This window comes from Aestuariivita sp., from assembly GCF_049276915.1.
Taxonomy (GTDB): Bacteria; Pseudomonadota; Alphaproteobacteria; order Rhodobacterales; family Rhodobacteraceae; genus Aestuariivita.
In genome coordinates, this window is sequence record NZ_JBASXK010000145.1 from 1 (window position 1) to 44213 (window position 44213).

At 60.6% G+C, this 44213-nt stretch carries 41 protein-coding genes; 20 read left to right on the forward strand and 21 right to left on the reverse strand.

From position 1 onward, the window contains the following. Window positions 1-932: DUF808 domain-containing protein (locus tag WAO69_RS15420; protein ID WP_422180722.1), on the reverse strand; the 932-nt coding region annotated here is incomplete at its 3' end. 192 nt (window positions 933-1124) lie between these two features. Here WAO69_RS15420 and gap point away from each other — a divergent pair. Together gap and WAO69_RS15430 are read left to right on the forward strand one after the other, a co-directional pair. After that, complete coding sequence (gene gap / locus WAO69_RS15425; RefSeq protein WP_422180724.1) at window positions 1125-2123, forward strand: type I glyceraldehyde-3-phosphate dehydrogenase; 999 nt, start codon at window positions 1125-1127, stop codon at window positions 2121-2123. A 73-nt stretch (window positions 2124-2196) separates the two neighbouring features. Continuing rightward, entirely contained in the window at window positions 2197-2340 is a 144-nt protein-coding gene (locus tag WAO69_RS15430; protein ID WP_422180726.1) for a hypothetical protein, read from the forward strand. Here the strand turns inward: WAO69_RS15430 and coaD are convergent. The 3 genes from coaD to WAO69_RS15445 all read right to left on the reverse strand — a co-directional run bounded on the left by coaD (window position 2337) and on the right by WAO69_RS15445 (window position 4360). After that, window positions 2337-2831 (reverse strand): pantetheine-phosphate adenylyltransferase, encoded by a 495-nt coding sequence (gene coaD / locus WAO69_RS15435; RefSeq protein ID WP_422180728.1) that lies wholly within the window; start codon window positions 2829-2831, stop codon window positions 2337-2339. The genes WAO69_RS15430 and coaD overlap by 4 nt on opposite strands. 132 nt (window positions 2832-2963) lie before the next feature. Beyond that, on the reverse strand, window positions 2964-3398 hold the full coding sequence (locus tag WAO69_RS15440) for a CBS domain-containing protein (protein ID WP_422180730.1): 435 nt from the start codon (window positions 3396-3398) through the stop codon (window positions 2964-2966). A gap of 65 nt (window positions 3399-3463) precedes the next feature. Beyond that, window positions 3464-4360 carry a LysR family transcriptional regulator gene (locus WAO69_RS15445; protein WP_422180732.1) on the reverse strand — a complete coding sequence of 299 codons (897 nt, stop codon included), beginning with the start codon at window positions 4358-4360 and terminating at the stop codon, window positions 3464-3466. 137 nt (window positions 4361-4497) lie between these two features. Between WAO69_RS15445 and WAO69_RS15450 the strand changes: the two genes are divergently transcribed. The 3 genes from WAO69_RS15450 (at window position 4498) to WAO69_RS15460 (ending at window position 7972) form a co-directional block, all read left to right on the forward strand. Next, window positions 4498-5997: a CoA-acylating methylmalonate-semialdehyde dehydrogenase gene (locus WAO69_RS15450; RefSeq protein WP_422180734.1), complete on the forward strand. Its 1500-nt coding sequence runs from the start codon at window positions 4498-4500 to the stop codon at window positions 5995-5997. Window positions 5998-6183: 186 nt separating this feature from the next. Continuing rightward, window positions 6184-6795: a L,D-transpeptidase gene (locus tag WAO69_RS15455; RefSeq protein ID WP_422180736.1), complete on the forward strand. Its 612-nt coding sequence runs from the start codon at window positions 6184-6186 to the stop codon at window positions 6793-6795. A gap of 61 nt (window positions 6796-6856) precedes the next feature. After that, complete coding sequence (locus tag WAO69_RS15460) at window positions 6857-7972, forward strand: carboxylate-amine ligase (RefSeq protein ID WP_422180738.1); 1116 nt, start codon at window positions 6857-6859, stop codon at window positions 7970-7972. A gap of 2 nt (window positions 7973-7974) precedes the next feature. Here the strand turns inward: WAO69_RS15460 and WAO69_RS15465 are convergent, their stop codons facing one another. Beyond that, window positions 7975-8871 carry a DMT family transporter gene (locus WAO69_RS15465; RefSeq protein ID WP_422180740.1) on the reverse strand — a complete coding sequence of 299 codons (897 nt, stop codon included), beginning with the start codon at window positions 8869-8871 and terminating at the stop codon, window positions 7975-7977. 226 nt (window positions 8872-9097) lie between these two features. Between WAO69_RS15465 and WAO69_RS15470 the strand changes: the two genes are divergently transcribed. Genes WAO69_RS15470 through mmsB form a run of 3 tightly spaced genes read left to right on the forward strand, consistent with a single transcriptional unit; the run spans window position 9098 to window position 12160 of the window. Then, on the forward strand, window positions 9098-10243 hold the full coding sequence (locus WAO69_RS15470; protein ID WP_422180742.1) for an acyl-CoA dehydrogenase family protein: 1146 nt from the start codon (window positions 9098-9100) through the stop codon (window positions 10241-10243). Next, a complete protein-coding gene (locus WAO69_RS15475; protein ID WP_422180744.1) occupies window positions 10240-11271 on the forward strand; it encodes an enoyl-CoA hydratase/isomerase family protein in 1032 nt (343 codons plus the stop codon). Before WAO69_RS15470 ends, WAO69_RS15475 begins: the two co-directional genes overlap by 4 nt. Window positions 11272-11287: 16 nt before the next feature. Beyond that, on the forward strand, window positions 11288-12160 hold the full coding sequence (mmsB, locus tag WAO69_RS15480; RefSeq protein ID WP_422180746.1) for a 3-hydroxyisobutyrate dehydrogenase: 873 nt from the start codon (window positions 11288-11290) through the stop codon (window positions 12158-12160). A gap of 101 nt (window positions 12161-12261) precedes the next feature. On the opposite strand, the gene uvrA is transcribed toward mmsB, so the two are convergent. The 3 genes from uvrA to WAO69_RS15495 form a co-directional block, all read right to left on the reverse strand. Next, a complete protein-coding gene (uvrA, locus tag WAO69_RS15485) occupies window positions 12262-15114 on the reverse strand; it encodes an excinuclease ABC subunit UvrA (RefSeq protein ID WP_422180749.1) in 2853 nt (950 codons plus the stop codon). An 84-nt stretch (window positions 15115-15198) separates the two neighbouring features. Beyond that, entirely contained in the window at window positions 15199-16356 is a 1158-nt protein-coding gene (locus WAO69_RS15490; RefSeq protein WP_422180751.1) for an MFS transporter, read from the reverse strand. Beyond that, window positions 16357-16914, reverse strand: a complete 558-nt coding sequence (locus tag WAO69_RS15495; protein WP_422180753.1) for a class I SAM-dependent methyltransferase — start codon at window positions 16912-16914, stop codon at window positions 16357-16359. 177 nt (window positions 16915-17091) lie between these two features. Between WAO69_RS15495 and WAO69_RS15500 the strand changes: the two genes are divergently transcribed. Together WAO69_RS15500 and WAO69_RS15505 are read left to right on the forward strand one after the other, a co-directional pair. Continuing rightward, on the forward strand, window positions 17092-17451 hold the full coding sequence (locus WAO69_RS15500; protein WP_422180755.1) for a DUF6152 family protein: 360 nt from the start codon (window positions 17092-17094) through the stop codon (window positions 17449-17451). After that, window positions 17448-17897 (forward strand): hypothetical protein, encoded by a 450-nt coding sequence (locus WAO69_RS15505; protein WP_422180757.1) that lies wholly within the window; start codon window positions 17448-17450, stop codon window positions 17895-17897. The genes WAO69_RS15500 and WAO69_RS15505 overlap by 4 nt, the downstream gene beginning before the upstream one ends. On the opposite strand, the gene lpdA is transcribed toward WAO69_RS15505, so the two are convergent. Further along, window positions 17894-19288 carry a dihydrolipoyl dehydrogenase gene (lpdA, locus tag WAO69_RS15510; RefSeq protein ID WP_422180759.1) on the reverse strand — a complete coding sequence of 465 codons (1395 nt, stop codon included), beginning with the start codon at window positions 19286-19288 and terminating at the stop codon, window positions 17894-17896. The genes WAO69_RS15505 and lpdA overlap by 4 nt on opposite strands. A gap of 198 nt (window positions 19289-19486) precedes the next feature. On the opposite strand from lpdA, the gene WAO69_RS15515 reads away from it, so the two are divergent. Continuing rightward, complete coding sequence (locus WAO69_RS15515) at window positions 19487-19909, forward strand: hypothetical protein (protein ID WP_422180761.1); 423 nt, start codon at window positions 19487-19489, stop codon at window positions 19907-19909. 10 nt (window positions 19910-19919) lie between these two features. On the opposite strand, the gene WAO69_RS15520 is transcribed toward WAO69_RS15515, so the two are convergent. The 4 genes from WAO69_RS15520 to WAO69_RS15535 all read right to left on the reverse strand — a co-directional run bounded on the left by WAO69_RS15520 (window position 19920) and on the right by WAO69_RS15535 (window position 26442). Beyond that, on the reverse strand, window positions 19920-20498 hold the full coding sequence (locus tag WAO69_RS15520) for a DUF924 family protein (protein ID WP_422180763.1): 579 nt from the start codon (window positions 20496-20498) through the stop codon (window positions 19920-19922). Between the two features lie 110 nt (window positions 20499-20608). Beyond that, the gene (locus WAO69_RS15525; RefSeq protein WP_422180765.1) at window positions 20609-21862 is read right to left on the reverse strand and encodes an MFS transporter; all 1254 of its coding nucleotides are present in this window, start codon (window positions 21860-21862) and stop codon (window positions 20609-20611) included. 99 nt (window positions 21863-21961) lie between these two features. Further along, entirely contained in the window at window positions 21962-23017 is a 1056-nt protein-coding gene (gene queA / locus WAO69_RS15530; protein ID WP_422180767.1) for a tRNA preQ1(34) S-adenosylmethionine ribosyltransferase-isomerase QueA, read from the reverse strand. A 41-nt stretch (window positions 23018-23058) separates the two neighbouring features. Beyond that, the gene (locus tag WAO69_RS15535; protein WP_422180769.1) at window positions 23059-26442 is read right to left on the reverse strand and encodes an AsmA-like C-terminal region-containing protein; all 3384 of its coding nucleotides are present in this window, start codon (window positions 26440-26442) and stop codon (window positions 23059-23061) included. A 111-nt stretch (window positions 26443-26553) separates the two neighbouring features. On the opposite strand from WAO69_RS15535, the gene bcp reads away from it, so the two are divergent. The 4 genes from bcp to WAO69_RS15555 all read left to right on the forward strand — a co-directional run bounded on the left by bcp (window position 26554) and on the right by WAO69_RS15555 (window position 29904). Then, window positions 26554-27018 (forward strand): thioredoxin-dependent thiol peroxidase, encoded by a 465-nt coding sequence (gene bcp, locus WAO69_RS15540; RefSeq protein ID WP_422180771.1) that lies wholly within the window; start codon window positions 26554-26556, stop codon window positions 27016-27018. After that, window positions 27018-27848, forward strand: a complete 831-nt coding sequence (locus WAO69_RS15545; RefSeq protein WP_422180773.1) for a ferritin-like domain-containing protein — start codon at window positions 27018-27020, stop codon at window positions 27846-27848. The genes bcp and WAO69_RS15545 overlap by 1 nt, the downstream gene beginning before the upstream one ends. Before the next feature lie 213 nt (window positions 27849-28061). Beyond that, window positions 28062-29390 carry a DUF5930 domain-containing protein gene (locus WAO69_RS15550; protein WP_422180775.1) on the forward strand — a complete coding sequence of 443 codons (1329 nt, stop codon included), beginning with the start codon at window positions 28062-28064 and terminating at the stop codon, window positions 29388-29390. Next, window positions 29380-29904 carry a bactofilin family protein gene (locus WAO69_RS15555; RefSeq protein WP_422180777.1) on the forward strand — a complete coding sequence of 175 codons (525 nt, stop codon included), beginning with the start codon at window positions 29380-29382 and terminating at the stop codon, window positions 29902-29904. The genes WAO69_RS15550 and WAO69_RS15555 overlap by 11 nt, the downstream gene beginning before the upstream one ends. Before the next feature lie 269 nt (window positions 29905-30173). Here the strand turns inward: WAO69_RS15555 and WAO69_RS15560 are convergent, their stop codons facing one another. Next, window positions 30174-30722, reverse strand: coding sequence for a peptidylprolyl isomerase (locus WAO69_RS15560; RefSeq protein ID WP_422180779.1), 549 nt, complete (start codon window positions 30720-30722; stop codon window positions 30174-30176). Continuing rightward, window positions 30715-31221 carry a peptidylprolyl isomerase gene (locus WAO69_RS15565; protein ID WP_422180781.1) on the reverse strand — a complete coding sequence of 169 codons (507 nt, stop codon included), beginning with the start codon at window positions 31219-31221 and terminating at the stop codon, window positions 30715-30717. The genes WAO69_RS15560 and WAO69_RS15565 overlap by 8 nt, the downstream gene beginning before the upstream one ends. Before the next feature lie 133 nt (window positions 31222-31354). Here WAO69_RS15565 and WAO69_RS15570 point away from each other — a divergent pair, with 133 nt between their 5' ends. From WAO69_RS15570 to WAO69_RS15590, 5 genes are all read left to right on the forward strand, one after another. Continuing rightward, the gene (locus WAO69_RS15570; RefSeq protein ID WP_422180783.1) at window positions 31355-32545 is read left to right on the forward strand and encodes a phosphoglycerate kinase; all 1191 of its coding nucleotides are present in this window, start codon (window positions 31355-31357) and stop codon (window positions 32543-32545) included. 177 nt (window positions 32546-32722) lie between these two features. Next, window positions 32723-33022 carry an FtsB family cell division protein gene (locus tag WAO69_RS15575; protein ID WP_422180785.1) on the forward strand — a complete coding sequence of 100 codons (300 nt, stop codon included), beginning with the start codon at window positions 32723-32725 and terminating at the stop codon, window positions 33020-33022. Window positions 33023-33222: 200 nt separating this feature from the next. Further along, window positions 33223-34224, forward strand: a complete 1002-nt coding sequence (pdhA, locus tag WAO69_RS15580; RefSeq protein WP_422180787.1) for a pyruvate dehydrogenase (acetyl-transferring) E1 component subunit alpha — start codon at window positions 33223-33225, stop codon at window positions 34222-34224. Between the two features lie 14 nt (window positions 34225-34238). Beyond that, window positions 34239-35597, forward strand: a complete 1359-nt coding sequence (locus WAO69_RS15585; RefSeq protein ID WP_422180789.1) for a pyruvate dehydrogenase complex E1 component subunit beta — start codon at window positions 34239-34241, stop codon at window positions 35595-35597. 10 nt (window positions 35598-35607) lie between these two features. Then, the gene (locus tag WAO69_RS15590; RefSeq protein WP_422180791.1) at window positions 35608-36912 is read left to right on the forward strand and encodes a pyruvate dehydrogenase complex dihydrolipoamide acetyltransferase; all 1305 of its coding nucleotides are present in this window, start codon (window positions 35608-35610) and stop codon (window positions 36910-36912) included. Between the two features lie 120 nt (window positions 36913-37032). On the opposite strand, the gene cysE is transcribed toward WAO69_RS15590, so the two are convergent. The 6 genes from cysE to WAO69_RS15620 all read right to left on the reverse strand — a co-directional run bounded on the left by cysE (window position 37033) and on the right by WAO69_RS15620 (window position 44140). Beyond that, window positions 37033-37842, reverse strand: coding sequence for a serine O-acetyltransferase (cysE, locus tag WAO69_RS15595; protein ID WP_422180793.1), 810 nt, complete (start codon window positions 37840-37842; stop codon window positions 37033-37035). A gap of 125 nt (window positions 37843-37967) precedes the next feature. Further along, window positions 37968-38264 (reverse strand): hypothetical protein, encoded by a 297-nt coding sequence (locus WAO69_RS15600; protein ID WP_422180795.1) that lies wholly within the window; start codon window positions 38262-38264, stop codon window positions 37968-37970. Next, window positions 38264-42187 carry a baseplate multidomain protein megatron gene (locus WAO69_RS15605; RefSeq protein ID WP_422180797.1) on the reverse strand — a complete coding sequence of 1308 codons (3924 nt, stop codon included), beginning with the start codon at window positions 42185-42187 and terminating at the stop codon, window positions 38264-38266. The genes WAO69_RS15600 and WAO69_RS15605 overlap by 1 nt, the downstream gene beginning before the upstream one ends. Continuing rightward, a complete protein-coding gene (locus WAO69_RS15610; protein WP_422180799.1) occupies window positions 42187-42627 on the reverse strand; it encodes a peptidase in 441 nt (146 codons plus the stop codon). The genes WAO69_RS15605 and WAO69_RS15610 overlap by 1 nt, the downstream gene beginning before the upstream one ends. After that, the gene (locus WAO69_RS15615) at window positions 42624-43508 is read right to left on the reverse strand and encodes a DUF2163 domain-containing protein (RefSeq protein ID WP_422180801.1); all 885 of its coding nucleotides are present in this window, start codon (window positions 43506-43508) and stop codon (window positions 42624-42626) included. The genes WAO69_RS15610 and WAO69_RS15615 overlap by 4 nt, the downstream gene beginning before the upstream one ends. Further along, window positions 43508-44140 (reverse strand): phage distal tail protein, Rcc01695 family, encoded by a 633-nt coding sequence (locus WAO69_RS15620; RefSeq protein ID WP_422180803.1) that lies wholly within the window; start codon window positions 44138-44140, stop codon window positions 43508-43510. The genes WAO69_RS15615 and WAO69_RS15620 overlap by 1 nt, the downstream gene beginning before the upstream one ends. Between the last annotated feature and the right edge of the window lie 73 nt (window positions 44141-44213).

Here is a 44213-nt window from a genome sequence, read left to right on the forward strand (position 1 = left end):
TCCTTGCCGAGTACGGTCGTGACCAAAGGGATCAGAGCCAGGCCAAGGGCAAGACCCAGCACACCGTCACACAGAGCCGTGATCAGCCATTGCATCAATCCGGACGCTTGACCCATCCCCTGGGCAACTCCGGCAGCAATATGGTGGATCACGTCATAAAGCCAAGGCCAACCCAGTACTTCCATGCCATGGATGATGATCGAGCCTCCGACCCATAGCATCGCCGCGGTTCCCACTGTCGACAACAGCGCCAGCAGCCCGGGCATGCCTTTGACAAGTCCCCGCCCGATCCCCCGGCCAAATCCGGTCTTTGCGGTCATAGCCATCCACAGGCCGATGTCATCCATCTTCACGATCAGGGCAACCGTTCCATAGACGGCAATGGTGATGCCGATCCCCGCCATGCCAAGAGCTGCGGCCTGGAACCAGATGTTGGGGGCTTCGATGGCGGCGAGGATGATCGTCATGATCTCGGCTGACAGGATGAAATCGGTCTTGATGGCACCTTTGACCCGGGCTTCTTCCAGTTGAGCCGGATTGCCCACATCCATGTCCTCCTCGACATGCTCAACAGCATGGGGAAAGAGGCGGTGAAACACCTTCTCGGCGCCCTCGAAACACAGATAGGCCCCACCCAGCATCAACAGGGGGATGACCAGCCAGGGCGCAAATGTGTTGAGCAGCAAAGCCGCAGGCAACAGGATCACGAGCTTGTTGAAAAATGACCCCTTGGTGATCTTCCAGATGATCGGCAGTTCGCGTTTGGCTTCGAAACCGGTGACGTATTTCGGGGTAACAGCGGCATCGTCGATCACCACGCCCGCCGCTTTGGAGCCAGCCTTGGCCGCCATTCCGGCTACATCATCGGCCGAAGCCGCTGCGACCTTGGCGATCGCTGCGACATCATCCAGCAAGGCAAGTAAGCCACTCATGTGCCAGCCCTTCTTTGTGTCCGACCCGATCTGGGCCCCCTTCTCTGCCTATGCGATCTGGACCGTTAGCGCAACCGCGCCAGGTTTGCGCTAACACGTTCATCTTGCGACCCTTTTGCCCTTTTGAGCGGCCCGGGGCTTGGTTATACGGCGCATCAAGGACCTCAGGGACGTACACAAAGGAGCGCCTCCATGACCATCACCGTCGGGATCAACGGGTTTGGCCGCATCGGCCGTTGCACGCTGTCGCATATCGCAGCCTCGGGGCGCGACGACATAAAGGTGGTCAAGCTGAATGCCACGGGGCCGCTGGAAACCGCCGCGCATCTGATCAAATACGACAGTGTTCATGGCCGCTTTCCCGGCGAGGTCACGATTGGCGAGGGCACGCTCGATCTGGGCCGGGGTCCGATCTCGGTGATGTCGACCTATGATCCCAGCGAACTGGACTGGTCCGGCTGCGACGTGGTCCTGGAATGCACTGGCAATTTCAACGATGGTGAGAAGGCGAAGGTGCATCTGGAACAGGGTGCGGGCAAGGTTCTGATCTCGGCGCCTGCCAAGAATGTGGAAAAGACAATCGTGTTTGGCGTCAATGACGACCAGCTCGTAGCGGGCGATCGGATGGTCTCGAACGGCTCCTGCACCACGAACTGCCTTGCGCCTCTGGCAAAGGTGCTGCACGAGGCCTTCGGCATCGAAGCCGGCATCATGACCACCATTCACGCCTATACCGGAGACCAGCCTACACTGGATCGCCGCCACAAGGATCTCTATCGCGCTCGCGCGGCTGCCATGGCGATGATCCCCACCTCGACCGGGGCGGCCAAGGCTCTGGGCGAGGTTCTGCCTGAGCTCAAGGGCAAGCTTGACGGCTCGGCGATCCGCGTGCCGACGCCGAATGTGTCGGCTGTGGATCTGACCTTTACCGCCGGGCGCGCGGTGACTGCGGATGAGGTGAATGCCGCCGTTCTGGCCGCATCCAAAGGTCCGATGAAAGGCGTTCTGGGCTATGAACCCGCTCCTTTGGTGTCGATCGATTTCAACCACACCAGTGAAAGCTCGATCTTTGCGCCGGATCAGACCCGCGTTGTTGGCGAGCGCCTTGTAAGGGTGCTGGCGTGGTATGACAATGAATGGGGCTTCTCGGTACGCATGGCGGATGTTGCCGTTGCAATGGGTCGGCTCTAATCCTGCGCGGCTTGCCTGACGGTTCGGCTTGAGCCATCCTGCGGATGAGGAAAAACAAGACGACAGGCACAGAATGACAAATCCGATTGCCCTGGTGATGGCGGTACTCATCCTCGGTGCCATAGCCGTGGACGTCACCATCTATGGCACCGCACATCTGCTTTTTCTGGGAAAGAAACTTGCCGATTTGATCGAATGGCTGGCGTTCTGGCGTTAACTCCCCAGACGTTCTTTCAGCGCTGTATTGACCAGCGGCGTGACGAATTGCGAAACATCACCGCCCAGCCTGGCGATTTCCTTGACCAGTTTTGATGCAATCGCCTGATGGCGCGCTTCGGCCATCAAGAACACTGTTTCGATGCTGTTATCCAGCACCCGGTTCATGCCAACCATCTGGAATTCATATTCGAAATCCGCCACAGCGCGCAGACCACGTACGATGACCTGAGCGCCGACGTCGCGCGCGCAATCGATCAGCAGGTTCTCGAACGGATGAGCGACGATCTCGGTGCCGGTCTGGGCTGACAGGGACGCGCATTCGCTTTCGATCATCGCGACCCGCTCTTCCAGAGAGAACAAAGGTCCCTTGTCGCGGTTGATGGCCACGCCGATCACCAGCCTGTCCACCAGTGCCGAGGCGCGGCGAATGATGTCCATATGACCCAGCGTGATCGGATCGAACGTACCCGGATAAAGACCGATGCGCATAGGGTGTCTTCCTTCATGTCCCGTGTCTTGGGGCGCACGCAAACATGAACGAGACTGCAGTTCAAGGGCATAGCTGACAGATGCCGCCAAAACCCATGGCGAGCGCGCGCGCCGTGCGGCCTGTGAAGCTGGTCAGTGTCCCATGATCATGCCCTCGAGGGCATCCTTTTCCATCGAAAGTTGCGACAGACGCGCTTTCACGACATCGCCCAGCGTGATCAGCCCGACCATGACTCCGTTTTCGACAACCGGCATGTGCCGGAAGCGGCCATCGGTCATCTGCTGCAAGACGTCATCTGCGGTCATGTCGGTGCTGGCCGTGACCAGACCTTTGGTCATGTAGTCGGCCACCGGACGCGTCAGGCACTCTGCGCCTGATCCGGCCAGTTCACGCACGATATCTCGCTCGGACAGGATTCCGAGTGCGGTCTTGCCATCGGCGGACACAACGACCGAACCGATCCGATGTTGCGCCAGCACCGCTGCTGCCTGCGAAATGGATATCTCGGGCAGCACGGTGAAGACATCGACGCTGTTTTTCGATTTGAGTATCTGATGAACGCGCATCCGGCCTCCCTCCAAGATAATCGCTCGTTTGAGGGTTGCCGCAATGGGATAGCCTGTCAAGCCTGTCAGCTTTGCTCTTCAAGGCGCAACACCTCGTCGCGCACCCCCGTCATGATGGCAGCCGCCAGGCGATTCATCCGGTCGCTGCGCATATCGGATTTATGACGCACAAGATAAAAACTGCGCGTCAGGCTGACCTGATCGGGCAGAACTTTGCGCAACAAATTGTGCTGAGCCAGCGCGAAATCATGCGCAACGCACAGCCCATCCCCCTGACTGGCCATCCGCAATTGCAACGGGACCGAGTTCGAGGCCAGCGCCACCCGATCCACCCCCAGATCACGCAGGTAATCCAGTTCGGCGTCATAAATCATGTCCGGGATATACCCGATGAACGGGTGATTCTTGAGATCGGCAATCGTTTTTATCGGCGGCCGACGGCGTAAATATTGCCGCGCTCCCGCGATATGCAGCTTGTAATCGGTGATCTTTTCCACGTGGAACTGGCCTGCTGTGGGCGGGCTGACCGTGATCGCCATATCCGCTTCGCGCCGGTTCAGGTTCACCACGCGCGGCAATGCCACGATCTGAATATCGAGGTCGGGATTGTTGCGCGACAGGGGCGAACAGATCGGAGACAGCACATAATAGGCACAGCCATCCGGTGCCCCGATGCGAATCTGTCCCGACAGCACGTCATCGGGACCGCTCAGCGCCTCGACACCTGCGCGCATGGCCTGTTCGGCCTCTTCCCCATGCGCCAGCAGCCGCTCACCTGCGCCGGTCAGCGTGTAACCCTGAGGGGATTTGATGAAAAGCGTGGCTCCCATCGCTGCTTCAAGCCGGGCAATACGTCGTCCGACTGTCGCCGGATCCATCTTCAATCTCTTGCCCGCGCCGGACAGGCTTTCTTCGCGCGCAACAAACAGGAATACGCGCAGATCGTCCCAATGTGGCTCCATGTCGGCCCTAACATCCTTTGGTTTTTGCAAATCGTTTTTGAAATCTTGCCTCTGTTCAACTCATTTTTGCAAGCCTATGTTCCGCGATGATGAGGATGGCGTGGCAATTCTGCCCGCCAGACGCGGAGGAACGAGATATGCAAGAACTGACCCATTACCTGAACGGTGCCCACGTCAAAGGCACATCCGGCCGATTTGCCGATGTGATGAACCCCGCCACAGGCGAGGTGCAGGCCAAGGTCCCACTGGCCTCTGCCGTCGAAGTGGATCAGGCGGTTCAACTGGCCGCTGCGGCTCAGCCACAATGGGCCGCGACCAACCCGCAGCGCCGCGCCCGCGTCATGATGAAGTTCGTGGCCCTGCTGAACCGTGACATGGACAAACTGGCCGAAGCGCTCAGCCGCGAACATGGCAAGACCTTGCCTGATGCGGCAGGCGATGTGCAGCGTGGCCTTGAAGTGGTCGAATATTGCATCGGTGCGCCGCAGTTGCTGAAAGGTGAATTCACCGACAGCGCGGGCCCGGGTATCGACATGTATTCCATGCGCCAGCCTCTGGGTGTAACCGCCGGAATCACGCCCTTCAACTTTCCCGCGATGATCCCGATGTGGATGTTTGCCCCTGCCATCGCATGTGGCAACGCCTTCATCCTCAAACCATCCGAGCGTGACCCCTCAGTGCCGCTGATGCTGGCGGAACTGATGGAGGAAGCGGGTCTGCCCAAAGGCATCCTGCAGGTGGTGAATGGTGACAAGGAAGCGGTGGATGCGATCCTGCATCACCCGGTGATCCAGTCGATCGGCTTTGTCGGATCCACACCCATTGCGGAATATATCTATGCCACGGGCTGTGCGAATGGCAAACGCGTGCAATGTTTCGGCGGTGCCAAGAACCACATGATCATCATGCCGGACGCGGATATGGATCAGGCCGCAGACGCGCTGATAGGTGCAGGTTATGGCGCGGCAGGCGAACGCTGCATGGCGATCTCGGTTGCGGTTCCCGTCGGTGATGAGACCGCAGACCGGCTGATCGAAAAGCTGGTTCCGCGTATCGAAAAGCTGAAAGTCGGACCCTACACCGCTGGTAACGACGTGGATTACGGCCCGGTCGTGACAGCGGCAGCCAAAGCAAACATCGAGCGCCTGGTGCAGACCGGGATCGACCAGGGTGCCGAACTGGTTGTTGATGGCCGCGATTTCAAACTGCAGGGCTATGAAGATGGCTATTTTGTCGGCCCGCATCTGTTTGACCGCGCCACCAAGGACATGGATATCTACAAACACGAGATCTTTGGTCCCGTGCTGACCTGTGTGCGTGCCCAAAGCTATGAAGAAGCCATCGGCCTTGCGATGGATCACGAATATGGCAATGGCACCGCGATCTTTACCCGCGATGGCGACGCCGCGCGTGATTTCGCCAATCGTATCAATGTCGGCATGGTCGGCATCAATGTGCCGATCCCGGTGCCATTGGCCTATCATACCTTTGGCGGGTGGAAGAAATCGGTCTTTGGTGACCTCAACCAGCATGGGCCGGATGCGTTCAAATTCTATACCCGCACCAAGACCGTGACCGCGCGCTGGCCCAGCGGCATCAAGGAAGGTGGCGAGTTCTCCATTCCCGTGATGGAGTGATCCGGGGCTGTTGGTGTCCTGGGGGTATTTGAGACCAGAAAGATGCAGGGGGCGCAGGATACATCCTGTGCCCTTCTTGCGTGACGCCATCGCAAAATGCCCACGAAAATTTGACAAGAGCCATGTTTCGCATGCCTTTGGTTTGAGGTAGAATTCCGCAAAGCAGGCAATTTGGAGTATAGTCCCATGTCACGTACGCGCTTTTCGCGGCGATCGGTTTTGTTGGGAACAGGCGCAGCTTTGATGGCGCCTGGTATTCTGCGCGCGCAGACCCCCGAGTTGTGGAACGAAGCATTCCCGAGCAATGAACCGGTGATCCGCGACACCACACCGGCCAGACGCAACATGTCGTCGTTCAAGACGCGCGATTGGCAAGATCACTTTGATACTCTGGGAGCGGGCGCAATCCTGTGCGACATTACCAGCCGCGCGGTACATTACTGGGGTCCGGATGGGCAGACCTATCGCCTTTATCCGTCTTCGGTGCCGATGACGGATGAGCTGACCCGTCGCGGCCGCACGCAAGTGGTGCGCAAGAAAGTCGGACCGACATGGACCCCCACGGCCAATATGCGCGATCGCGATCCCACCTTGCCCGCCTTCCTGCCTGCCGGTCCGGGCAATCCACTGGGCACACATGCGATGTACCTGACATGGCCCGCCTATCTGATCCATGGCACCCATGACACCCGCAAGATCGGCCGTCAGAGCTCTTCGGGATGTATCGGTCTGTACAACCCGCATATCGAAGAATTGTATGGCCTGACGCAAATCGGCACGCAGGTGCTGCTGCTCTGACATCATTTACCTGGGGCCGCATCCCGCGTTAGGCTGATCTCTCAAACTGCGGAGGTTGGCCATGCAGGACGTATTCACAATGGGGATCGAGGAGGAATACCTCCTCGTTGATCGCGACAGCCTGGATCTTGTTGAGGCTCCGGATGGTCTCATGGAGGCCTGCGCATCCGAATTGGAAGAGCAGGTCAGCCCGGAATTCCTGCAATGTCAGATCGAGATCGGCACCAAGGTTTGCACCGACATCCATGCCGCCCGCGAGGATCTGAGACGGCTGCGCGCAAGCGTGGCGCAGCATGCCGCGCGCTATAACCTTGCGCCCATCGCTGTGTCCTGCCACCCGTTTGCGGATTGGAAGGATCAGCAGCACACCAACAAGGAGCGCTATTCAGATCTGCAAAAAGCCCTGGGCGGCGTGGCGCGGCGCATGTTGATTTGCGGAATGCATGTGCATGTGGGCATCGAAGATGAAACGCTGCGCACCGATCTGATGCCGCAGCTGTCTTACTTCCTGCCTCATCTTTTGGCCCTCTCGGCCTCATCACCCTATTGGCAGGGCGAGGATTCCGGGCTGGCGTCCTATCGGCTTACGGTTTTCGACAACCTGCCCCGCACCGGCCTGCCGCCTCATTTTTCCAGTTGGGCCGAGTATGAACGCACCACTGGCACGCTCATCGAACTTGGCATCATCGAGGACACCACCAAGATCTGGTGGGATCTGCGCCCGTCTCACCGCTTTCCGACGCTGGAGACGCGGATCATGGATGTCTCGCCGCGAATGGAGCACACGCTGTCGCTGGCCGCATTGCTGCAGGCGATCACACGCATGCTGTGTCGCCTGAGGGCCGGCAATCTGAAATGGCGCGAGTATGACAGGTTTCTGATCGGCGAGAACCGCTGGCGCGCACAACGCTATGGCATCACCGAAGGACTGATTGATTTCGGCGAGCGCCGCATTCGCCCGTTTGCAGATCTGACCAATGAGCTGATCGGCATGGTGGCCGAAGATGCCGAAGCGCTTGGCTCGATGCACGAGATCACGCAGTTGCAGGACATCATCTCGGGCGGCACCAGCGCCATGCGTCAACGCCGGGTCTGGGCCGATGCACAAAGCAGGGGCGACGATCCCGGCCGCGCCGTGGTGCGCCATCTGATCGAAGAGTTCAACGCCGATCTCTGACGTCAGCGCGACGCGTTCTTCTGTCTGGACCGCCACAGGATGAACAGGCCGGAGAGCACGATCAGACCGCTGCCGACAAGCATCGTCGGGCTGATCGTTTCACCGAACAGCACAACGCCGAAACCGATACCAAAAAGCAGCCGCGTATAGCGAAACGGGGTCACAGCGGACACTTCACCCATCCGCATCGCTGTCATCAGGCTGCCATAGGCCAGCACGCCAGCCAGCACCGCGCCACACAGAAAAAGCCCAGCCTGGCCATCAGGCAGCACAAAAGCGCGCCCCTCCCAGATCCCATATGCGGCACCGGCAAGGGCCACCGGGACAAAGCCATAAAAGCCAAGCACCGGTGCGCTCAGGGATCGCGGAGCGGCGCGGCTTGCCAGATCGCGCCCGGCAAATCCCAGCATACCCAGGACGGCAAGGATCGAGAGCGCCGAAAACCCCTCTGCCCCGGGTTGCAGGATCACAAGAACGCCGGTCAACCCGATCAGGATTGCCGCCCAACGCCGCCAGCCGACCTTTTCGCCAAAGATCAGCGCCGCCCCCGCGACCACCACCAGCGGGGTGGCCTGCAAGATCACCGTCGTGGCCGAAAGCGGCGTCAGCGCCAGTGCCAGGCCATAAAAAAGCCTCCCAAAGCATTCGAAAATCGCGCGGATCCACATCGGGCGGGACAGGACATCGCGGGTAAACAGCGACTCTCCCCGCATCTTGGCCAGTACCGCGAACAAAAGCGTGCCGCCCAGACCAAAGACAATCAGAACCTGACCCAGCGGTATCGACACACTGGCGGCCTTGATGAACACATCCTCGATGGCGAACACCGCCATTGCCGCGACCATCCACGCCGCACCCTGCAGGTTGGCCCGGCGATCAGTTGCGATATGCGGCATCATTGGGTGTCAAAACCGATCTGCAAACGGGGTTGGAACATGGATTCATCGCATGACCGATGGCGCGTACCCCGTCAACGGCTGAGATCACGTCAGGCCCCTGCCCGTCACTGTGAACATGGGGTATGTTTGCGCAAAGGGGATTTGCAGCTTTGCGTGTTGATGTGGCTGGCGGCGCAAGGTAAATAAACACTTGTTCAATTAATGAGCCGCTGGGGGAGGAGACCCGATGGATTTCGCACTCACCGAGGAACAGAGCGCCATATTCGACATGGCCTTCGCATTTGGCCAGGACAACATCGCGCCGCATGCGCGCCAATGGGAAGCAGATGGCACCATCCCCAAAGACCTCTGGCCCCAGATCGGGGCGTTGGGCTTTGGGGGGCTTTATGTTTCGGAAGACAGTGGCGGCGCGGGCCTGACGCGTCTGGATGCGACGCTGGTGTTCGAAGCACTGTCGATGGCCTGCCCCTCGGTCGCGGCCTTTCTGTCGATCCACAACATGTGCGCCCGGATGCTGGACAGTTTCGCCGATGAAGCGCTCAAGGCACGGGTGATGGCGGATGTCATCAGCATGAACACGGTGCTCAGCTATTGCCTGACAGAACCTGGTTCGGGCTCGGATGCGGCCGCCCTCAAGACCCGTGCGGATCGCACGAATGAAGGCTACACGCTCAACGGAACCAAGGCGTTCATCTCGGGGGGCGGATACTCGGATGCCTATATCGCCATGGTGCGCACCGGCGAAGACGGTCCCAAGGGGATATCGACCGTCTATATCGAAGATGGCACGCCGGGTCTGAGCTTTGGTGGACTCGAAGACAAGATGGGCTGGCGGTCCCAGCCCACCGCGCAGGTTCAGTTTGACGACTGCAAGATTCCGGCGGGCAACCTGGTTGGCCAGGAAGGCCACGGTTTCAAATACGCGATGATGGGTCTGGATGGGGGGCGCTTGAACATCGCGGCCTGCTCTCTTGGTGCCGCGCAGATCGCGATCAACCAGACCCTGGATTACATGGGCGAACGCAAGGCCTTCGGCAAACCGATCGACCAGTTTCAGGGCCTGCAATTCCGCCTTGCGGATATGGAGATCGACCTGCAGGCCGCACGTGTCTTTCTGCGCCAAGCCGCCTGGAAACTGGATCAGGGCGCACCGGATGCGACAAAACATTGCGCGATGGCCAAGAAGTTCGTGACCGAAGCCGGATCAAGAATTGTCGACCAATGCCTGCAACTGCACGGCGGCTATGGCTATCTTGCCGATTACGGGATCGAAAAACTGGTGCGCGACCTGCGCGTGCATCAGATCCTGGAAGGCACCAATGAAATCATGCGCGTGATCACCGCCCGCCACATGCTTGAGACGCGCGGATGAGCGATATCGACATCCGCATCGAAGGGCGCGCAGGGCGGATCACACTGAACCGGCCCAAGGCACTCAATGCCATGACCTATGACATGTGCAGGGCCATCGAAGCGGCAATCGATACCTGGCGTGACGACGACGCGGTCTCGCTGGTGCTGTTTGACGCCACCGGCGACAAGGCGTTTTGCGCAGGTGGCGACATTGCCGAACTCTATGCAACCGGCACCAAAGGCGATTTCGCCTATGGCCAGACATTCTGGCGCGATGAATACAGGCTGAACGCCAAGATTTTTGAATATCCAAAGCCTGTCGTCAGCCTGATGCAGGGCTTTACCATGGGCGGCGGTGTGGGCCTTGGCTGTCATGGGTCGCATCGCGTGGTGGGCGAGACCAGTCAGATCGCCATGCCCGAATGTGGCATCGGCCTTGTGCCGGATGTGGGCGGCTCGCTCATGCTTGCACTCGCTCCGGGAAGACTGGGCGAATACCTTGGCACGACAGGCACGCGCATGGGACCGGCGGATGCGATTTATGCCGGTTTTGCAGACACTTACGTGACGCAAGACAGATGGGGCGAACTGACGCGCGCTTTGGTTGAAACAGGCGACACAGACTGCATCGCAAAGGCTGCAACACCCGCACCCGACGGCACGCTGCAAGGGCTTCAAACACAAATCGATGCGTATTTCTGCGGCGAAACCCTGACGGATGTGATCAACACCCTGACCCATCGCACAAGCGATTTCGCCGATGGCGCACTCAAATCGCTCAAACGCGCCGCCCCGCTTTCGGCAGCATGCACCATCGAAATCGTCCATCGCCTCAGAATATCCACGCTGACCATCCGCAAAGCGCTCGAGATGGAGTATCGCTTTACCCATCGCGCCATAGAGCATGGTGATTTCCTCGAAGGCATCCGCGCCCAGATCATCGACAAGGACCGCAATCCGGCATGGCGCTATGCCGACGGTGCGGTTCCTTTGATCGCCGTGAGCCGGATGCTGTTGCCGCTCGGGCCGGACACACTCACATTCTGAACAAGGGAGAGACGCTATGAAGATCGGGTTTATCGGGCTGGGCAATATGGGCGCACCAATGGCCGCCAATCTCGCTGCCGCAGGCCATTCGGTGACCGGCTTTGACGTTGCAGGCGTTCAGCTGCAGGGTGTTTCGCCCGCCGCAAGCGCTCAAGAGGCCGCCAAAGGCGCTGATGTCGTGATCACCATGCTGCCCAACGGCGAGATCCTGCGCGCCGTGGCAAGCAAGATCATCCCCGTGATGGAGCCGGATTCCGGTTTCGTCGATTGCTCGACCGTGGATGTCGACAGCGCCCGCGCGGTGGCGCTGCAGGCCGCTTCTGCAGGCCTCCTGCCTGTCGATGCACCCGTCTCGGGCGGCGTGGGCGGTGCATCGGCGGGCACGCTGACCTTCATGGCAGGCGGCTCGCAAGCTGCGTTTGCCAAGGCACAGCCGCTATTCGACATCATGGGCCAGAAAGCCGTGCATTGTGGCGACTCCGGAGCCGGCCAGGCGGCGAAGATCTGCAATAACATGATCCTCGGCGTAACTATGATCGCCACCTGCGAAGCCTTTGCGCTGGCAGATAAGCTTGGTCTGGATCGCCAGAAAATGTTTGATGTGGTCTCGACCTCGTCAGGATACAGCTGGACAATGAACGCGTATTGCCCCGCTCCGGGCGTCGGCCCGCAATCTCCTGCCGACAACGACTACAAGCCAGGTTTTGCCGCGGATCTGATGCTCAAGGACCTGCGCCTCAGTCAACAAGCCGCCGAGAGCGCGGATGCAGATACACCTATGGGCCAGCTCGCGCAGACGCTTTATGCGCAATTCGTCGAAAACGAAGATGGCAAAGGCCGCGATTTCAGCGCCATGCTGCCCCGCTTCGAAAAGCGCGGACGGCACTGATCCCCACCCCTCTTCTTCATCTTGCCAAAAATATTCCCAGGGGCGCGGGGGCAGCGCCCCCGCTTGGCTCGGCTTGGCATCTCCGATCCGATCCGATCCGATCATTCCGCGGCGACGCGCTTGTCCTTGAGCATGGGCGCAAGGTAGCGCCCGGTGTGGCTGCGCTCTTCTGCCGCCACCTCTTCAGGAGTTCCAACGGCAACCACCTCGCCCCCGCCATCGCCGCCCTCGGGGCCAATGTCGATAAGGTAATCGGCCGTCTTCACCACATCGAGATTGTGCTCGATAACGACAACCGTATTGCCCTGATCCACCAATTCATGCAGCACTTCCAACAACTTGCGCACATCTTCGAAATGCAGACCCGTGGTGGGTTCATCCAGAATATACAGCGTCCGGCCGGTCGAGCGCTTCGCCAGTTCCTTGGAGAGCTTCACCCGTTGCGCTTCACCGCCCGACAACGTCGTGGCCTGCTGACCGACCTTGATATAGCCAAGGCCAACCCGCACCAGCGCATCCATCTTTTCGCGGATCGACGGCACCGCCTTGAAGAACTCCTGCGCATCCTCGACGGTCATGTCCAGCACATCCGCGATGCTTTTGCCCTTGAACTTGATCTCGAGCGTTTCGCGATTGTAACGCGCGCCTTTGCAGGTTTCGCAGGTCACATAGACATCCGGAAGAAAGTGCATCTCGATCTTGATCACACCATCGCCCTGACAGGCCTCGCACCGCCCGCCCTTGACGTTGAAGGAAAACCGCCCGGGCTTGTAACCGCGCGTCTTGGCCTCCGGCAACCCCGCGAACCAATCGCGGATCGGCGTGAATGCCCCGGTATAGGTCGCCGGGTTGGAACGCGGCGTGCGCCCGATGGGCCGCTGATCGATGTCGATGACCTTGTCCAGATGCTCCAGCCCCTTGATCGTTTCGCAGGGAGCCGGCGTCTGGCGCGCTCCGTTCAGACGCATCGACGCCGTTTTGAACAGGGTTTCGATCGTCAATGTGGACTTGCCGCCCCCCGAAACACCGGTGACACAGACGAATTTGCCCAGCGGAAAATCCACCGTGACGTCCTTCAGGTTGTTCCCCGTCGCCTTGACCACGGTCACTTTTTTCTTTGTGCCCTTGCGCCGCGTGGTCGGCACCGGGATCTCGCGGGTGCCCGACAGGTATTGTCCCGTCACCGAGGCCGGATCCGCCGCAATCTGGGACGGCGTGCCATGCGAGACCACCTGCCCCCCATGCACACCGGCCCCCGGACCGATATCGAACACGTAATCGGCTTCGCGGATCGCTTCTTCGTCATGCTCGACAACGATCACCGTGTTGCCCTGATCCCGCAGCGATTTCAGCGTGAGCAAAAGCCGGTCATTGTCGCGCTGGTGCAAGCCGATGGAGGGTTCGTCCAGAACATAAAGAACCCCTGTCAGACCCGAACCGATCTGGCTGGCAAGGCGGATCCTCTGACTTTCTCCGCCACTTAACGTACCACTTGAACGTGACAGCGTAAGATATTCCAATCCCACGTTGTTCAGGAAACCCAACCGCTCACGGATCTCTTTCAATATTGCGCGGGCAATCTCGCCTTTCTGCGCGCTCAGATGATCAGGCACACTTTCGATCCAGGCCAGAGCCTCGCGGATCGACATCTGCACCACATGCCCCACATGCAGGCCCGCGATCTTGACCGCCAGCGCCTCTTCGCGCAGGCGGAAGCCGTCACAGGTGCCACAGGGGCGATTGTTCTGATAGCGTTCGAATTCCTCGCGGATCCAGCTTGAATCCGTCTCGCGATAGCGCCGCTCCATATTGGGCACAACACCCTCGAACACGCGCGTCACCTGATAGACGCGCCCGCCCTCGTCATAGCGAAACGGAATCTCATCATCGCCCGAGCCGTACAGGAACACCTGCTGCACATGCGCGGGCAGATCTTTCCAGCGCGCGTTCTTGTCAAACTCATAGTGTTTGGCAATGGCTTCAATGGTTTGCAGGAAATAGGGTGACTTGCCCTTACGCCAGGGTGCCAGCGCCCCATCACTGATTTTCAGCGTCTGATCCGGCACAACGAGGCGTTCATCAAAGAACAATTCCATTCCCAATCCGTCGCAGGACGGGCACGCCCCGAAGGGCGCATTGAATGAGAACAGGCGGGGTTCGATCTCGGGAATCGTGAACCCGCTCACCGGACAGGCAAAATTCTCGCTGAAGGTGAAACGCTCGGGCTCATCCGTGGCGGTCTCGAGTATGGCAATGCCGTCGGCCAGATCCAGAGCCGTGCGCAGCGAATCCGCAAGACGGGTTTCAAGCCCGTCACGCACGACGATGCGATCCACAACCACATCAATGTCGTGGCGGAACTTCTTGTCCAGCGTGGGCGGTTCGTCCAGCTCGTAAAACGCGCCATCCACCTTGACGCGTTGAAAGCCCTGCTTGCGTAACTCGAGGAATTCCTTGCGATATTCGCCTTTTCGATCTCGCACGATCGGAGCCAGAAGATAGGCACGCGTGCCCTCCTCCATCGCCATGATCCTGTCGACCATGTCCTGCACCTGCTGTGCCTCGATCGGCTTGCCGGTTGCCGGGCTATAGGGCGTGCCTGCGCGCGCATAGAGCAGGCGCAAATAGTCGTAAATCTCGGTCACCGTTCCAACAGTCGAGCGCGGGTTCTTGGAGGTGGTCTTCTGTTCGATCGAAATCGCTGGGCTCAGACCCGAGATGTGATCGACATCGGGTTTCTGCATCATGTCCAGAAACTGCCGCGCATAGGCGCTGAGCGATTCAACATAGCGCCGCTGCCCTTCGGCATAGATCGTATCGAACGCGAGGGAGGATTTTCCCGAGCCGGAAAGCCCAGTGATAACAACAAGTTGGTCGCGGGGAATGTCCACGTCGATATTCTTGAGGTTATGCTCGCGCGCGCCGCGCACCTCGATATGTTTCAGCTCGGCCATTCTGCTCGCCCTACCACCCATTCGGATCCATCTGTCTGAGATAAGCCACCTGCAATGAGTCTCCAATCAAAAAACAAGAACAGATCAGGAACGGCGGCGCATGGCCAACCAAATATGCGTCGCGCCGCCCAAAGCAAAGACAAAAATCGCCAGACCAATCATTCCGCCATAGCCGGCAACAGCCAGCACAGCCGCCAGAATCGGTGTGCCCAACGTGTTGCCGACATTGCCCATCTGCGCCATCGCCCCATTGGCCTGAGCCTGCGTGTCCGCCCGCGCGTTCAGCTGCGGCACAGCCGCAAAACTGGCCCCCTGGATCAGCCCCAGCGCCGCCGCAAGCGCCAGACAGGCCAAAGGCAGGCCGGGGTCGAGCAGCAGCCAGACCAGGCATGCAACCGTCAGACCGAACCCCAGCAGGATTTCAACGACAGCCGACATGTATCGCAGCAGGACAACGCCAAGGGTCATCGACACCGCGATGGAAACCAGCGGCATCGCCCCCAGAACGGCAGCGCGGACGCCATCAGGAAGATAGGGCGGGATCAGCGTCAGAATGGCCAGAAAACAGAAGGTGTAAAACAACCAGCCCATTGCCGGGGCTGAAATGGACGCCGAGCGATAAATCGCCTTGTGATCGCGCAGCACCGTGGACAGGCTCATCGGCTCGACACTCCGCCGGAGGGGCAGCCCGCGCAGCGCGCGTCCCAGGATCAGCGCCAATGCCGCCATCCAAAGCGCATGTGCGATGAACAGGGACGACAGGCCAAACCCCATCACCAATGGCAGACCACCCCAGACAAGAACGGTGTAGGCCACGCCAAAAAACGTGCTCCACAGCGTCATGGTCAGCCCGACATGGCGCGGGGCCGAAAGATGGGCGATCAACGTGGGTGCCGCGACGACAATCGCCAGATGCGACACCCCCTCCAGCCCGCGCAGGGCCAGCAGAACCGGCAGCGGCGGCAACACCGCCTGCCCCAGCGACAACAGCGCCCCACCCCACAGCGCCCAGATCAAAGCCCGCCGATAGCCAACCCGCGCAACAAGAAGGCCCGCGACAACCCCAAAGACGATCCCCACAAAGCCGACAAGCGACACGATGAAACCAAGAGCAGGCCCGGCCTGAGGATAAACAGCGGGCAACTGGTCATAGATAACGCTGATCTTGCCATATTGCGCGGCCGCCCCAAGCCCGGCAAACCAGATCAGACAGATCAGACCAAAGGGCGTGCGGCTGACCATTCAGCGTTGCGCAAGGGCCCAGGCACAAATCGGCATGTCGGGGTCGTTGTCCAGCGTGTCGACTTCGGGATCATAGACAGGCGGCCAGTCCTCACCAAAGTTCTTCAGCGCCGCATTGCGATTGCCCCATTGATGCGCCTCGATCTTGGCCTCATCAAACCCCGCTTCGATCAACAGGTTCTTCAGGCCCCGTGCAGACCAGCGCGAGCAATCCTGCGGGGCGGCGTGGAACGGAATGTAAAACGGCACCGCAAGCCAGAAATAGCCCCCCGGGCGCAGCATATGGCGCACGTTTTGCGTCGCGGCGTAGGGTCGGTCCAGATGCTCCCAGACCTGATTGGCCAGGATCAGATCGAAACTGCGCACCGTTCTGTCCTCATTTCGGAAGGGACCGGCACAGATGTCATACTCGGGATAGATGAATTTCTCACAGCTCTTAAACGTGAGGTTCCGCCCCCACTTTCCTGAAATTTCAGCGACATCCAGATTTTCCGGACCCAAGGCCCGGATCATCTTCCGGCTGGAGCGGTTCATAGCGACGCGATTGAGACTGACCATGCATCGTTAATGGCAAGCGACGCAGGGTTTTGCAACAGATCTGCAAAGCCGATGCGCTGGCCGCTTTCCGTCATACCGCGACACCGCCAAATCGAACCGCAATCATGCTTCACGGGATTGTGGTGTGCGATAGGGCATTTGCCGTCTAGATTGCACGAGACACACAGGAGATGTCGCATGAAAAGACGCAAGTTTCTGGTATTGGCCCCGGCGTTTCTGGCCACACCCGCCTTGGCCCATCACGGATGGCGCTGGACCGCCAGCGGCCAATTCGAACTGACGGGCCGTGTCACGCAGGCCAATCTGGGCAATCCGCATGGCGTGTTGAGCGTGAGCGCCAATAACGAACTCTGGACTGTCGAAGTCGGACAGCCCTGGCGCAATGAGCGGGCCGGGCTGAGCGATGATCTGATGGCACCGGGGACCGAGATCGTGGTGCTGGGTCGGCGCGCAGCGGATCCGGCCGATCTCAAGATCAAGGCCGAAGCCGTGACCATCGCGGGCACGCAATACGTGCTCTACCCGGACAGGATGTGATCGAGTTTGTCGCCGCAGCCGAAGCCAGCGACCTTGCGCAAGCGCTGAAGCGGTCGCGCTGGGTCTATCCTCTGATCAATGCGGGACATGTTGCGGGGTTGGGCGTGCTCATCGGCTGCGTGCTGGCCATGGACCTGAGGCTGCTCGGGCTTGGCCGGGCGCTGCCCTTGGCGGCAACGCTGCGCTATTTGCGCGCTTTGGCGGTTGGTGCGCTGGTGCTTGCAGTTGCAAGCGGGTCACTGCTTTTCATAACGCAGGCAGGCGATTACGCAGCCAATACATGGTTTCGCGTCAAGCTTGTTTTCCTGGCTCTGGCCCTGATCAACGCGGCCGCGCATCTCAATATCGCAGCCATGTCGCCACCGCGCCAAAGACGCGGGGCTTTGTTGTCGATGACCCTCTGGCCGGCCGTTCTGATTTCCGGCCGGATGATTGCCTATTCCTAGAAGTGGATCACCCGATCATAGGCATCCAGCACGCTTTCATGCATCATTTCGCTGAGGGTGGGATGCGGGAAGACCGTGTTCATCAGGTCTTCTTCGGTGGTTTCCAACTGGCGGCCGATGACATAGCCCTGGATCAGCTCGGTGACTTCTGCACCCACCATATGCGCGCCCAAAAGCTCGCCTGTCTTGGCATCGAACACGGTCTTGACCATGCCCTCCTGCTCACCCAGTGCGATGGCCTTGCCATTGCCCAGGAATGGAAAGCGGCCAACCCGCACCTCATAGCCCAATTCCTTGGCCTTGGCCTCGCTATAGCCCACGGATGCCACCTGCGGATGGCAATAGGTGCACCCTGCGATGCTTTCCGGTTTCACCGGGTGCGGATGACCGCCCGCTATCATCTCGGCGACCATCACGCCCTCATGGCTGGCCTTGTGCGCAAGCCAGGGTGCCCCGGCGATATCGCCAATCGCCCAGAGCCCCTCGACGCCCGTGCGGCAATACTCATCTGTCACGACATGCGTGCGATCCAGGGTCACGCCCAGAGCCTCCAGCCCAAGGCCCTCGACATTGCCGACGATCCCGACTGCGGAAATCACGGTGTCAAACTCATGCGTTTCAACCTTGCCGCCCACCTCGATATGGGCTGTGACCTTGCCCTTGGCGCGGTCCAGTTTCTTGACCATGGCTTTTTCCATGATCGTCATGCCCTGTTTGACGAATTGCTTCTTGGCAAATGCGCTGATTTCAGCATCTTCGACCGGCAACACGCGGTCCATGACTTCGACAACAGTGGTATCCGCACCCAGCGTGTTGTAGAAGCTGGCAAATTCGATACCGATCGCACCTGATCCGATCACCAGCAGCTTTTTGGGCATACGCGTCGGCACCAACGCATGGCGATAGGTCCAGACCAGATCGCCATCCGCCTCAAGCCCGGGCAATTCACGGGCGCGCGCGCCGGTTGCCAGAATGATGTTCTTGGCGCTCAGCTCCTGCGGGCCTGCATCTGTCTTGACGCTGACCTTGCCCTTGGCGGGCAAAGACGCCTCGCCCATGATCACGGTCACTTTGTTTTTCTTCAGCAGGTGTTTCACCCCACCCGACAGCTGCGCCGCCACATCGCGAGAGCGTTTGACGACCGCGCCCAGATCATAGTCGATCTTTTGCGCGCTCAGGCCAAAGTCCTTGGCCCGCTCCATCAGGTGATACACTTCAGATGAGCGCAGCATCGCCTTGGTCGGGATGCAGCCCCAGTTCAGGCAGATGCCGCCCAGGTTTTCCCGCTCGATGATTGCTGTGTTCAAACCAAGCTGTGCCGCGCGTATGGCTGCCACGTAGCCGCCTGGGCCGGATCCGACAACAATCAGATCATAGGAAGTCGCCGCCATGTCATGCCCTTTTCACAGAAGGTTACAAAAGTAGTTCAGCCTTAAACCACTTTTATCGCCACTTCAACGCAAGCAACCCGCGACAAATCGAACAGATTTCGGAAGCTGGTTCTGGCGATAAGGCCATGGACTGTCTAATCTGTTTGAACCTAACTCCTGGTGCAGACAGGCACCGATCCAGAAAGAGGATACCGTTTCATGAAAATCGTCAAAGATCTTTTTCTGGCAGTGCTGAATGCCACTCTGATCCTCGTGGCTGTCTGCTTGATCCTGGGCTTGATGGTGGCGCGCACGGCTGAACGCGCGGCGGATCGGTTCCATGACGGGATCGAGACCATCCACCCTCTCCAGACCCAGGTCAGTGACGCCACGGCCGCATTGGTCGGGCTGCGCGAAGACATCAACGCCCTGCGGACCCGGCCCGGCGCGCTCTCGCCCGAGGCGCGCGCGTCGCTTGAAGTGCGCATTGACGCGCTCAGCGCCACGATGGCGCAGATGGAGACAAGGTTCGAGGAATTGGACGAGATCCCCGAGCAACTTGCCAGCAGCGCAATCAACACGGCCGCCGATCGGATCGAAGGTTTCGTATCATCCTATCGCAGTTGCACACCCGAAGGGTAAGGCGGAGCACTCAGCCCGCTTCGGCCAATGTGCGCACCGTGGCCCCATAGCCGCCGGCCTCCATGAAGGCGTTCTCTGACGGCGTGGTGCTACGTGCCAACGCAGCGTTTCGGTGCGGAAAGCGACCAAACTGGCGGATAACCTGGCGATGCGCACGTGCATGCGTCAGGTTGGACGCGCCGGTTTCGGGCAACCGGTCGTACATCAGCCGCACACAGCGGTCCTGATCGGCGAGGTTTTCCGAATGCATCAACGGCAAGTAGAAGAACTGCCGCGCAGGCTCGTCGATTTTCTTGTCCCAACCTTTGTTTATGGCCGATTTTGCGACGGCCAGAGCAAGCCTGTCGGTCGAGAACGCCTTGGATGAGTCCCGGAACATGTTGCGCGCAAACTGGTCCGTCAGGATGATATAGGCAAGCGCTCCGCTTGGATATGTCAGCCAGAGCGACAGCGCCCCCTCCGCGCTTTGCCGCCAGACCCCCATAAACCTGTCCCGGATATTCTGATCCAGCGCGTCGTCCTGTTCATACCAGCCTGCCGGACCGACATCATCCAACCAGAATTTCAGTACTTCATCCGCACCGGTCATTTCACTGCTCCATGGCCTCAAAAACCGTTACCAAAACGTTACAAAGCATTTGGCCAGCATGCAAAGTCACGTTTCCTTACAACTTGGACATATTGCCCATCGCACAGATTTTAAGCCGCGCCATCTTCTTTTGCCTCCTCACTGGCAATTTCTTGCGCAACCCCCACCGCCACCGGCGTTACCGAAGGCGACATGGTGACGAAAGATCCGGTGTCTGCCACGGCAACCGACGGGCGCTGCGTAGAGCGGTAGATGCCGTAGACGGCCAGAAGCGCAATCAGACTGCCTGCGAAAATCCAGAACCCCGATGGGCCGAAAACACCCATGGCCCATCCGGTGATCAGCGGGCCGGTAATCGCCCCCAGGCCATTCAGAAACACCAATCCGCCAGAGGCTGCGGCCATATCCTCATAGTCCAGAAAATCATTGGTATGGGCAATCAGCAATGAATAAAGCGGGTTTGTCGTGGCTCCCATCAGGAAGGCGGCCAGCAAAAGCATGGGAAAATCATTCCCGAACAGCGCCCCGATCAAGGCTCCTGTCGCTCCGATACCGCAAACGATCACGATCAGTTTGCGCCGATCCATCCGGTCCGAAATCCAGCCGATCGGATATTGCGTGAAAATCGCGCCCACGAAAATCACCGACACAAAAGTCGAGATCTGCGCAACGCTCATGCCCGCCTGCGTGCCATAAACCGACGACATGCCGAACTGCACGGAAAACACGCCGCCCAACAGGAACATGCCAACGCAGCCCAGAGGCGAAAAGTGAAACAGTTCCTTCAGGCTCATGGGTTTTGTCGTATCAAACGCCGGTGTCGGGCTGATCGACAGAAGGATCGGCGTGATCGCGATCGACACCAGGATCGACGGGATGACGAACAGAACATATCCCGAGGGATCAGCCGTGAGCAGCAGACCCTGAGCCAGAACAATGCCCGCCGTCTGCACAATCATGTAAAGTGACAACGCCTGGCCGCGCGTCTCATTGGTTGCGGCATTGTTCAGCCAGCTTTCCGCGGTGACGTAAACGGCCGAGAAACAAAACCCAATCAGCACACGCCCAAGCGTCCACACAATCGGGTCGGCCAGCGTCGGATAAAGGATCATCACCGCCGAAATCATCGAGGCAAGGGCTGCAAAGACCCGCACATGCCCCACGCGACGGATCATGCCCGGTGCCATGCGGCTGCCACCAAGGAAACCGACGAAATAGGCCGAAACGATCACCGACATCTCGAATGTCGAAAACGCCTCGATCTCGCCACGGATGCCCAGCAACGTGCCTTGCATCCCGTTACCGATCATCAACAGACCCATACCAAGAAGCAGCGCCCATGCGCTTTTTAGGACCTGCAACATATCGATCTGGCCTTTTTACCTGTCCCTGCCCTTAACTGGGGGCGGCACGCACTCACGTCGCAACCGTATACGACACAACTACGGCGATTTGAGACTGCGTCAACCGCGTGCGGGCACAAGAAGCGAGCTGTCGCCGTACGAAAAGAAGCGATATTGCGATGAAACAGCATGCGCATAGATGCGCTTGATTGCATCCTGACCCATCAATGCCGAGACCAGCATCATCAGTGTGGATTTCGGAAGATGGAAATTCGTCATCAGAGCGTCGGTCACTTTGAATTCAAAACCGGGGTAGATGAAGATATCCGTCTCTCCCTCCCACGGGGCGATGGCACCGCCCCGCGCGGCACTTTCGATCAGCCGCAAGGCCGTGGTGCCCACCGGGATCACCCGTTTGCCGGCCGCCTTGGTGGCCGCGATTTCTGAGGCGGCCTGTTCGGTGACGCGCCCCCATTCGGCATGCATCTTGTGCGTGGTCACATCGTCTACCTTGACGGGCAGGAATGTACCGGCTCCGACATGCAGCGTGACATAGGTGAACTCGACACCGCGGGCGCGCAATGCGGCCAGAAGCGCATCATCAAAATGCAGGCTTGCAGTCGGTGCCGCGACCGCGCCGGGGTGGCGCGCGAACACCGTCTGATAATCCGCCTTGTCCTGCGCGTCCGCTGCCCGTTTCGAGGCGATGTAGGGCGGCAACGGCATCGCTCCAGCCTCGGCCAATGCCGCGTCAAAGTCTTCGCCGATCAGGTTGAATTGCACCAAACCCTGCCCGTCGGCCACGTCTTTCAGCGTCGCGCTCAGAGCATCGGAAAACACGACATCCTCGCCAATCTTCAATTTTTTCAGAGGCTTGATCAACGCCGTCCAGTCACCGTTGAGTCGTGGCTCCAACAGCGTGACCTCGATCCGCGCGCTGACGGGGCCCTGCGCGCTGTCGCGATGACGCTGACCGATCAAGCGCGCCGGAATGACGCGCGTGTCATTCAGGATCAGCCGATCGCCCGGCTCCAGTATCTGGGGCAGATCATGGACATGCTGATCGAGGATCGTATCCCCTTGCGCCACAAGCATGCGCGCCGAAGAGCGCGGCTTGGCCGGTCTTGTGGCGATCAACTGCTCGGGCAGGTCAAAGTCGAAATCACTGAGTTTCATGGCGGGCCAGATAAGGCCTTGAAACTGGATTGACCAGACCCTCAGCGGTTCCCGCCCATTTCCTGGGGTGGGGGCGCGGCCTCTGGCGCAACCTGCGTATCTTCGGGGTCGCCTGTCGGTGTCGGAGTCTCCACGCGAAAAATCTCACGCAGCACACCGGGTGCCAGACCGGACAGCGGATTGACCGCCACCTGAGGGGCCTGCACAGCCCCGGTCAGCGTATAGGTAAAGCCGAACAATCCCTCGCCCCGGCGCGGTGCGAACAGGCCCCCGATCTGGTTGAGCAGATACACCGGAGAGATCACGCCCTGCATGTTGAGCTGCTGACTGGGAACGTCATATACGCCATCCATGGACAGGCCCATGGACGGGCCGGTGGCGCGGCTTTCATACAAGGTGATGCGCGACGGGCTCAGACGGAACCGCGCCGCGACTTCACGGAAAAAGATGCCTTGCCCGGCCAGTTCGGACAGCAAACCCACAATGGAAACCGCGTTCAGCAAGGCAGCAATCGCTGGCGCGTCGCGGACATATGTGTCGCCGACAGCAAGCGTACCGTCGAAATTCCCCGGCTCCCCAACCGGGCGCAACGTCATATCGAAACTGCCCTCATAGGCTTGTCTGAGCAACCCCGCATCGCGCAACACGCCGCCTGCATCCTGCGACACAACCCGCACCGCACTGCGCCCGTTTTCAGGTTGAACACCGCCGGTGACGCGGGTCCGCCCGTTTATCTGGCCCTGAAAATTACCCGCAAGCCCACCACGCAGAGCAAACTGCCCCTGAAACCCGGTCAGGGCAATCGTATCAGTGACTTGCAGCCTGTCCAGACTGGCGATCAGAGCATTGTTTCCCGGCGGTGCGGCACCGCGCCCTTGCGAGGTGCCGAATTCGGCGCTCCGCAGATCAAGCGTGCCCCCCAGGATGCGAATACTTGGCGCAACGCCGGGCCCCTGCCCTTCGAGCCGCGCGCGCAAATTCATCCAGTTACCCCGCTCCACGGTTGAAAACTCGGCCATCGCCAGCCCGCCATCCTCGGACGCGCTCAGAGCACCGGTGGCGCGAAATCCCGGCGCGCGCAGATCAAAGGCAGGCACACGGGCCGGTTTGCTCAACTCGGCGCTGAGTGTCAGGGATCCCCTGGTATCGGGAGATTTCGACCAGCCAAGCTCGGGAATACTGAGCCGCAAACCCTCAAGATCCGAGGTAAGCTCCACACTTGGCGGGCCGCCTTGGGGCAAGTTCACAGCAAACTCCGCCTCGCCCGTGCCACTCACGGCGCCCGGTGCCAGAGCGATATTGAACGTTTCAAGCGCCCGTTCGCTCAGCTCGATTTTGCCGTTCAATGTGCTGCCCGCCCCCGGAACGCCGAACGCCTGCCGCCAGTTGGCCAGGAAGGGCAGATCGCTCAGCAGGCCCGCACCGGTGATCTCGACCCCCGCTGGCCGGGCCTGAATGGACAGGGTGGGTGCCGCCAGTCTCTGACCCGGGATCAGAACCGTGCTGGATACATCACGGACCTGGGCATCGACGAAGAACGAGATCTCTTCAAACTGCACCCTGTCCTTGAGCGGCAAAGCGATATTGCCCTGAAAGACCGCCGTGCCATCGGCCAGGGTCACGGGAAGCCCCGGCTTTTCAAGAATGCGCAGCGGTTCGCGGTTCAACAGAGACAGCACGCTGGTGATCGTTCCGCGTCCCTGCAGGCGTACCACTGCCGGAGCAGCCTTCTTGATCGAGGTATCTGGGACAATGAACGAGGTACCCGACACATCCACGGCCCCGCCGTCATCCGCGACAACCCGCCCCTGCGTCGCGGTGACCACAAAGCGGTTGTCGATCAGGCTGGCATGTCCCGCAGCGCGCCGGATCGGGGGCATGGTGCGCATGAATTGCACCTGTGCATTGGAATAATCAAAGTCCAGATAGATATTGGGACTGGTTTTGGGCTGGATGCGCAGGGCGATGTTGAGATCATTCAACCGCCCGCCCGACAGGTTTTCCGATATCCACCGGCGCGTGTTGGGAATGGCCGCTTCGGGCCACAGCGCCACCAGCCGCTCAGGCGTAAGCGCATCCATCTGCCCGTCCATCGCCACGTCCCAACCTGCTTGGGTCGCGCGCAATGCGCCGTTCAGGTGCAGCTCGTTGCCCTGATCCGCGATGAACAGCTGCCCGACAGTCAGGGTGAACGGATCAAGCTCAAGCTTGAAATCCGCAGCCGCCCCTTCCAGCGAGATGGGCTCGAGATAGGCACCAGCCGGATTGAGCCGGGTCCTGGTCAGGGTCAGTTGTCCGATCAGACCGGACAGGGATCCGTCCCCGGCGACCTGCAGAAACGTGCGGCCTTCGGCATTGCCTGTGACCCAGTCGCTGGTGACTGAAATTTCATCGAACGACAGCGCCTGTTCGACAGGATCATAGGTAAAATATGCACGCGCGTCGTCAAAGGGGATCGGGCGGGTCTGATCGTTGGGCTGCAAAACACCCTGCCCGATCTGCAGCGTTGCATTCAACGGAGCCAGCGTTCCGTCCTCATTGACACCGCCCCGCAAGGCACCCGACAGCGGTGCACGCAATGGCTCAAGCCAGGACAGCGCAACAGACTGGCCAGCGATATCGCGCGCAGGCACGTCGGTCAGCGTCAAGCCGACCGTGGCCGCAGTCTGACCGATGACCGAGCTGTAATTGACTTCGACGCTCGAGGCGTATTCCCGCCCCGTCAGCAACGCAAGATTGCCCGCGATACGCAGCTGGTCCTCATCGCGCGTCATCCGCAGGATCCCGCCATCCACGGTCCAGGCCTGGCCAGACACCGCATCCTCATAGCGCAGGTTCACCTGTCGCAACGTGACATCGACAAGGGCGGACAGCTGCGGCACCACAAAGATCCGGTCCAGTTGCTCTATCAGAGCAGGCAATCCGCGCGCGCGCCCCACAGCTGGCCCGCTGCCGTCAAAGGCCAGCGAAAACAAGCCGTCCGCATCGCGCCTGAGCACCGCAAATGCACCGCTGAGGGCGATTTCCTTTGGTTGCACCTGCCCACGCAGCAAGGGGCGCATGGCCAGGCTGGCCTCGGCGTCCGATAGCGACAGGATCGGGCGACCATCCGCATCAGACAGCTGTACATCGCGCAAGGCCGCACGCGGACGCCACCCTTCCGAGATCACCAGCTCAACATCACCAAAGCTGATCTGCAGCCCCCCGAGGTTTGCCTCGATCCGCGTCTCGACCCGGTCACGCAGCCATTGCGGCGCGCGCAGGGTCTGATCGATGATCAGAACAACCGCCAGCCCCGCCAGAATGCCCAGAACCGAAAGCCCCAACAGCGACCACGCGCCAGCCTTGCCGGCGCGGCGCAGATGCCTGCGGCGGCGCAATCTGCGCAGGCGAACCTCGCGCGTGGGGCGGTTGTTTTCTGTCACTGCGTCTGGGCCGTCTCTGTTCTTGGCTGGATGCCTTTATTCTTGCGGGCCTCGTCCTAATATGAAACTCACAAACCCCTCAAGATGTCCATAAATGAGTGAGGCTCTCAAATGGTTCAGGTCAATGATATGGCCCCCGAGTTTACCCTGCCGCGCGATGGCGGCGAAGAGGTCAGCTTGTCCCAGCTTAAAGGACAGATCGTCGTGCTGTTCTTCTATCCGCGCGACGACACACCGGGCTGCACCAAGGAATCCATCGGATTTACGCAAGCCAAGGACGCGTTTGCGGCCGCAGGTGCCGTGATTTTCGGCGTATCCAAGGACAGCGTGGCAAGCCATGACAAATTCGTCGCCAAGCGCGACCTGACGGTTCCGCTCTTGTCTGACGAACATGGCAACATGTGCGAGGACTATGGCGTGTGGAAGGAAAAGAGCATGTACGGCAAGACCTATATGGGCATCGAACGCTCGACCTTCGTGATCGACGCGGATGGCAAGATCGCCCATGCCTGGCACAAGGTGAAAGTACCCGGTCACGTCGAAGACGTGCTGGCTGCCGTCCAAGAGATGGGCTGATGTCCCTCACGCTGGCTGAGCGCGCGGTCGAGGTGCTCTTGACCCCGGACGGGCGTCAAAAGACGGCCCTGTCGCGCGCGCATGCTGCCGCATGGCGCGCCAGCCGTTCAGGCGACGGCCCCAACATCGAGATCGGGACAGCGCTACCGCCGCCGCATCCGGCGCGGCCCGACAAACCCGACCTGCTGTCACCTCGCGATGTGCCGCGCCGCCGCCCCGGATCCGAGGCCGGTCGCATCGCGCTGTTGCATGCGGTCGCCCATATCGAACTGAACGCGGTCGATCTGCATTGGGATATCATCGCGCGGTTTTCGCATGTTCCCATGCCGATCGGGTTCTTTGACGACTGGGTCAAGGCCGCAGACGAGGAATCCAAGCACTTCAATCTGATGTGCGACTGTCTCGAAGAACTCGGCAGTTTTTACGGTGCCCTGCCCGCACATGCCGGCATGTGGCGCGCCGCGCAAGACACGGCCACGGATTTCATGGGGCGACTTGCCGTCGTGCCGATGGTGCTGGAAGCACGCGGGCTTGATGTGACCCCGGGGATGATCGAGGTCTTTGCCAAGGCCGGGGCCACCTCCGCCGTCGCCGCCCTGAAGGTCATCTATGCCGATGAGGTGCACCATGTCGCCTATGGGTCGAAATGGTTCCATTTTCTGTGCGGGCGCGACAATCTGGATCCCACTGTCGTGTTCCACGACCTTGTGCGCCGCTATTTCCACGGGGGCCTGAAACCGCCCTTCAACGAGGAAAAACGCGCCGAGGCTGGTATTCCACCGGATTTCTACTGGCCCCTGGCCGAAGAAACGGCAGCGCGCTCGACCTGATACTTCGGCACCCGAAACATGCATCAGATTGGCGTTGCAAGCCCCGGAGAATCGGCGATTTTTTGCCCATGCCTACCCTTTCGGGCTGATCTCGGCGCAGAATGGGACAACAGACTTGCCCAATCAGGATGCTGTGGATATGCAGCTTGGGACGGAAACAGGCGCTCTTTCGGAGAGCTTCCGTCATAACTGGGATGGGACAAGGAAAGACGCGTGCGAACACGTCTGGCTATAAAAACGCATCAACTGCTCGAGCGGTATTTTCCGGAACGCCGCGTGTTTCTGAAATCCGACACCGATACGCGGTTCATCCGGCTCAGGCCATCAACGCAGCTACTGGCCTTCATGGGCAGCGCCGCAGTTGTTGCATGGTCTATCGTGGCAACCGCGATCGTCCTGATGGACTCCATCGGTGCCGGCAATTTCCGCGAACAGGCCAAACGGGACCAGCGGGTCTATCAGGAACGTCTGAACATTCTGGCAAGCGACCGCGATCTGCGCATGGCCGAAGCGCAAGCCGCCCAGGAACGCTTCAACGCCGCGCTTGATCAGATCTCGATCATGCAATCCCAATTGCTGGCCTCGGAGACCTCGCGCCGTGAGCTTGAGACCGGGATCGAGGTGATCCAGACCACTTTGCGTACCACCATGCATGACCGCGAAGCCGCCCGTTCGGCCGTGGCCGCGCTCAAGGAACAAAAGGCCGAAGTGGTTGCCTCCTCCACCTCCGGCCTGGCGACCAGCACACCTGTTGACTTCCTTGCCGACGCACTGGCCGAAACCGCAGCCGAGCGCGATCAGATCCATGCCGATGCGCAGGACGCTCTGACCCGCGCCAAGGATATGGAATTCGAACTGGCGTTGATGCGCGACCGCAACGACGAGATCTTCCGCCAGCTCGAAGAGGCGATGACGGTCTCTGTCGCCCCGCTTGACAAGATGTTCCGTTCCGCTGGCATGCCCACCGATCAGATCATCGAACAGGTCCGTCGCGGATATTCGGGACAAGGCGGACCTCTGACCCCTTTGTCCTTTTCCACAAGCGGTGAAGAGCCATCCGCCGATGAGACCCGCGCCAACCGCCTGCTGGAACAGATGGACCTGCTGAACCTCTATCGGATCGCTGCCGAAAGAGCTCCCTTTGCCATGCCGGTGAAAAGCGTGTTCCGCTATACCTCGGGCTATGGCTATCGCCGCGACCCCAAAACAGGCGGACGACGCATGCACAACGGCACCGATTTTGCCGGCGCGCATGGAACAGATATCTTCGCGACTGCCGACGGGGTCGTGGTGCATGCGGGCTGGCAATCCGGCTTTGGCCAACTCGTGCGCATTCGCCACGACTTCGGGATTGAAACACTCTATGCGCACAATTCGAACATTCGCGTGAGAAAAGGCCAAAGGGTCTCGCGCGGAGATCACATTGCTGATATGGGTAGCACCGGCCGGTCCACCGGCACCCATCTCCACTATGAAGTGCGTGTCGGCGGTAAACCCGTTAATCCGATGATCTATATCAAGGCTGCAAACGATGTTTTCTAAAAGCAAAATCAACGAACCAGGGCCCCGAACGGGTGATTCCGCGGGCGCATCAACGCCTGCGCCAACGCCCACGGCCCCTCCTGCTGCAAGCGATGCAAAACCGGTGATGCCCAAGGCAAAACCACCCGCATCCGTGCTCTCTGCGGATCTTCATGTCACCGGCAACATGAAGACCACAGGAGATATTCAGGTCGAAGGCACCGTCGAAGGCGATATTCGCGCCCACCTCCTGACCATCGGCGAAACCGCCACCATCAAGGGTGAAGTCACCGCCGATGACGTTGTGATCAACGGCCGCATCGTCGGACGCGTGCGCGGCCTCAAGGTGCGCCTGACCTCAACAGCCCGCGTCGAAGGCGACATCATCCACAAGACAATCGCCATCGAAAGCGGTGCACATTTCGAGGGCTCAGTGCAGCGGCAAGACGACCCTTTAAACCCGGGCCGGGCAAACAAGCCGGAAACGGCGAACCCGGCCGCAACAAAGACACCGACACCGGACGCGGCTTCGTAAGCAAGCGCAGTACGTGAGTGATTTGCAGGCACCGTCAGCACAGGCTGCGGTGCCTGTTTGCAGTCTGCCCCATGGGCATGATCTCGTCTCTGGGCAACACGAGGCTGCTCCGATGGTGCCAGCTCAATCGCAAACATCGCCACAAGTGACCTCGCCTCTCAGCGCGCAGGTTCCCTGTTTCTTCTTGCCGGAAATACGGAAACAAGCGGGGAGCGCGAGGGGGAGCATCCCCCTCGCTTACATCGCCGCCCATGGGCGGCGAAACAGGATCAGTCGATCACCGTGACTTTGGTCATGCGATCCGGCTCACCAATCACCGAGCCGTTCTGGCCTGTACCGCGCTTGATATCATCCAGCACATCCAGACCTTCGATGACACGGCCAACGACAGTGTATTGCCCGTTCAGGAAATACCCCGCATCGAACATGATGAAGAACTGGCTGTTGGCGCTGTCAGGCGATTGCGAGCGCGCCATACCGACAACGCCGCGATCAAACGGAATGTCGGAAAACTCAGCCGCCAGATCGCCGCCGTCCGAACCACCCCGCCCGGCCATGCGCATGTCACCGCCCATTTTGCCAAATTCCACATCTCCGGTCTGCGCCATGAAACCGTCAATCACACGGTGAAATACCACATCATCATAGGCCCCTTCCGCCGCCAGAGATGTGATCCGTTCTACGTGACCAGGAGCCACATCTTCCAGCAGATCGATCACAATGGTGCCATTGGCCCCTTCGCCCGCAACCTCTATCGCGATACCGGATGCGGCCGCAGGACCAGCCAGGATTGCCAGAACGCATGCCAGCTTACGCATCGGCAGCCACCTTGACGCTGATCATCCGGTCAGGTGCCGCAGGCGGCTCGCCCCGGGTGATGGCATCCACATGCTCCATACCGCTGATCACCCGGCCATAGACCGTGTACTGGCGGTTCAGGAAATGGTTGTCGGAAAAGTTGATGAAGAACTGGCTGTTGGCACTATCGGGATTGGCCGAGCGCGCCGCACCCAGCGTGCCGCGATCATGGGGAATGCCCGAGAACTCGGCCGGCAGATCAGGCAGGTCCGACCCACCGGTTCCCGCCATGCGCAGGTTGAAGCCGCTTTCCATGTTGCCGTTCTGCACATCACCGGTCTGCGCCATGAAACCGTCGATCACGCGGTGGAAGGCGACGTTGTCATACTGTCCCGCGCGCGCAAGCTCCTTCATGCGCTCGGCATGTTTCGGAGCGATATCGGGCAATAGCTCGATCACGACGGTACCGCCGGTCAGTTCCATCAGGATGGTGTTTTCGGGATCTTTGATTTCGGCCATCGGGCTCTCCTTGAGGTTTGTTGAGACGATAGGTAAAACCCGCGCGCCAGAATGCCAAGCTATGCATTGACCTGCAGGACGATTCATCCGACATGACAGGCAAGAAAAGTCGCTAAAGTGAGGGGAAGAGCGGATGGATTGGAAAACGCTGGACGATATGGAAATGTCAGGCAAGCGCGTTCTGGTGCGTGTCGACCTCAATGTGCCTACCGAAAACGGCCAGGTGAGCGACGACACCCGAATCCAGCGCCTGCTGCCCACGATCAGCGACATCCTGCATGCCGGCGGCACGCCGATCCTGCTGTCCCATTTCGGCCGCCCCAAGGGTACGCACAGGGCCGATCTGTCGCTGCGCATGCTGATCCCCGCGCTTGAGGCCGCGTTCCATGCCCCTGTCGTGTTTTGCGCGGACTGCCGCGGCCCCGCAGCCCTTGCAACGGTCGAGTCGGTGGCACCAGGCAGCGTCGTGCTTCTTGAAAACACCCGTTTTTATCCCGGCGAAGAGAAAAACGACCCCGAACTTGCCCGGGACTTCGCAGCACTGGGCGATATCTTCTGCAATGATGCGTTTTCCTGCGCGCACCGTGCCCATGCCTCGACAACGGGTGTTGCGCGGTTGCTGCCCTCCTGCGCGGGGCGCCTGATGCAGGCCGAACTGATCGCGCTCGAGGCCGCCCTGGGCAATCCTCAGCGCCCGCTGGTGGCGGTTGTGGGCGGCGCAAAGGTCTCGACCAAGCTTGATCTGCTCTCCAATCTCGTCGCCCAGGTCGATTACCTGGTGATCGGCGGTGGCATGGCCAATACCTTCCTTGCCGCTCAGGGCATTCCCGTCGGCACCTCGCTGGCCGAACATGACATGACCGACACCGCCTCGGATATCCTGGCCAAAGCCGCCAAGACCGGCTGCGAGATCGTGCTGCCCAGCGATATCGTGGTGGCGCGCGCGTTAAAGGCAAATGCCGAAAGCCACACCGTTCCCGTGACCGAGTGCCCGGCCGATGCCATGATCCTGGATGCCGGACCCGAAAGTGTCGCGCGTATCGGCATGATCATGGAAGACGCCCACACCCTGATCTGGAACGGCCCCCTTGGCGCCTTCGAAATCGAACCCTTCGGCGCGGCCACCTTCGCGGCAGCGCGCAAGGCGGCCGCCATGACCAAAGCAGGCCGTCTTGTCACGGTCGCCGGAGGCGGTGATACGGTCGCGGCACTCAACATGGCCGGTGCTGCCCATGATTTCACCTATATCTCGACAGCGGGCGGTGCCTTCCTTGAATGGATGGAAGGCAAGACCCTGCCCGGAGTGGCCGCCCTGCGCGGATAACGCCGCCCGGTCTCCCCGGTGCCATCCCATTGGCGATACCAAGGCGGCGGACATTCGAGATCGCCCTGGGCCAAAAAGCCAAAGCGGCGCTAATTTAAGGGATTCACAGGGCTTTTTCACTGTGCAATACTGTAGCGAGCGATCCGCTAAAGAGGTCGCAGCGGAAGGCAGATTGCAGTGACACGTTCAAACCGACCCGGTTTTGGGGCTCTGATCTTTTACTCGGCCTCCTTTGCGCTGAGCATCTATTTCACCTTTGCCGCCGTGCAGGGTGATTTCGGCCTGTTCCGCCGCGTCGAGATCGACGCTGAAATCCGCGATGTCACCCATGATCTCGAGCTTCTGAATGCCGAAGTGGCCCGGATGGAAAACCTGACGCTGCGCCTGTCCGACACCTATCTGGATGTCGATCTTCTGGACGAACAGGCCCGCACGGTTCTGGGGCTTTTGCGTGCCGACGAACTTGTCATTCGCTGAGCCGCGCCCGTTGGCAGGTGTCAGGATTTCGGGTATCTGAAACCAGAAAGATGAGGCAACCTGCGCCAGAATCCAGGTTTGCGCGCCATGCATGGCAGCATCCCTTTCCCCGCGTCATCTTATCCCTCGCATCCGTGGATCAAATCCATTATGAGATAGTTTAACGCTAAACTATCTCGCCAGAGAGGGAGCTCCGAGCGATGGCCGCGCGCAAAACAACCAAGAAACCCAATGTCTCAGCCGAAGAGCTGAAAACCTATTACCGAGACATGCTCTTGATCCGGCGCTTTGAAGAAAAGGCGGGCCAGCTCTATGGCATGGGTCTGATCGGGGGGTTCTGCCACCTCTATATCGGCCAGGAAGCTGTCGTCGTCGGGCTCGAGGCGGCCGCACAGGAGGGCGACAAACGCATCACCTCCTATCGCGATCATGGTCACATGCTGGCCTGCGGGATGGATCCGAATGGTGTGATGGCCGAACTGACGGGCCGCGAGGGCGGCTATTCGCGCGGCAAGGGCGGCTCCATGCACATGTTCTCGAAGGAAAAGCACTTTTATGGCGGCCACGGCATCGTGGGGGCGCAGGTGCCTCTGGGCGCGGGTCTGGCCTTTGCTGACAAATATCTTGAGAACGGACGCGTGACATTCGCCTATTTCGGCGATGGGGCGGCCAATCAGGGCCAGATCTATGAGACCTTCAACATGGCCGCCCTATGGGATCTGCCGGTGATTTTCGTGATCGAGAACAACCAGTATGCCATGGGGACGGCCCAGAAACGCTCGACCTCGACCCCCGAACTTTATACCCGTGGTGCCGCTTTCGGCATTCCGGGCGAGGCCGTCGACGGCATGGATGTTCTGGCGGTCAAGGAGGCCAGCGAAAAGGCCACCGCGCACTGCCGCTCGGGCAAGGGTCCCTATATCCTTGAAGTCAAAACCTATCGCTATCGCGGTCACTCGATGTCGGACCCGGCCAAGTATCGTACCCGCGAAGAAGTTCAGAGAATGCGTGAAGAGCGCGATCCCATCGAACAGGTCCGCGCCCTGCTGCTCACCGGCGATCACGCCACGGAAGACGATCTCAAGGCGATCGACAAGGAGATCAAGGACATCGTCAATGCATCTGCCGAGTTTGCCAAGAACAGCCCCGAGCCCGCGCTTGAAGAGCTCTGGACAGACATTTACGCCGACGCGGCCGAATAAGAGGACGACAGACAATGGCAACCGAAATTCTGATGCCCGCCCTCAGCCCCACCATGGAAGAGGGCACTCTTGCCAAATGGCTCGTCAAGGAAGGCGATACCGTCAGTTCCGGCGATATCCTGGCCGAGATCGAAACCGACAAGGCCACGATGGAGTTCGAAGCCGTCGATGAAGGGATCATCGGCAAGATCCTGATCGCTGAAGGGACAGAGGGTGTGAAGGTCAATGCGCCCATCGCCATCCTGATCGAGGATGGGGAAACGATGAGCGACACGCCCGCCAAGGCCCCTGCCCCTGCTGCCGCTGCACCGGCGGCTGCCGCACCAGCCACCGACAGCGCACCCGCTGCCCCCGGCGTGGATCTGACGCCGGACTGGCCCGAAGGCACGCCGATGAAGCAACAAACCGTGCGCGAAGCATTGCGCGACGCCATGGCCGAAGAGATGCGTCGCGACGCGACGGTCTATCTGATGGGCGAAGAGGTGGGAGAGTATCAGGGTGCCTACAAGATCTCCCAGGGTCTGCTGGATGAGTTCGGTGGCAAACGGGTCATCGACACGCCCATCACAGAACATGGCTTTGCCGGCATCGCGGTGGGTTCGGCCTTTGGCGGTCTGCGTCCCATTGTCGAGTTCATGACCTTCAACTTTGCGATGCAGGCCATTGACCAGATCATCAACTCTGCCGCCAAGACGCTCTATATGTCGGGCGGTCAGATGGGCGCGCCCATGGTGTTTCGCGGACCAAACGGGGCCGCTGCACGGGTCGGAGCCCAGCACAGCCAGGATTACGCCGCCTGGTACTCGCAGATCCCCGGCCTCAAGGTGGTCATGCCCTATTCTGCTTCAGATGCCAAAGGCCTGCTGAAGACAGCCATCCGCGACCCCAACCCGGTGATCTTTCTTGAGAATGAAATCCTCTATGGTCGCTCCTTTGATGTGCCGGATACGGAGGATTACACCGTTCCCTTCGGCAAGGCCCGCATCTGGCGCGAAGGGACGGATGTCACCCTCGTGAGCTTTGGAATCGGCATGACCTATGCGCTGGAAGCCGCGGACCTCCTTGCCGCCGAGGGTATCTCGGCCGAAGTTCTGGATCTGCGCACATTGCGCCCGATGGATACCGGCGCGATCATCAGGTCGGTGATGAAGACCAACCGTTGTGTCACCATCGAGGAAGGCTGGCCGCAAAGCTCGGTCGGCAATTACATCAGCTCTGTGATCATGCAGCAGGCGTTCGACTACCTCGACGCGCCGGTCATCAACCTGACGGGCAAGGACGTGCCCATGCCCTATGCGGCGAATCTGGAAAAACTGGCGCTGGTCACCACCGACCAAGTCGTCGCTGCCGTCAAACAGGTCACCTACAGGTAAGGAGCGGATCATGCCTACAGAAATTCTCATGCCCGCGCTCTCTCCCACGATGGAGGAAGGCACCCTTGCGAAATGGCTGGTCAAGGAAGGCGACAGGGTCTCTTCCGGCGACTTGCTGGCCGAGATCGAAACCGACAAGGCGACGATGGAGTTCGAAGCGGTCGATGAAGGGATCATCGGCAAGCTGCTGGTGGCAGAAGGCACGGAAGGCGTGAAGGTGAACAGCCCGATCGCCGTGCTTCTGGAAGACGGAGAAACGGCAGGCGATGTTGCCAGCCCCGCCCCGGCCGCCGCTACACCTGCCCAGGCCCCTGCAGCCGCGCCGGCTGCAACGGCCGCTGCCGCACCTCCCGCTCCGCCGGCACCTCGCAAGGACGGCACCCGCCTTTTTGCCACGCCACTGGCACGCCGCATTGCCACCGACAAGGGTCTCGATCTCAGCCAGATCACCGGCTCCGGCCCGCATGGCCGCATCGTCAAGGCCGACGTGGAAACCTCCACGGCTACCGCACCCAAAGCCACCACGGTGCCAAGCCCCGCCGCAGCCCCGGCATCAGCCGCGGTCACCAAGTCGATGCCAACCGGGCCAAGCACCGAACAGGTGCTGAAAATCTACGAGGGGCGCGACTTTGTGGAAGTCCCGCTTGATGGCATGCGCAAAACCGTGGCCGCACGCCTGACCGAAGCCAAGCAGACCATACCTCATTTCTATCTGCGTCGGGATATCCAACTGGATGCCCTGCTCAAGTTCCGCGGTGAACTCAATACGCAGCTTGCGGCGCGTGGCATCAAACTCAGCGTGAATGACTTCATCATCAAGGCCTGCGCCCTGGCCCTGCAACAGGTTCCGGACGCCAATGCCGTCTGGGCCGGAGATCGCATGCTGCGCCTCAGCCCTTCTGACGTGGCCGTGGCCGTCGCCATAGATGGCGGTCTCTTCACGCCGGTGCTCAAGGACGCCGAAGTCAAATCCCTCTCGGCCTTGTCAGCGGAAATGAAAGACCTCGCCACCCGTGCCCGCGCGCGCAAACTGGCACCACATGAATACCAGGGCGGCAGTTTCGCGATTTCCAACCTCGGCATGTTCGGCATCGACAATTTCGACGCCGTCATCAACCCACCCCATGGCGCGATCCTAGCGGTGGGAGCAGGCGTCAAGAAACCCGTCGTCGGCAAGGATGGTCAACTGACCGTGGCCACCGTGATGTCGGTCACGCTCTCGGTGGATCACCGGGTGATCGACGGCGAGCTTGGCGCACAACTGCTCGACGCCATCGTTCAGAACCTGGAAAACCCCATCGCCATGCTCGCCTGACCCTACCCCGTCTTCTTGCTGAAAATACGGCGGGGTTTGGGGCAGAGCCCCAAGCTGGCCCGCAGGGCCAACAAAAAAACCGGGCAAGCGCCCGGTTTTTTCATGCCAGAAGAACGCCTGTCAGCCGCCTTTGACCAGCATGTGATTCATCGATATCGCCGGTTGATCGCAGCCCGCCTCACCCACGATCTTGGCCGGTATACCTGCAACCGTCTTGCAAGGGGGCACATCTTCCAGAACCACCGATCCCGCAGCAATCCGCGAGCATCGACCAACCCGGATATTGCCCAGCACCTTGGCTCCGGCACCGATCAGGACACCGTCCTCGATTTTCGGGTGACGATCCTCTTCTTCCTTACCGGTGCCGCCCAAGGTCACCGAATGCAACATCGACACATTGTCTCCGACAACCGCTGTCTCACCAATCACGATGGAATGGGCATGGTCGATCATGATGCCCTTTCCGATGCGGGCGGCAGGGTGAATATCGACACCGAAAATCTCTGAAATCCGCATCTGAAAGAAATAGGCCAGGTCGTATTTGCCCTTCTGCCACAGCCAATGACCGATCCGATAGGCCTGCATCGCCTGATAGCCCTTGAAGTAGAGGATCGGTTGCAACAACCGATGGCAGGCCGGATCACGCTCATAGACAGCCACCAGATCGGCGCGCGCGGCATCCACCAGTTCGGGAGATTCCGCATAGGCCTCATCGGCGATTTCGCGCAGGATCACCATCGACATCTCGTTCGAGGCCAGCTTGGCAGCAACCCGGTAACTCAGTGCCTTTTCGATGGATTTATGATGCAGGATACAGGCATGCACCAAACCGCCCATCAGCGGCTCATGCGCCACGGCGTCCCGCGCTTCCACGGTAATGCGATCCCACACCGGATCCACAGAAGTAAGGTGTTTTTGCGTTTGAGCCATTGCGCCGATCCTTTTCATCGTCTCAGCATACTCATTTAAGCCAATTCTGACCAAACGCAACTGCGTGACCGGGACGATAGGTCTCGGCACCGCTTGAGAACGCATCGAAACATGCGCACAGGTGTTCAGTGCTGCCTTTGGCGGATCGCGGTTTCTTGCAGACAGTCCAGAACCAGCCGCAGCGCGGCGCAATACTGGGCATCTTCAAATCCCGGCTCGCCCGCCATATCCCGTCGGCGCGCCACCTCCATCAGCGATCCCGAACCCCAAAGCGGATGGGCCTGCCCGGTTTCTCGGCGATGCGCCTCGGCACACTGAGCCTCGCGGATCATGCGCAGGCACTGCGCCGCGCGCGCCTCTGGCTGCAGACACATCAGGGCCCGCGCAAGGGCCGCAACATCACCGTAATGTATCCGGCGCATCACGCCGCCTCGCTCAGCCGCGCAAATCCCCCCGGCCCAAAGCGCGCCGAGATCTGCGCAACCTCGAAACGCACCGAACCAGGCGCTCCATCCGCCACCCGCATCGCCGCATCGTATCGCCACGAAGATGCAGTTACCTCGACTTCCCGCAGCAATGTGGCTTGCGCGAACACCCGCACCAGATAGGCCTCGCGCTCTTCGCCCAGCGGGACCTCCGAACCCTCCCAGCTGTCGCCATCAATCCGCGTCCGCCGGGTCCAGCTCAGATCCACGGCACCCGTCCCATCAATCCTCGCGCGCAGATGTACCGGCGCATAGGGCTTGAGCCCGATCCCGTCAAAAGCCTCGATCCGCGCGACATATGAAGGATCATCAAAGGGCCGCAGGGTCGGCCCGATCCGGTAATGGCGCGCAATGCGTCGCTGCGCGCCATTGAGTGCGATCTGCTCGGGCGCGCCATCCAGCAAGACAAACCATGACCCCTCGGGCCAAACGTCAGGCATCAGCGCATCACTGCCCAACTGCCCGCGCAAACGCCCTCTCAACCAATAGCGATCCGACCCGATCAGCTGTGCCTCGCGAAACTGGATCACTTCCCAGTTCCCCGCACTGCCATCCCCGATCACCGCCAGATTTGCCCCGTTCAGCACCGACGCTGCGGGTCGGCTTTCCAGGCCACCGGACAAAAGCTCGACCTCAAGCGCTACGCCTTCATCCCAAAGCCCCGGTGCCGCCGCCGGCAAGGGCGAGCGTGTCACGCCGATCACGGCGCGCTGAGCCAGGATCTGCTCCAGTCGATAATCCTCATCCCGGTCCGATCCGAACAGCGCCACGCTTCCCGGCCAAGGCTCCCCCGTCACCGCCAGATGGGGCGCATGGGGCACCTCGTCGCCAGTGATCAGCGGCAGATCCAGAAACAACGGCTGAACCGGCACGGGTGGTGCGAAGGCGCGCGCACCTGCCAGCCCATCCGCATAATATCCCGGATCATAAATCCCCGGCTCGACCCGAACCGCCTCGATCAACTGCCCAGAACTCTGCTCCACCCGGTCGATGCGATACAGCTCCAAACTCTCGCCCGCCGCACCGGGCATCGACACGATATCGCCCGCGCCCAGCGCAAGATGCGACGGCGGAAGCGCAAAGCGTGCCGTATCACGCGCCACGCGCGTCTCACCAAGCCAGCGCTCAACGATCTGGCGCGCCTCGGCGCGGGTCAGGGACAATGCTGTCTCGCTGGCGGCCACGGCATGGGTGGCTTCATCTGGCAACACGGCCTCTTCAGCCTGCACCGCATGATCCCCCTCCGCCTCGACAAAGCGCAGCCGCACACGGCCCGCCAGTTCCGCATCTGTCTCGCGCATCCGCTCTACGCTGCCCGACACATCCCCGGCCACCGCCATCGCGCCGGGATCAATCAAAGTGGCTCCCAACCCGTCGCGCATGACAAATATGAGCATGCCATCCCGCTCGATCGCATCAAACCCATAAGCCAGCATCAAAGGTTGCAAGGCACTGCGCGCATCACTCACCTGATCTTCGGTGTAGCCGCGCACCATCCCGCGCAAACCGCTCACATCATAGGCGCGCAGGCCCACGCGCTCACAGATCTCTCCTACAACCGAAGCCAGGCTGCGCGAGGAACATCGCCCATTGATCCAATGCCCGCGCAGATAATTCAGCCCGTCACTCCATTGCGCCAGTTTGTTGGGGAAAAACGGAAACGGCCGGGTGTCCCAGGCCCAGACGTAAGCATTCGACATATCCAGCATCCGCCCTTCATAAAGGTCAGCCTGCGGGTTGTTGACCGGATCATTCCAGTATTCGAACATCGCCCGCAGATACTGGGCCTGAATGAAGTCGTCGCGCTGCCCATTGGAAAACCGCGGCAGGGAACTTTCCGAGGATTTCGGATCAAGAAACTTGTTGGGCTGGTTCGTGCCCTTGTCAACCGCACCGCATCCCAGCTCGGTGAACCAGATCGGCTTGCTGCGTGGCTCCCAGCCAGTCGGCACCTCGCTGCGCTGCCCCCCCACCCGCTCGAAATGCGCGTTTTCCCACCAGTTGCGCAAATCCTTATAGCGATAGATCCACGGCTCACCCTCACCATCCGTGATCGGGGTGCGGATCTGGGCTCTGCGCGCCTCAGGCGAGTGGTAGAACCAGTCATAGCCCTCGCCGCCCTGAACATTGGCCTTGAGGTAATCGAGATTGTAGATCGACCCCCATGCCTGCGCATCCAGATGATCGCTGCCCTCCCGCCAATCCGACAGCGGCATGTAATTGTCGATACCGACAAAATCTATGTTCTCATCCCCCCAAAGCGGGTCGAGATGGAAATACCGGTCTGCTGACCCATCCTGCGGTTGATAGCCAAAATACTCGGACCAATCCGCCGCATAGCCAATCAGAGTATCGGGCAACAGCGCGCGCACCTCTGCGGCCAGATCACGAAACTGCGCCACGGCGGCAAACACATTCCCTGCCCCCCGGATCCATGTCAGCCCACGCATCTCGGTACCGATGGCGAAACTGTCGATTCCACCAGCTGAAGCACATAGGGCGGCATAATGCAGGATGAAGCGACGCATGCCCCAATCACCCGGATCCCCGACATAGTGCACCACGCCATTGCCCACGACAAAATCCGCCGAGCGCGCACTCCCGAAAAACGCCGCGACCTCATCATCCGCAACCGAGGTGCCGTCCGGAGAGCCGGGCCGCCACGGTGCCGCGCTCAGGGTGATCCGCCCGCGCCACGGCAGAACCGGCTGGTTGTCTGCATCGCTATAGGGATCAGGCAGGCCATTATCCGCCGTCTGATCCATCAGAATGAACGGATAGAACAACACCTTCTGGCCCGCATCGCGCATATGCCGGATCGCCTGCACCACAGACGCATCCGCAGGCGTGCCCCCGTAAATCGGTCGCCCGTCCTCTTCCTCCAGAAGATCGGCATTGGCCCGCGTCAGCCCCGACACCGACCAGGGCATGTCCACGCCCTCTTCGTGGATCGTTTCAACCTTGGGCACCAGCGAACAGGACCCACAGCGCAGATCGTCGCCAAACCAGCACACCACCAGCGAGGTCGCCCCGCAGTTTGGCAACTCGGTCCTTAAGGCATCAAACGATGTCTCGAAATCCGTCAGTCCCGAGGGGCTGTTGAGGTTCGCCGCCCAGCGCCGTCCGGGCCCGTCCGAATAATAGACCGGCGTGGTGGCCAGCGCATATTCCCCGGTCCCCGGCACAAGCGCCACGACCTCCACCCCATAGGGCATCGAACCCGGTGCTGCCTCTTTGCCCAGCTGCTCGGGCCGCGTTACCTCGAACGAGAACTGCGGCACCCGGTTGCCGAACCGTTCCAGGGCGATCCCCTCCATCACCACATAGGCCGTTCCGCGATAGGCAGGCACCTGACCCGCCCCTTCAACAGCCTCCATGACAGGATCAGGCAGCTGATCCATACGACCGGTATAGACGGTCATGTTCAGATCCTTGGGCGTGATCTCTTCGCCATCCGCCCAGACCCGGCCCACGCTGGTGACCTCTCCTTCGCACAGCGCCACCGCAAGGCTCACCGTATAGCTGTAGCGCGTCACTGAAGGGCGCGATCCGCCCTTGCCGCCGCCGCTGGTCACCGCCGTCTCGGCAAAATCCGACGCCCATATGACCTGCCCGCCGATGCGCACCCGCCCAAAGCCGCGCGCAATCGCGCCACCCTCGCTGGCCCCGCTCAGTCGGAACCGGTCCACACGGCCCACTGCCACCGGGTCAGACCCCAGACCCAGCAGTTTCTGATCAATCAACTTGCCAAAGGTCGCCCCGACCGCGCGCCCGATCGCGACCGAAGACAGGCCCAGCGCCGTCCCCCCGATCGAGCCGCCAATCGCAGCACCCGCCGCCGACAGAAGTATCGTCGCCATTATGGACCCTCCTCGGGAAATGCGAACCGCGCCACGATGCGCCGCCGCCAGGGCGCGCTCAGCGGGCTTTCGACTACGCCGCGCCCGCTATAGGCGTGGATGAATGCAGGCCGCGGGCTCAGGCCCGACACAATGCCCAGATGCTTGGCCACGGATCCGCTGCGCATTCGAAACAGGATCACATCGCCCAAGGCGTCCTGATCCAGATCCCGCACCACCAGATGCCGCGTGGCGGCCTGCCAGAGGCGCTCCTCACGGGCAGGCTCGGACCAATCCATCGAATAGGGCGGAACGGCTTCGGGCTCGGCCCCGTAAAGCGCGCGCCACACACCGCGCACCAACCCCAGGCAATCCGTCCCCGCGCCGCACAAGGCCGCCTGATGCCGATAGGGCGTGCCCAGCCAGCGGCGCGCCTCGCTCACGATGCTCTCACCACTCATCTCCGGCTCCCCCCGGTATTGGGATTGCCGGATCGTGGATAGGCGATCATCCAGTCCTCTCCGGGAATATCCGGAAAGCCCTGATAGTTCAGCAGATTGTCAAACTTCAGCCGACAGGTCTCGGCGCGCTTGTCACAGCCGGCCTCAAGGCGCACCATATCTCCCGCGGCCACTGCCGCACGCAGCGGCGTCCACAGGGTGACCTGCCGCCCTGCATCGGCCTGGCGATCCAGCTTGATCGCGCCCCACAGACCCTTGGCTGTCCCGCTCAGCACGCTCAAGCGCCCCCCGGCGAACCAACCCGGACCAAAACCCTCCAGCCCCTCCCAAAGAAATTGCCCCGGATCGACAATCCGCTCGACAGCCAGTTCGACCCCATAGCCCGGCTGTGTCGGATTAAACCCGCAAGCGCGATCACCCAACACCGCTGTACAGGGCTTTTGATAGATCCGACCCAAGGGCGTATTCAGCGCCTCGGTCAGCCCGCGCAACTCGGCCTGAAACGCCCCACCTGCGCGCTTCAACTCTCCGATCGAGCCGCGAAACTGCAACCATCTCTGCTCGGGGGCCGCCCAGTTCACCAACCAGGCCCGCACCTCGGCTCCGTCAAAGCGTCCTGCCTCGATATCGGCCTCGTTCAGCGCGGCATCACTCAGCACGCCAAGCGCCTCGGTATTGTCCACCGACAAGCCCGTGGATTGCTGAAGCGCATAGGCCGTCAGCCCGGTCTCGGCCTTGAATGTCAAACCCTCGAACGTCAGCGCCAGGTCGTGATCGGTAAAGCCGAACTCAACCCCATCCCGGCGCGAGATCGCCCAGCATCGGCACAGCGTTGTCTCGCCGCTCTCCAGATGCGCCCTCAGCGCGTCAGACAGGCCCATCACACGCGCACCTCGACCACAGGCACATTGGGCACATCCCCGGCCTGAAAACTTGCGACGCTGGTATGAATGCGATCCGTGTCAAAGCGCACCGGCACGTCAAACTCGAAACCGGCCGTCACTGCCATGTCCTGATCGGGCGGACGCTGAAACAGGATCACCCCCGTCGTTTCATCCACCTCGTAATCCACGCCATCGCGCATCTCGTCCTGCTCGACGCCCACACGGACGGTTCCCACCACAGGCTTCGTGATCGGACGCGCATAGCTGTAGTCACCCGAGCGATAGGTCTTGAGCAAGGCAAACGCCGTCTGCACCCCATCCCCCAGAGCGATCACCTGATCCTGATAGGTGATCTCTGCCTTGGCGCGGCTCGATTTGAAATCCGACCAATCCTTCCAGCGAAACGCATGCATCTGCCCGCGCCTGGCCTCGAAAAACGCGATCAGCGTTTCGATATCGTCCAGGGACCGCATCCCCAGACCGGCATCATAGCGCCTGCGCGAATGCGACCAGGGCGTGTTGCGCTCTTCGAACCCATTGGCCAGCGTCACCACATCGGTGCGCCGCTCGGGGCCACCAAGCGAGCCAAAGCTCAACGAGGCCGGAAACCGGACTTCATGGAAATTCATCGCCCACTCCTGTGATTAACGGTTGCGGTTGCCACGCCCCAGGGCGCGGCCCATCTGCGCCGCGATCTGCCCC

Coding starts and splice junctions, on each gene's coding strand:
- mmsB (WP_422180746.1), top strand. CDS start 11,288: ATGAAGATCGGGTTTATCGGGCTGGGCAATATGGGCGCACCAATGGCC.
- WAO69_RS15500 (WP_422180755.1), top strand. CDS start 17,092: ATGAAAAGACGCAAGTTTCTGGTATTGGCCCCGGCGTTTCTGGCCACA.
- WAO69_RS15440 (WP_422180730.1), bottom strand. CDS start 3,398: ATGCGCGTTCATCAGATACTCAAATCGAAAAACAGCGTCGATGTCTTC.
- queA (WP_422180767.1), bottom strand. CDS start 23,017: ATGAAACTCAGTGATTTCGACTTTGACCTGCCCGAGCAGTTGATCGCC.
- WAO69_RS15460 (WP_422180738.1), top strand. CDS start 6,857: ATGCAGGACGTATTCACAATGGGGATCGAGGAGGAATACCTCCTCGTT.
- WAO69_RS15605 (WP_422180797.1), bottom strand. CDS start 42,187: ATGGCGACGATACTTCTGTCGGCGGCGGGTGCTGCGATTGGCGGCTCG.
- pdhA (WP_422180787.1), top strand. CDS start 33,223: ATGGCCGCGCGCAAAACAACCAAGAAACCCAATGTCTCAGCCGAAGAG.
- WAO69_RS15620 (WP_422180803.1), bottom strand. CDS start 44,140: ATGAATTTCCATGAAGTCCGGTTTCCGGCCTCGTTGAGCTTTGGCTCG.
- cysE (WP_422180793.1), bottom strand. CDS start 37,842: ATGGCTCAAACGCAAAAACACCTTACTTCTGTGGATCCGGTGTGGGAT.
- WAO69_RS15600 (WP_422180795.1), bottom strand. CDS start 38,264: ATGCGCCGGATACATTACGGTGATGTTGCGGCCCTTGCGCGGGCCCTG.
- WAO69_RS15490 (WP_422180751.1), bottom strand. CDS start 16,356: ATGGTCAGCCGCACGCCCTTTGGTCTGATCTGTCTGATCTGGTTTGCC.
- WAO69_RS15565 (WP_422180781.1), bottom strand. CDS start 31,221: ATGGCCGAAATCAAAGATCCCGAAAACACCATCCTGATGGAACTGACC.
- WAO69_RS15470 (WP_422180742.1), top strand. CDS start 9,098: ATGGATTTCGCACTCACCGAGGAACAGAGCGCCATATTCGACATGGCC.
- WAO69_RS15515 (WP_422180761.1), top strand. CDS start 19,487: ATGAAAATCGTCAAAGATCTTTTTCTGGCAGTGCTGAATGCCACTCTG.
- uvrA (WP_422180749.1), bottom strand. CDS start 15,114: ATGGCCGAGCTGAAACATATCGAGGTGCGCGGCGCGCGCGAGCATAAC.
- WAO69_RS15585 (WP_422180789.1), top strand. CDS start 34,239: ATGGCAACCGAAATTCTGATGCCCGCCCTCAGCCCCACCATGGAAGAG.
- WAO69_RS15570 (WP_422180783.1), top strand. CDS start 31,355: ATGGATTGGAAAACGCTGGACGATATGGAAATGTCAGGCAAGCGCGTT.
- WAO69_RS15615 (WP_422180801.1), bottom strand. CDS start 43,508: ATGGGCCTGTCTGACGCGCTGAGGGCGCATCTGGAGAGCGGCGAGACA.
- gap (WP_422180724.1), top strand. CDS start 1,125: ATGACCATCACCGTCGGGATCAACGGGTTTGGCCGCATCGGCCGTTGC.
- WAO69_RS15560 (WP_422180779.1), bottom strand. CDS start 30,722: ATGCGTAAGCTGGCATGCGTTCTGGCAATCCTGGCTGGTCCTGCGGCC.
- WAO69_RS15495 (WP_422180753.1), bottom strand. CDS start 16,914: ATGGTCAGTCTCAATCGCGTCGCTATGAACCGCTCCAGCCGGAAGATG.
- WAO69_RS15455 (WP_422180736.1), top strand. CDS start 6,184: ATGTCACGTACGCGCTTTTCGCGGCGATCGGTTTTGTTGGGAACAGGC.
- WAO69_RS15430 (WP_422180726.1), top strand. CDS start 2,197: ATGACAAATCCGATTGCCCTGGTGATGGCGGTACTCATCCTCGGTGCC.
- WAO69_RS15525 (WP_422180765.1), bottom strand. CDS start 21,862: ATGTTGCAGGTCCTAAAAAGCGCATGGGCGCTGCTTCTTGGTATGGGT.
- bcp (WP_422180771.1), top strand. CDS start 26,554: ATGGTTCAGGTCAATGATATGGCCCCCGAGTTTACCCTGCCGCGCGAT.
- WAO69_RS15465 (WP_422180740.1), bottom strand. CDS start 8,871: ATGATGCCGCATATCGCAACTGATCGCCGGGCCAACCTGCAGGGTGCG.
- WAO69_RS15555 (WP_422180777.1), top strand. CDS start 29,380: ATGTTTTCTAAAAGCAAAATCAACGAACCAGGGCCCCGAACGGGTGAT.
- WAO69_RS15545 (WP_422180773.1), top strand. CDS start 27,018: ATGTCCCTCACGCTGGCTGAGCGCGCGGTCGAGGTGCTCTTGACCCCG.
- WAO69_RS15475 (WP_422180744.1), top strand. CDS start 10,240: ATGAGCGATATCGACATCCGCATCGAAGGGCGCGCAGGGCGGATCACA.
- lpdA (WP_422180759.1), bottom strand. CDS start 19,288: ATGGCGGCGACTTCCTATGATCTGATTGTTGTCGGATCCGGCCCAGGC.
- coaD (WP_422180728.1), bottom strand. CDS start 2,831: ATGCGCATCGGTCTTTATCCGGGTACGTTCGATCCGATCACGCTGGGT.
- WAO69_RS15590 (WP_422180791.1), top strand. CDS start 35,608: ATGCCTACAGAAATTCTCATGCCCGCGCTCTCTCCCACGATGGAGGAA.
- WAO69_RS15610 (WP_422180799.1), bottom strand. CDS start 42,627: ATGAGTGGTGAGAGCATCGTGAGCGAGGCGCGCCGCTGGCTGGGCACG.
- WAO69_RS15445 (WP_422180732.1), bottom strand. CDS start 4,360: ATGGAGCCACATTGGGACGATCTGCGCGTATTCCTGTTTGTTGCGCGC.
- WAO69_RS15450 (WP_422180734.1), top strand. CDS start 4,498: ATGCAAGAACTGACCCATTACCTGAACGGTGCCCACGTCAAAGGCACA.
- WAO69_RS15520 (WP_422180763.1), bottom strand. CDS start 20,498: ATGACCGGTGCGGATGAAGTACTGAAATTCTGGTTGGATGATGTCGGT.